The 55,293-nt window shown below is 64.3% G+C and carries 61 protein-coding genes (2 of these 61 running past the window's edge); 49 read left to right on the plus strand and 12 right to left on the minus strand.

The window, feature by feature from the left end; genetic code table 11:
• The 9 genes from BKY27_RS06365 to BKY27_RS06405 form a co-directional block, all read left to right on the plus strand.
• Window positions 1-160: the 3' portion of a hypothetical protein gene (locus BKY27_RS06365; RefSeq protein WP_071673609.1), read on the plus strand. It extends 29 nt beyond the left edge of the window; only the last 160 of its 189 coding nucleotides appear in the window; its start codon lies off the left edge, out of view; it ends in the stop codon at window positions 158-160.
• Window positions 157-735 (plus strand): cytochrome c oxidase assembly protein, encoded by a 579-nt coding sequence (locus tag BKY27_RS06370; RefSeq protein WP_071673610.1) that lies wholly within the window; start codon window positions 157-159, stop codon window positions 733-735. Before BKY27_RS06365 ends, BKY27_RS06370 begins: the two co-directional genes overlap by 4 nt.
• A gap of 20 nt (window positions 736-755) precedes the next feature.
• Window positions 756-1,562: a cytochrome c oxidase subunit 3 gene (locus BKY27_RS06375; protein ID WP_071673611.1), complete on the plus strand. Its 807-nt coding sequence runs from the start codon at window positions 756-758 to the stop codon at window positions 1,560-1,562.
• Window positions 1,563-1,711: 149 nt separating this feature from the next.
• Window positions 1,712-2,389, plus strand: a complete 678-nt coding sequence (locus tag BKY27_RS06380; RefSeq protein WP_071673612.1) for an SURF1 family protein — start codon at window positions 1,712-1,714, stop codon at window positions 2,387-2,389.
• A 12-nt stretch (window positions 2,390-2,401) separates the two neighbouring features.
• Window positions 2,402-3,790 carry a threonine synthase gene (thrC, locus tag BKY27_RS06385; protein WP_071673613.1) on the plus strand — a complete coding sequence of 463 codons (1,389 nt, stop codon included), beginning with the start codon at window positions 2,402-2,404 and terminating at the stop codon, window positions 3,788-3,790.
• A complete protein-coding gene (locus BKY27_RS06390; RefSeq protein WP_071673614.1) occupies window positions 3,787-5,049 on the plus strand; it encodes a M16 family metallopeptidase in 1,263 nt (420 codons plus the stop codon). Before thrC ends, BKY27_RS06390 begins: the two co-directional genes overlap by 4 nt.
• A complete protein-coding gene (locus tag BKY27_RS06395; RefSeq protein ID WP_071673615.1) occupies window positions 5,049-5,633 on the plus strand; it encodes a GNAT family N-acetyltransferase in 585 nt (194 codons plus the stop codon). Before BKY27_RS06390 ends, BKY27_RS06395 begins: the two co-directional genes overlap by 1 nt.
• A gap of 20 nt (window positions 5,634-5,653) precedes the next feature.
• Entirely contained in the window at window positions 5,654-7,081 is a 1,428-nt protein-coding gene (locus BKY27_RS06400; protein ID WP_071673616.1) for an FAD-binding oxidoreductase, read from the plus strand.
• Window positions 7,082-7,292: 211 nt separating this feature from the next.
• Complete coding sequence (locus BKY27_RS06405; RefSeq protein ID WP_146636195.1) at window positions 7,293-8,066, plus strand: hypothetical protein; 774 nt, start codon at window positions 7,293-7,295, stop codon at window positions 8,064-8,066.
• A 3-nt stretch (window positions 8,067-8,069) separates the two neighbouring features.
• On the opposite strand, the gene BKY27_RS06410 is transcribed toward BKY27_RS06405, so the two are convergent.
• Both BKY27_RS06410 and BKY27_RS06415 read right to left on the minus strand, forming a co-directional pair.
• Window positions 8,070-8,609, minus strand: coding sequence for an adenine phosphoribosyltransferase (locus tag BKY27_RS06410; RefSeq protein WP_071673618.1), 540 nt, complete (start codon window positions 8,607-8,609; stop codon window positions 8,070-8,072).
• Between the two features lie 68 nt (window positions 8,610-8,677).
• Window positions 8,678-9,346, minus strand: coding sequence for a DUF2927 domain-containing protein (locus tag BKY27_RS06415; RefSeq protein WP_071673619.1), 669 nt, complete (start codon window positions 9,344-9,346; stop codon window positions 8,678-8,680).
• A gap of 278 nt (window positions 9,347-9,624) precedes the next feature.
• Between BKY27_RS06415 and BKY27_RS20120 the strand changes: the two genes are divergently transcribed.
• The gene (locus BKY27_RS20120) at window positions 9,625-9,849 is read left to right on the plus strand and encodes a hypothetical protein (RefSeq protein WP_071673620.1); all 225 of its coding nucleotides are present in this window, start codon (window positions 9,625-9,627) and stop codon (window positions 9,847-9,849) included.
• Between the two features lie 5 nt (window positions 9,850-9,854).
• Here BKY27_RS20120 and BKY27_RS06425 read toward each other — a convergent pair whose 3' ends face one another.
• Genes BKY27_RS06425 through BKY27_RS06440 form a run of 4 tightly spaced genes read right to left on the minus strand, consistent with a single transcriptional unit; the run spans window position 9,855 to window position 13,852 of the window.
• On the minus strand, window positions 9,855-10,331 hold the full coding sequence (locus BKY27_RS06425) for a DUF2269 family protein (protein ID WP_071673621.1): 477 nt from the start codon (window positions 10,329-10,331) through the stop codon (window positions 9,855-9,857).
• Entirely contained in the window at window positions 10,331-11,611 is a 1,281-nt protein-coding gene (locus tag BKY27_RS06430) for a DoxX-like family protein (RefSeq protein ID WP_071673622.1), read from the minus strand. Before BKY27_RS06430 ends, BKY27_RS06425 begins: the two co-directional genes overlap by 1 nt.
• A complete protein-coding gene (locus tag BKY27_RS06435; protein ID WP_071673623.1) occupies window positions 11,608-12,480 on the minus strand; it encodes an S-methyl-5'-thioadenosine phosphorylase in 873 nt (290 codons plus the stop codon). The genes BKY27_RS06430 and BKY27_RS06435 overlap by 4 nt, the downstream gene beginning before the upstream one ends.
• Before the next feature lie 55 nt (window positions 12,481-12,535).
• The gene (locus BKY27_RS06440; protein ID WP_071673624.1) at window positions 12,536-13,852 is read right to left on the minus strand and encodes a serine hydroxymethyltransferase; all 1,317 of its coding nucleotides are present in this window, start codon (window positions 13,850-13,852) and stop codon (window positions 12,536-12,538) included.
• 103 nt (window positions 13,853-13,955) lie between these two features.
• Here BKY27_RS06440 and BKY27_RS06445 point away from each other — a divergent pair, with 103 nt between their 5' ends.
• On the plus strand, window positions 13,956-14,846 hold the full coding sequence (locus tag BKY27_RS06445) for a LysR family transcriptional regulator (protein WP_071673625.1): 891 nt from the start codon (window positions 13,956-13,958) through the stop codon (window positions 14,844-14,846).
• Here the strand turns inward: BKY27_RS06445 and BKY27_RS06450 are convergent.
• Window positions 14,827-15,432, minus strand: coding sequence for a flavin reductase family protein (locus tag BKY27_RS06450; RefSeq protein WP_071673626.1), 606 nt, complete (start codon window positions 15,430-15,432; stop codon window positions 14,827-14,829). The genes BKY27_RS06445 and BKY27_RS06450 overlap by 20 nt on opposite strands.
• An 84-nt stretch (window positions 15,433-15,516) precedes the next feature.
• Between BKY27_RS06450 and BKY27_RS06455 the strand changes: the two genes are divergently transcribed.
• Window positions 15,517-15,993, plus strand: coding sequence for a GNAT family N-acetyltransferase (locus BKY27_RS06455; protein ID WP_071673627.1), 477 nt, complete (start codon window positions 15,517-15,519; stop codon window positions 15,991-15,993).
• A 155-nt stretch (window positions 15,994-16,148) separates the two neighbouring features.
• On the opposite strand, the gene ptsP is transcribed toward BKY27_RS06455, so the two are convergent.
• Window positions 16,149-18,392 (minus strand): phosphoenolpyruvate--protein phosphotransferase, encoded by a 2,244-nt coding sequence (gene ptsP / locus BKY27_RS06460; protein WP_071673628.1) that lies wholly within the window; start codon window positions 18,390-18,392, stop codon window positions 16,149-16,151.
• A gap of 196 nt (window positions 18,393-18,588) precedes the next feature.
• The gene (locus BKY27_RS06465) at window positions 18,589-19,827 is read right to left on the minus strand and encodes an aspartate kinase (protein ID WP_071673629.1); all 1,239 of its coding nucleotides are present in this window, start codon (window positions 19,825-19,827) and stop codon (window positions 18,589-18,591) included.
• Window positions 19,828-19,943: 116 nt separating this feature from the next.
• Between BKY27_RS06465 and BKY27_RS06470 the strand changes: the two genes are divergently transcribed.
• Complete coding sequence (locus BKY27_RS06470) at window positions 19,944-20,915, plus strand: threonine dehydratase (protein WP_071673630.1); 972 nt, start codon at window positions 19,944-19,946, stop codon at window positions 20,913-20,915.
• A 296-nt stretch (window positions 20,916-21,211) separates the two neighbouring features.
• Here the strand turns inward: BKY27_RS06470 and BKY27_RS06475 are convergent, their stop codons facing one another.
• Genes BKY27_RS06475 through glmU form a run of 3 tightly spaced genes read right to left on the minus strand, consistent with a single transcriptional unit; the run spans window position 21,212 to window position 25,076 of the window.
• Window positions 21,212-21,892, minus strand: a complete 681-nt coding sequence (locus tag BKY27_RS06475; RefSeq protein ID WP_071673631.1) for a DNA alkylation repair protein — start codon at window positions 21,890-21,892, stop codon at window positions 21,212-21,214.
• On the minus strand, window positions 21,889-23,706 hold the full coding sequence (gene glmS / locus BKY27_RS06480; RefSeq protein ID WP_071673632.1) for a glutamine--fructose-6-phosphate transaminase (isomerizing): 1,818 nt from the start codon (window positions 23,704-23,706) through the stop codon (window positions 21,889-21,891). Before glmS ends, BKY27_RS06475 begins: the two co-directional genes overlap by 4 nt.
• A 2-nt stretch (window positions 23,707-23,708) precedes the next feature.
• Window positions 23,709-25,076, minus strand: coding sequence for a bifunctional UDP-N-acetylglucosamine diphosphorylase/glucosamine-1-phosphate N-acetyltransferase GlmU (glmU, locus tag BKY27_RS06485; protein ID WP_071673633.1), 1,368 nt, complete (start codon window positions 25,074-25,076; stop codon window positions 23,709-23,711).
• A 137-nt stretch (window positions 25,077-25,213) separates the two neighbouring features.
• Between glmU and BKY27_RS06490 the strand changes: the two genes are divergently transcribed.
• The 36 genes from BKY27_RS06490 to nuoL all read left to right on the plus strand — a co-directional run.
• Window positions 25,214-25,879: an HAD-IA family hydrolase gene (locus tag BKY27_RS06490; RefSeq protein WP_071673634.1), complete on the plus strand. Its 666-nt coding sequence runs from the start codon at window positions 25,214-25,216 to the stop codon at window positions 25,877-25,879.
• 32 nt (window positions 25,880-25,911) lie between these two features.
• Window positions 25,912-27,111, plus strand: coding sequence for a DegT/DnrJ/EryC1/StrS family aminotransferase (locus BKY27_RS06495; RefSeq protein ID WP_071673635.1), 1,200 nt, complete (start codon window positions 25,912-25,914; stop codon window positions 27,109-27,111).
• A 207-nt stretch (window positions 27,112-27,318) separates the two neighbouring features.
• The gene (locus tag BKY27_RS06500; RefSeq protein WP_071673636.1) at window positions 27,319-28,482 is read left to right on the plus strand and encodes an isovaleryl-CoA dehydrogenase; all 1,164 of its coding nucleotides are present in this window, start codon (window positions 27,319-27,321) and stop codon (window positions 28,480-28,482) included.
• A gap of 38 nt (window positions 28,483-28,520) precedes the next feature.
• Window positions 28,521-30,125: a carboxyl transferase domain-containing protein gene (locus BKY27_RS06505; protein WP_071673637.1), complete on the plus strand. Its 1,605-nt coding sequence runs from the start codon at window positions 28,521-28,523 to the stop codon at window positions 30,123-30,125.
• Window positions 30,126-30,132: 7 nt separating this feature from the next.
• The gene (locus tag BKY27_RS06510) at window positions 30,133-30,552 is read left to right on the plus strand and encodes an ASCH domain-containing protein (protein ID WP_071673638.1); all 420 of its coding nucleotides are present in this window, start codon (window positions 30,133-30,135) and stop codon (window positions 30,550-30,552) included.
• Complete coding sequence (locus BKY27_RS06515) at window positions 30,552-32,492, plus strand: acetyl/propionyl/methylcrotonyl-CoA carboxylase subunit alpha (RefSeq protein ID WP_071673712.1); 1,941 nt, start codon at window positions 30,552-30,554, stop codon at window positions 32,490-32,492. The genes BKY27_RS06510 and BKY27_RS06515 overlap by 1 nt, the downstream gene beginning before the upstream one ends.
• Complete coding sequence (locus BKY27_RS06520; RefSeq protein ID WP_071673639.1) at window positions 32,489-33,157, plus strand: glutathione S-transferase family protein; 669 nt, start codon at window positions 32,489-32,491, stop codon at window positions 33,155-33,157. Before BKY27_RS06515 ends, BKY27_RS06520 begins: the two co-directional genes overlap by 4 nt.
• A gap of 2 nt (window positions 33,158-33,159) precedes the next feature.
• The gene (locus tag BKY27_RS06525; RefSeq protein WP_071673640.1) at window positions 33,160-33,456 is read left to right on the plus strand and encodes a putative quinol monooxygenase; all 297 of its coding nucleotides are present in this window, start codon (window positions 33,160-33,162) and stop codon (window positions 33,454-33,456) included.
• A gap of 5 nt (window positions 33,457-33,461) precedes the next feature.
• Complete coding sequence (locus tag BKY27_RS06530) at window positions 33,462-34,316, plus strand: hydroxymethylglutaryl-CoA lyase (protein ID WP_071673641.1); 855 nt, start codon at window positions 33,462-33,464, stop codon at window positions 34,314-34,316.
• Window positions 34,313-35,098 (plus strand): crotonase/enoyl-CoA hydratase family protein, encoded by a 786-nt coding sequence (locus tag BKY27_RS06535; RefSeq protein WP_071673642.1) that lies wholly within the window; start codon window positions 34,313-34,315, stop codon window positions 35,096-35,098. The genes BKY27_RS06530 and BKY27_RS06535 overlap by 4 nt, the downstream gene beginning before the upstream one ends.
• 65 nt (window positions 35,099-35,163) lie before the next feature.
• Window positions 35,164-35,958, plus strand: a complete 795-nt coding sequence (locus BKY27_RS06540; protein WP_071673643.1) for a phytanoyl-CoA dioxygenase family protein — start codon at window positions 35,164-35,166, stop codon at window positions 35,956-35,958.
• Between the two features lie 414 nt (window positions 35,959-36,372).
• Complete coding sequence (locus tag BKY27_RS06545; RefSeq protein ID WP_071673644.1) at window positions 36,373-36,738, plus strand: NADH-quinone oxidoreductase subunit A; 366 nt, start codon at window positions 36,373-36,375, stop codon at window positions 36,736-36,738.
• Window positions 36,738-37,262 (plus strand): NuoB/complex I 20 kDa subunit family protein, encoded by a 525-nt coding sequence (locus BKY27_RS06550; protein ID WP_071673713.1) that lies wholly within the window; start codon window positions 36,738-36,740, stop codon window positions 37,260-37,262. Before BKY27_RS06545 ends, BKY27_RS06550 begins: the two co-directional genes overlap by 1 nt.
• Before the next feature lie 31 nt (window positions 37,263-37,293).
• Entirely contained in the window at window positions 37,294-37,908 is a 615-nt protein-coding gene (locus BKY27_RS06555) for an NADH-quinone oxidoreductase subunit C (RefSeq protein WP_071673645.1), read from the plus strand.
• Between the two features lie 8 nt (window positions 37,909-37,916).
• The gene (locus BKY27_RS06560) at window positions 37,917-38,786 is read left to right on the plus strand and encodes a sulfotransferase family protein (RefSeq protein WP_071673646.1); all 870 of its coding nucleotides are present in this window, start codon (window positions 37,917-37,919) and stop codon (window positions 38,784-38,786) included.
• Window positions 38,783-40,006, plus strand: coding sequence for an NADH-quinone oxidoreductase subunit D (locus BKY27_RS06565; protein ID WP_199559077.1), 1,224 nt, complete (start codon window positions 38,783-38,785; stop codon window positions 40,004-40,006). The genes BKY27_RS06560 and BKY27_RS06565 overlap by 4 nt, the downstream gene beginning before the upstream one ends.
• Complete coding sequence (locus BKY27_RS06570) at window positions 40,003-40,371, plus strand: hypothetical protein (protein ID WP_084667877.1); 369 nt, start codon at window positions 40,003-40,005, stop codon at window positions 40,369-40,371. Before BKY27_RS06565 ends, BKY27_RS06570 begins: the two co-directional genes overlap by 4 nt.
• Window positions 40,371-41,426, plus strand: a complete 1,056-nt coding sequence (gene nuoE / locus BKY27_RS06575; protein WP_071673647.1) for an NADH-quinone oxidoreductase subunit NuoE — start codon at window positions 40,371-40,373, stop codon at window positions 41,424-41,426. The genes BKY27_RS06570 and nuoE overlap by 1 nt, the downstream gene beginning before the upstream one ends.
• Window positions 41,427-41,539: 113 nt before the next feature.
• Window positions 41,540-42,238, plus strand: coding sequence for a methyltransferase domain-containing protein (locus BKY27_RS06580; protein WP_071673648.1), 699 nt, complete (start codon window positions 41,540-41,542; stop codon window positions 42,236-42,238).
• 82 nt (window positions 42,239-42,320) lie between these two features.
• Window positions 42,321-43,037 carry a hypothetical protein gene (locus tag BKY27_RS06585; RefSeq protein ID WP_071673649.1) on the plus strand — a complete coding sequence of 239 codons (717 nt, stop codon included), beginning with the start codon at window positions 42,321-42,323 and terminating at the stop codon, window positions 43,035-43,037.
• Between the two features lie 42 nt (window positions 43,038-43,079).
• Complete coding sequence (locus BKY27_RS06590; RefSeq protein ID WP_071673650.1) at window positions 43,080-43,682, plus strand: hypothetical protein; 603 nt, start codon at window positions 43,080-43,082, stop codon at window positions 43,680-43,682.
• 161 nt (window positions 43,683-43,843) lie between these two features.
• Window positions 43,844-44,074, plus strand: coding sequence for a DUF5337 domain-containing protein (locus tag BKY27_RS06595; RefSeq protein WP_071673651.1), 231 nt, complete (start codon window positions 43,844-43,846; stop codon window positions 44,072-44,074).
• A 2-nt stretch (window positions 44,075-44,076) separates the two neighbouring features.
• Entirely contained in the window at window positions 44,077-45,375 is a 1,299-nt protein-coding gene (gene nuoF, locus BKY27_RS06600) for an NADH-quinone oxidoreductase subunit NuoF (RefSeq protein ID WP_071673652.1), read from the plus strand.
• Between the two features lie 5 nt (window positions 45,376-45,380).
• Entirely contained in the window at window positions 45,381-45,800 is a 420-nt protein-coding gene (locus tag BKY27_RS06605; RefSeq protein ID WP_071673653.1) for a hypothetical protein, read from the plus strand.
• Window positions 45,801-46,133: 333 nt separating this feature from the next.
• Entirely contained in the window at window positions 46,134-46,418 is a 285-nt protein-coding gene (locus BKY27_RS06615) for a hypothetical protein (protein ID WP_071673655.1), read from the plus strand.
• A 31-nt stretch (window positions 46,419-46,449) separates the two neighbouring features.
• Window positions 46,450-46,659 (plus strand): hypothetical protein, encoded by a 210-nt coding sequence (locus tag BKY27_RS20125; RefSeq protein ID WP_158514966.1) that lies wholly within the window; start codon window positions 46,450-46,452, stop codon window positions 46,657-46,659.
• A gap of 126 nt (window positions 46,660-46,785) precedes the next feature.
• Window positions 46,786-47,079 (plus strand): hypothetical protein, encoded by a 294-nt coding sequence (locus BKY27_RS06625; RefSeq protein ID WP_146636197.1) that lies wholly within the window; start codon window positions 46,786-46,788, stop codon window positions 47,077-47,079.
• Window positions 47,080-47,214: 135 nt separating this feature from the next.
• A complete protein-coding gene (locus tag BKY27_RS06630; protein WP_071673658.1) occupies window positions 47,215-47,625 on the plus strand; it encodes a DUF5333 domain-containing protein in 411 nt (136 codons plus the stop codon).
• A 232-nt stretch (window positions 47,626-47,857) separates the two neighbouring features.
• On the plus strand, window positions 47,858-49,882 hold the full coding sequence (nuoG, locus tag BKY27_RS06635) for an NADH-quinone oxidoreductase subunit NuoG (RefSeq protein WP_071673659.1): 2,025 nt from the start codon (window positions 47,858-47,860) through the stop codon (window positions 49,880-49,882).
• A 6-nt stretch (window positions 49,883-49,888) separates the two neighbouring features.
• Window positions 49,889-50,305 carry a hypothetical protein gene (locus tag BKY27_RS06640; protein ID WP_071673716.1) on the plus strand — a complete coding sequence of 139 codons (417 nt, stop codon included), beginning with the start codon at window positions 49,889-49,891 and terminating at the stop codon, window positions 50,303-50,305.
• Between the two features lie 6 nt (window positions 50,306-50,311).
• A complete protein-coding gene (gene nuoH, locus BKY27_RS06645) occupies window positions 50,312-51,349 on the plus strand; it encodes an NADH-quinone oxidoreductase subunit NuoH (protein ID WP_071673660.1) in 1,038 nt (345 codons plus the stop codon).
• Between the two features lie 2 nt (window positions 51,350-51,351).
• Window positions 51,352-51,846, plus strand: coding sequence for an NADH-quinone oxidoreductase subunit NuoI (gene nuoI / locus BKY27_RS06650; protein ID WP_071673717.1), 495 nt, complete (start codon window positions 51,352-51,354; stop codon window positions 51,844-51,846).
• Entirely contained in the window at window positions 51,843-52,256 is a 414-nt protein-coding gene (locus tag BKY27_RS06655) for a carboxymuconolactone decarboxylase family protein (protein WP_071673661.1), read from the plus strand. Before nuoI ends, BKY27_RS06655 begins: the two co-directional genes overlap by 4 nt.
• Before the next feature lie 10 nt (window positions 52,257-52,266).
• Window positions 52,267-52,872, plus strand: a complete 606-nt coding sequence (locus BKY27_RS06660; protein ID WP_071673718.1) for an NADH-quinone oxidoreductase subunit J — start codon at window positions 52,267-52,269, stop codon at window positions 52,870-52,872.
• Window positions 52,873-53,049: 177 nt separating this feature from the next.
• Window positions 53,050-53,358 carry an NADH-quinone oxidoreductase subunit NuoK gene (gene nuoK / locus BKY27_RS06665; protein WP_071673662.1) on the plus strand — a complete coding sequence of 103 codons (309 nt, stop codon included), beginning with the start codon at window positions 53,050-53,052 and terminating at the stop codon, window positions 53,356-53,358.
• 3 nt (window positions 53,359-53,361) lie between these two features.
• Window positions 53,362-55,293: the 5' portion of an NADH-quinone oxidoreductase subunit L gene (nuoL, locus tag BKY27_RS06670; protein WP_071673663.1), read on the plus strand. The gene runs 234 nt beyond the window's last position; 1,932 of the gene's 2,166 nt are visible here — the first part of the coding sequence; its start codon is at window positions 53,362-53,364; the stop codon falls past the right edge of the window.

Here is a 55,293-nt window from a genome sequence, read left to right on the forward strand (position 1 = left end):
CACACGCCGACTGGGACGCAATGTCGGGGTCGCGCTGACCCTGATGTCCTTCGTTGCGATTGTCTTTGCGCTGACCATCTCCAAGATCAGCAATGGCAACCCGATGGAGGCATTCGATCACGCGGTTCGGCCGTCGATCACGGAACCGGAGGCACAATGACAGAGCGGCCAAAGACACCGAACAACGCCCGTGTTGTCTGGACCCTGCTTGGGGTTGTCACTTTCATGGGGGCGATGGCGTGGGCCTCGGTCCCACTGTATAACCTGTTCTGCCGGGTGACCGGGTTTGCGGGCACCACGTCGGTGGCCGAGGCGGGCAGTGACGTTATTCTCGACCGTACGATCCTGATCCGCTTCGACACCTCGACCGACCCCAGCATGCCGTGGGAGTTTGAGCCGCCGGAAGAGCCGATGCGCCTGCGGATCGGGGAAACCGGGATGGCGTTCTTCACGGCCTACAACCCGACCGACCACACGATCGCGGGCACGGCAACCTACAATGTCGCGCCCTTCACAGCCGGGGCCTATTTCTCGAAGATCCAGTGCTTCTGCTTTACCGAGCAGGTGCTGGAACCCGGTGAACGGGTCGAGATGCCCGTAACGTTTTTCGTGGACCCCGAGATCATGGACGATCCCGAGGCAAGCCACATCCCCGCTATCACCTTGTCCTACACGTTCTACGAGACGGACTTGCCAGAAGATGACTACGCCGCGCTAGACGGCGACAGTGAGTGACCACGGAAGGACCGCGCAACATGGCCCACGCTAAAAACCACGACTTTCACATTCTCCCGCCATCGATCTACCCGTTCCTCGGGGCCGTGGCCGCTTTCCTGATGCTGTCGGGCGCCGTGATGTGGATTCACGGCAGCGGCCCGTGGCTCTTTGCGATCGGCTTTGTGGCCGTTCTCTACGTCATGTTCGGCTGGTGGAAGGACATGGTGGGCGAAGGCAACAGTGGCGTCGATCATACCCCCGTGGTCCGTATCGGCCTGCGCTACGGCTTCATCCTGTTCATCCTGTCCGAAGTAATGTTCTTCGTGGCGTGGTTCTGGGCGTTCTTCAAACACGCGCTCTACCCGATGAGCGAGTATATCGGGTCGACATACACAACCCCCGAGTTCCACGCGGTTGACGCGTTCCACCTGCCGCTGATGAACACGCTGGTTCTGCTGCTGTCGGGCTGCGCCGTCACTTGGGCCCACCACGCCCTGGTGCATGAGAACAACCGCAAGGACATGATCTGGGGCCTTGCCATCGGTATCTTCCTCGGCCTCTGCTTCACTGGCCTTCAGGCCTATGAATACATCGAACTGCTGGTGCACGAAGGCTGGACCTTCGGCGGCGACCGTTTCTTTGGCACCTTCTTCATGGCGACCGGTTTCCACGGGGCGCATGTGATCATCGGTACGATTTTCCTGACCGTCTGCCTGATCCGGGCGATCCGCGGCGATTTCACGCCCGAGCAGCACGCCGGGTTCGAGGCGGCGGCATGGTACTGGCACTTCGTCGATGTGGTCTGGCTCTTCCTGTTCTTCGCGGTCTACATCTGGGGGCAGTAAGCGCTGCAATCCGGGCCGGTCGTTTGTGGCTGGCCGCGGATGCCTCTGGCACAAGTGTTTTCGCCACGAAGAAAGCCATGGCGCGCGTTATCCTTAACAAAGTCTTGAGGGCCGGCCCTGGGGTCGGCCTCTTCCGTAAGGAGGGTTGAATGCTCAAACGGATGATCTGGCCCGCGGTGATCGGTGTGGTCGGGACGGCGATCCTGTTGTGGCTGGGGGTTTGGCAGGTCCATCGGCTGGAATGGAAGCAGGACATCCTCGCCCGGATCGAAGAGCGGATTGCCGAAGATCCGATCCCGCTGCCGGATAGCCCCGATCAAACACGGGACCAGTATCAGCCGGTCACCACCTCGGGCACGATCCTGCCGGGAGAGATCCGCATTCTGGCATCGCTGCGCGACGCAGGCCCGGTCTTCCGAATCATCCGTGCTTTTGAGACCGAGGGCGGGCGGCGTATCCTGATCGACATGGGGTTTGTTCCGGAAGCGGCCCGCGATGCGTCGCGCCCCGGTGGCCCGGCTGACTTGGTGGGCAATCTCTATTGGCCTGATGAAGTCGACGGCTTCACCCCCGACCCGGATCTGGAGGCGGCGATCTGGTTCGCCCGTGACATACCGGCGATGGCGGCGGCGCTGGACACAGAGCCGGTTCTTGTGGTGGTCCGTGACCGGCCCGAGACCGACCTCGGGGCTACGCCGTTTCCGGTGGATACGACCGGCATTCCCAACGACCACTTGTCCTATGCGGTCACTTGGTTTCTGATGGCTGTCGCATGGATGGGGATGACACTGTTTCTTCTCTGGCGTATCAGCAAACGAACGATCTGAAGGCAGGACGATATGCGCTATGTCTCGACCCGGGGGGGCGCCCCGGACCTGAGTTTCGAAGATGCGATGCTGACCGGTCTGGCCCGCGACGGCGGGCTTTACGTCCCGACGGAGATCCCGACCATGAGCCACGGCGATATCGCCGCCTTGGCCGGGCAGAGCTATGAAGAAGCAGCCTTTCGCGTGATGCGTCCGTTTATCGGTGATGCGTTCACGGACGCGGAATTCGCCGACATTATCGCGCGCGCCTATGCCGGGTTTGGTCACGACGCCCGCGCGCCGCTGGTGCAACTGGCGCCCAACCATTTCCTGTTGGAACTGTTCCACGGGCCGACGCTGGCCTTCAAGGATTTCGCCATGCAGCTGATCGGCCAGCTGTTCCAGGCGTCGCTTGCCCGATCCGGCAAGCGCGTGACCATTGTTGGCGCGACCAGCGGTGATACCGGCTCGGCGGCGATGGAGGCATTTCGGGGCCTCGACAATGTCGATGTGTTCATCCTTTTCCCGCATGGCCGGGTTTCCGATGTGCAGCGCCGCCAGATGACGACCGTGAGCGAAGCCAATGCCCACGCCCTCGCACTGACCGGCGATTTCGACGATTGCCAAGCGCGGCTGAAGGACATGTTCAACGACCATGCCTTCCGTGACGAGGTGCGTCTTGCGGGCGTGAACTCGATCAACTGGGCGCGGGTACTGGCGCAGGTGGTCTATTACTTCACCGCCGCCGTGTCGCTCGGCGCGCCGCATCGCCGCGTCAGTTTCACGGTGCCGACGGGCAATTTTGGCGACATCTTCGCGGGCTACATCGCCAAGCGGATGGGCCTGCCGATCGAACAGCTGGTGATCGCCACCAACCAGAACGACATTCTGCACCGGGCAATGTCCGGCGGCGCCTATGAAACCCATGGCGTGACGCCTTCGATCAGTCCGTCGATGGATATTCAAGTGTCCTCGAATTTCGAACGTGCGCTTTTCGACGTCTATGACCGTGATGGCAGCGCGGTGGCGCAGTTGATGGACGAATTGCGCGGACAGGGCGGCTTCAAGATTTCCCAAGGCGCACTGGAACGGCTGCGCGGAATCTTTGCCTCGGGCCGCTGCTCGGAAGAGGAAACGCTCGCGATGATTGCGCGCGCGAACACCGAGATGGGCGAGCTTTTGTGCCCGCATTCCGCCGTCGGTGTTCACGTGGCGCAGGATCACCTCGGGACGACACCGATGGTGACGCTCGCCACAGCCCATCCCGCGAAATTTCCCGACGCGGTCGAGCAGGCCAGCGGCCTTCGCCCTGACCTGCCCGCGCGCATGGCCGACCTGTTTGACAAGCCCGAGCGGGTGACTCGCGTTGAAAACGATTTGGCCGCGCTTCAGGCGTTGGTCCGAAAGGAGCGTGCTGCTTGACCGTCCAACTCCATACCCTGTCCAACGGCCTGCGCGTCGTGACCGAGAACATGCCGTCGATGGAGTCGGCAGCCATCGGGATCTGGGTGAACGCCGGTGGGCGGCATGAACTGCCCCAGCAAAACGGCATCGCGCATTTCCTCGAACACATGGCGTTCAAGGGCACCAAGCGGCGCTCGGCCTTGCAGATCGCCGAGGAGATCGAGGATGTGGGCGGCTATATCAACGCCTATACCAGCCGCGAAGTAACGGCCTATTATGCCCGTGTGCTGAAGGCCGATGTGCCGCTGGCGATGGACCTGATTTCCGATATCCTTCTGAACCCGGTCTTCGACCCGCGCGAGATCGAGGTTGAACGCGGCGTGATCCTGCAAGAGATCGGGCAGGCGCTGGATACGCCCGACGACATCATCTTCGATTGGTTGCAGGAAGTGGCCTATCCCGAGCAGCCGCTTGGACGCACCATCCTGGGCCCTGCCGAACGCGTGCGGTCGTTCGGAGAGTCGGACCTGCGAAATTTCGTGAAAGAGCACTATGGGCCGGGGCAGATGATCCTGTCGGCGGCTGGCGCGGTCGATCACGACCAGATCGTGCGACTGGCCGAGGCAACCTTTGGCCACATGCCCGCAAGCCCTGTCAGCAAGGCGTTGCCGGGGGTATTCCACGGTGGCGAGCGGCGCGAGGTCAAGACCCTTGAACAGGCGCATTTCACATTGGCGCTGGAGGCTCCGGGCTATCGCTCGGATGACATTTACACCGCCCAGATTTACGCCACCGCTCTTGGCGGCGGCATGTCTTCGCGCCTGTTTCAGGAACTGCGCGAAAAACGTGGCCTGTGCTACACGATCTACAGTCAGGTGGGCGCCTATGACGACACTGGCTTGATGACGATCTATGCAGGGACCGGCGGAGAAGATCTGGCCGGGCTTGCCGACCTGACCATTGCCGAGGTGCGCCGCTCGGTCGAGGACATGACCGATGTCGAGATCGAGCGCGCGCGCGCGCAGATCAAGGCCGGGATGCTGATGGGGCTGGAAAGCCCGTCTGCCCGCGCCGAACGTCTGGCCCGCCTCGTGGCGATCTGGAACCGTGTGCCGCCGCTGGAAGAAACCGTCGCCCGCATCGACGCGGTCGATCGCGCGGCGGTGCGCGACCATGCGGCCAAGCTGGTTTCGGCGGGACGCGGGGCCATGGCGCTCTATGGACCCGTTGAAAAGAGCCCCGGTCTGGCGGAATTGGTGGAGCGTCTGGCCGCCTGATGATCGCCCGCAGAAAGAGAGTCCGGATCGAAACCGAGCGCATGTCCTTGCGCTTGCCAATGCATTCGGACTATCGCGCTTGGGCCAGTCTTCGTGAACAATCCGCCGAGTTCCTGCACCCGTGGGAGCCGACTTGGGCCGCCGACCATCTGACCCGCAAGAGCTTTACCAATCGTGTCTACTGGGCGCAGCGGTCGATGACCAACGGCACGGCGGTGCCACTGTTCCTGGTTCGGCGCGAGGACGACGTGATGCTTGGCGCGATCACGCTCGACAATATCCGGCGTGGCCCGGCGCAGGCGGGCACCCTTGGGTATTGGATCGGCCAGCCGCACAAGCGCCATGGCTACATGCTGGAAGCGATCGAGGCCATCGCGCACTACGCCTTTCGCGATCTGGACCTGAGCCGACTGGAGGCCGCCTGCCTGCCGGAAAACGCCGCGTCGCGGGGAGTGCTGGAAAAGGCCGGGTTCAAATACGAAGGTGTCGCGCAGAGCTATCTGCAAATCAACGGTCGTTGGCGAAACCACGTGCTCTACGCCATGCTGCGATATGACCGGCGCGGGCGGTCCGACGCGGGCTGATCTTGCGAAAAGGAGGACCGATGCCGACCCCTGTGAGCAACGATCTGGTCGCGGCGCTGAAGACGGTTCTGCCCGATGCGGTGTTCCGCGACCCTGCCCCCCGCTATCTGGAAGAGCCACGCGGGCTGTTCCATGGCACTGCCGCGCTTGTGCTGGCCCCCGGCTCGACGGACGAGGCCGCGACGATCCTGCGCCACGCGGCCGCCGCGAGGGTAGCGGTGGTGCCCTATGCCGGCGGCACCGGGCTGGTTGGCGGGCAGATATGTTGGGATGGACCCGCGCCGATTGTCATCAGCCTTGAACGCATGACCCGCCTGCGCGCTGTCGACCGGCTGGCGGGCACGCTGACCGTCGAGGCGGGGGCCATTCTGGCGGATGTGCAGGCGGCGGCGGAACAGGTGGGGATGCTGTTTCCGTTGTCCCTCGCCTCCGAAGGGTCGGCCCGGATCGGGGGGTTGCTGGGCACCAATGCGGGCGGCGTCAACGTGATCCGCTACGGCAACATGCGCGACCTCTGTCTGGGGGTCGAGGCGGTGATGCCGTCGGGCGAGGTGCTGCACGGTCTCAAGGGCTTGCGCAAGGACAACCTTGGATATGACCTGCGCCATCTGTTGATCGGGTCCGAGGGCACGCTGGGGCTGATCACGGCGGCCTGTTTGAAACTGGTGCCGCGACCTGCGGATCGCGCGGTGGCGTTGATGGTGGTCGACACCCCGTCCGATGCTCTGCTCCTGCTCGACATGGCGCGGAGCCGGGTGGGCGACGGTCTTTCGGCCTTCGAACTGATCGCCCGGACGGGGTTGGATTTTCTCGACGAGGTGGGCCCCGAGCTGCGCCAGCCCTTTGCCGACAAGCCCGACTGGATGTGTCTGATCGAGCTGGGGCTGCCCCAGGGGCAAAGCGCGGCGGATGGATTGACCGCCTTGTTCGAGGCAGCGGCCGAGGCCGGGCTGGTGCAGGATGGCCTGATCTCGCAATCCGAGGCGCAGCGTCAGGATTTTTGGACGCTACGCGAGTCTATCCCCGAGGCGAACAAGCGGATCGGGGCGATTTCGAGCCACGACATCTCGGTCCCGATCGGCAGCATCCCCGAATTCATTGCCACGGCACCGGGGCGGCTGGAGTCCCTGGGACCGGTCAGGATCAACTGTTTTGGGCATTTGGGGGACGGCAACCTGCACTACAATGTCTTCCCTCCTGTCGGAGACCGGCGGGCGGATTGGCTGGACCGGCGCGAAGAGGTCAAGTGTCGTATCCACGATCTTGTGCACGAAATAGGCGGCTCTGTTTCGGCCGAACATGGGGTGGGTCGGCTCAAGGTCGGTGACCTGGAACGCTATGGCGATCCGGCGGGTCTGGCAGCGATGCGGGCGATCAAGGCGGCGTTGGACCCTGCGGGCATCATGAACCCCGGTGCGGTGCTACGGGCCACGGCCCCGAAAGGGTGACGCCCCGCCGGGGGGTGACGGGGCGCCGTTGGGGTCTTGGGTTGTGCAAGCAACAACGTCCGTGAGTGACGAACACCCTCATCTAGGCGGGCAAACCTTAAGGTCCGGTAAATGGCACGGCCTTTTTTCCTTTGCTACAGATCAAGGTGCGTCCGGGGCCCCGGCGCTATCCTGCCTCATGAAGATCGCCGACCAGCAAGGAAAACGCCCGATGGCTCGTGGGCCGCGCAATGTCATCACCGTCTCGCCCCCCAATCTTGAGCGGACCGGATTCCTGTCCTTGGAACAGGGGTTTGCCGGGCCGTCGCGGGCCACGCGCCGCGACTGGCTGCTGGAACGGTTTTCGGAAGGCTTGCAGGTGCGGATGTTGCGCCCGCCGCTGCGCGGCTTCGTCGAATTCGCGCCGTGCCGGGTGTCGTGGCAACCACTGGCCTGCAATGGCGATTCCGTCGTGATCGAACGGCTGGAAATCGACCCCGGTTCGCGCCCGTCGCCCGGGCTGGGAACGCTGCTGCGGGCCGCCGAGGAGTGGGCCGGTTATTTTGGCTTTGCGTCCGTTCTGTTGCCGATCCGCGCGGAGGCCGGGGTTTCGGCGCGGGCACTTTCGGATCATGGCTATTGCTGCGTGGACCGGACCGTCGGGAAAACCGGCCTGTGGATGCGGGTGCTTCACGGCCCGACCCTTTTGCCGTTTCTGCCGCAGGATTGGCAGGCGCGGACCGCCGCGCTAGGTCCGGGACTGGTGGTGCAAAGCGGCGGCCAGAGCGACGAACAGCACGATATCGCCCAAGGGTTGCTGGACAGGGCCACGGCGGCGGGCCTGCCTGCGCGTTTTGACCTGCTGACATGTGCCGAGGATGCCCGAAAGCGCACCGTCTGGCCGGGCACGTTGTTTTCCGTGGTGCTCGATGGCGAGGTGATCGACACCGGGCAGGGGTCGCTCTTGCAGATCTGGCAAGAGGTGCGCCGTCGCAAGCGGCTCTGAGGGTCAGTCGCCCTCGAAGCCGCAAAGGGCATGCACGGCCATTCCCATGCCTTCCAGCCGCTTTCTGCCGCCCAGATCAGGCAGGTCCACGACGAAGGCCGTGCCGACAACTTGCGCGCCAAGCCGCTCGATCAGCTTGATCCCCGCTTCTGCGGTGCCGCCAGTGGCCAACAGGTCATCGACCAGCAAAACGGTTTCGCCCGGTTGCAGGCAATCGTCGTGAATCTCGACCGTCGCCGTGCCATATTCCAGCGTATAGTCCTGTTCGACCGTCTTACCCGGCAGCTTGCCCTTTTTGCGGATCGGCACGAACCCGACCGACAACTGGTGCGCCACGGCACCGCCAAGGATGAACCCGCGCGCCTCCAGCCCCGCCACCTTGTCGATGCGCCGTCCGACGAAGGGGGCCAGCAACTGGTCAATCGCCAACCTGAACCCGCGCGGGTCGAGAAACAGGGTGGTCACGTCGCGGAACATGATGCCCTCGTGGGGGAAATCGGGGATCGTGCGGATGTAGTCCGCGACCGACTTGTGATCGAGCATCGTGTGGGGCCTTCCGTGCCAAGTGTCTTCGGGGCCGGACCATAGCGCCTGCCGGTCGCGCCTGCAGCTTAAAAGCGCGGGTAATGACGCCGCAGGGCCTCGGCATCCTGTCCGCGCAGCCAGACCACCGCGTTCGAGCGCTCGTTAAAGATTGAATCGCGATAAGCCGGGGACAGGATGTCGGTGGCCAGTCCAAGCGCCTGCACCATCTCTTCCAGAACCACGCTGCCGATCTCGCGCCGCCGGATGTCGCGGGAAATGGCGATTGCGGCCTCTTCGATCCGGCCGTGGATGGTGCGCAGCGCGACGCGGCCCGCGGCCAATTCCTCGCCATCGAGCTGGAGGTTGCCGGTGCCGTCGATCACCCCGCCCGAGGGCGTGTCGAGCAGGTAGATGCGGATATCGGCATCGGTTTCATAGCTGCGGTCCAGCACCAGATAGGCCCCCGAGCCGTTGATCTCGGCAATCGCCCGGTCGATGGCTTGATCCACAAGATCCAACCGGTAGCCGGGGAAATTCGGGGCGATGAAGGAAATGCTGACGCTCAGGGACAGGCGGCGATCCTCGGGCCAGCGAACTTGCGGCTTGGCGCATTCTCCGCCCGGCGGGGCCGCGCAGGCGACCAACCGATAGAAGGCCTCGTCGCTCAACCGGCGTGGCACGGTCACGTATTCCTGCGCAGCGGCAAGGACGGGGGACAGGGCAAGAACGAGGATCAGGGCGCAGCGGGTCAACATGCTTTCAGAAATGCCGCAGCCGTGGCGCAAGGTCCAGTCTCACGTCGCGCGGCGCGCAAGTCTCAAGTCGGGGTCTTGATGGCGGGGCCGATTCGTGAGCGAGCGGACCGGATCAGCTCTTGGACTCGTTGAAGTAGCGGTAGAGCGACCGGGGCAGCCAGTTCAGATGCGGTTTGCGCCAGTTCATTTGATCCCTACAGACGATTTGACGGGCTTGAAGCAAATTCATTTTTCATTTCCTTATTGTTACGCCACCGGTAAACTGGCGACGACTGCATATGCTTTGTATATACAATGAATATGAAAAAATCAAGGTGGGGGCTGTTGGGGCGGTGCCGAAATCCAAGGACAACAAGAAAAGCGGGACCAAGGACAGTCAGCTGATCCTGCGTCTCGACAAGGACGAGCGCGATGAATTCGTCGCCTTGTGCAAAGAGATGGACACCAGTGCGGCGCGGGAAATCCGGCACTTTATCCGCTCATACATCAAGAAGCACAAATAACCGGATCAGCCCCACAGGGGCGGGCGGTGCACCATCAGCCAGAATATACCCACCAGCGCCGCGAAGGCGGGCCAGCCGAGAGCGAACCAGAGACGGTAGAGCCGCCGCGCCTCTTGTGGCAAGGGCTGCCCTGCGGACCACGCTGCGCCGGCCATATCGCGGATGCGGATTTGCAGATGCACCACAGGGGCCCAACAAAGGAAGGCCAGCGTATAGAGCGCATAGGTCAGCAAAAGCCACGGCGCGGTCAGCGGATGGCCTGCCAGCCAGATCAGCCAGATCCCGCTGAGCGGTTGCACGATGCCCGCTGGCGTCGTGAACAGCCAATCCGCCCAGACCACGCCGGAAGCCACGGAATGGACGGTCTCGACGCGGCCCGTGCGCATCGCCCAGACCATCTGGAACGCGGTGCCGATCCCTGTGCCGAACAGGACAGTCGAGGACAGGATGTGGACCCAACGGGCCAGCAGGTAGGGGTCCATCAGCGTTCGTCCTCCAAGATCAGGAAGATCAGCACCAACAGCATCAGGGCCGGGTTCTTGAGCAGCCCGCCAAGCGGCAGCAGCCAGAGGCCGGGGGCGAGAAGGGTGAATGCCAGCGTGTAGCCGCCGACAAGCGCCAGTTGCAGCCCGGCCACCCGGCGCAGGCGCCAGGCACGGGCTAGGGCCAGGGCGATCAGCAGGTCGGCCATCCCGCCAAGGCGGGCCAACGCGATCAGGCTCCACTCCGGCAGGGGGGCGTGCGGGATCAGCGGCAGGAATGCCTGGGCTGGCAGAAGCAGGCCGATCAAGCCCGACACCAGCCACAGCAGCATCAGGGCAACCCGTAGCAGCGGCCGCAGCAGGTAGAGCCGCGCGTGCCAAAGGTCGCCGGTGCCCGCCGGTCGCGCGGCGATGAAGGTTGAGAAACCACGCGGGCGGGCCTCGTCCGGCAAGCGAGACACCAAGGGACCGGCATCGGCCTCGATCCCGGCGGCCAATTGGTCAAGCGCGGTTGTCGAAATCGGCCCGAGCCGCAGGGCGTCACCCACCCGTGCGGTCAGGCGCGCGAGCCATTGGGGCAGCGGCCATAGCGGGGCGGACTGGAGGCCGAACCAACGGCGGAGTTCTCGCAGCATATCGCCTTGGGTCAGGGTCTCGGGGCCGCCTATCTCATGCGGGCCCGGCCCCGGCGGGTCGCGCAAGCAGGCGGCCACCACGTCGGCCAGATCGGCGGCATGGATCGGGTTGACCCGTTGATCGCCGCCCACGACCGGAATGCAAAGCGGCAGAACCGCCAGCCCGCGCGCCAGTGCCGAGCCGCCATAGGCCGTATCCCCAAGCACCAGACCGGGCCGCAGGATGGTGGCGTCATGGCGGGCCGCCAGGGCCTCGCCCTCGCGCCGGTAGCGTGCGAACGCGGTATCAGCGTGGTCGATCCCGACAGCAGAGACGAGCAGCGCGCGGCACCCGTCAGGCATGGCGCTGTAGATCGCCGCGGGCGCTGCCAGATGCACCGCGTGAAACCGTGCGTCGGGGCCTTGCAGCAGACCCGCCGCGTTTACCACGAAATCGCAGTCGGCCAATGCGTTCGACCAGAAGGACGGCGCGTGCGTAGCAGGGTCTTCCAGATCGGCGCAAAGCGTGTCGAACCCCATTTGTGCAAGTCGGGTCACGCGCCGGGCCGAGGCCAGAACCTCGACCCCGGCATCGCGCAGACCAAAGGCCAGATAGCGTCCGATGAACCCATCGGCCCCAAGCAGCAGGACACGCCCCGCCGTCACCCCAATACGCGGCCAGCGACCGCCTGTAGCTTGCGCACCATCTCGGGGTCGCGCTTGTCCGGGGCGGTCAGGATGGCGTGCTCCAGCGCCCGGTCGCAGCCATGCGGGCAAGGTGCGCGCGTCGCCCCCAGCAGGCCGGGCAACCGCGAGACCAGGTCCTTGGCCTTGTCGGCATTGCCGTGCATCGTGCGGATGATGTCGGAAATCCTGACCTCGCCATGGTCGGGATGCCAACTGTCGTAATCGGTAATCATGGCGACGGAGGCATAGCACAGCTCGGCCTCGCGGGCGAGTTTCGCCTCGGGCATATTGGTCATTCCAATGACGTCGCAGCCCCATTGATCGCGATACAGTTTCGACTCCGCCAGCGTCGAAAACTGCGGTCCCTCCATCGCCAGGTAGGTGCCACCGTCATGCACGGTGATCCCGGCGTCGATCGCCGCCGTGGTGCAGACCGCGCCGAGCCGGGGGCAGGTGGGGTGGGCCATGCTGACATGGCCGACAAGGCCCGGACCGAAAAAGCTCTTCTCCCGCGCAAAGGTCCGGTCGATAAACTGGTCGACGATGACAAAATCGCCCGGCGCCATGTCTTCGCGGAACGATCCGCAGGCCGAGACCGAGATCACGTCCGTCACCCCGAGGCTTTTTAGCGCGTCGATATTGGCGCGGTAGGGCACGGTCGAGGGCGTATGGACATGGCCGCGCCCGTGACGGGGCAGGAAAACCATCTTCACACCATCCAGCGTGCCGGTCAGCAACGCGTCCGAAGGTTCGCCGAATGCGCTTTCGACCTCGACCCAGTCCGCATCCTGCAACCCGTCGATCTCGTAGACGCCAGAGCCGCCGATTACCCCGATCACCGTGTCCATAAACAATCCTTTCCAACAGGGTTCAGGACCAGAGTAGCGGGGCGTAAGGGGTGGCTCAATTGACGAAGTGAAGCGCCGTGAAACTCTGTCGCCAGTCCGCGACCTCCGGGGCGAGGCTGGCGGGATCATTTGCCCGCAGCGCCCGCGCAATCAGCGACGCCAGTCGCGGCGCATCTTCTGCCGTCATGCCCCACCGGACAAGTTCGGGCGTACCGATGCGCAGCCCGTTCATGTCGCCGTCCACCTCGTCGATGGGCAGACCGATCCCGCAGGCCAGGAACCCCGCCTGCCGCATGGTTCTGGACGCCGCCTGACCGCCGCCGACCCCGGCGGCCGCGATAGCGAACTGATGCGACTGCGTATAGCCCTGCGCGCCCATGAACACCGGCAGGCCCCCATCCGCCAACGCCTCGGCCAAAGCCTGCGCCATGCGGATCATCTCGGCGGCATAGGCCCGCCCGTGATCGCGCCAGTCCAGCATGGTCACCGCCAGCGCCGCCGCCTTGGCCGCGTCGAAATTTGCCGTCATGCCGGGGAAGGCGATATGGTCCAGCCGTTCGGCCAGGTCTGCGTCATTGGTCACGATCACCCCGCCCGCAGGCCCGCCAAGGCTTTTGTAGGTGCTCATCGTCATCAGGTGCGCGCCTTCGGCCAGTGGGTCTTGCCACGCCTTGCCCGCGATGATCCCGCATTGATGCGCCGCGTCGAACATCAGTTTCGCGCCGACCTCATCGGCCACTTTGCGGACCTCGGCCACCGGATGCTCAAACAGGTTGAGGCTGGCGCCAAGCGTGATCAGCTTGGGGTTTTGCGCCTTGGCGAGTTTGCGCAAGCCCTCCACGTCCACCGTGTAGCCATCGGCATTGACCGGCGCAGGCAGGATGCGCAGCCCGTAGAGCCCGGCACAGCCCGCCTGGTGATGCGTAACGTGGCCACCCACAGCCGCCGGCGGGGCAATGATCGTATCACCGGGCTGGCAGGTCGCCATGAACGCGTAAAGGTTGGATATTGCCCCGGACGGCACCCGGATTTCCGCGTATTTCGCGTCGAAAACCTCGGCGACCAGTTCGGCGGCGATCACTTCGATTTCCTCGATTGCTTCCAGCCCCATCTCATACTTGTCGCCGGGATAGCCAAGCGACGGGCGGCTGCCCATGCCGCTGGACAACAGGGCTTCGGCCTTGGGGTTCATCACGTTAGTCGCGGGGTTGAGGTTGAAACAGTCCCGTTCATGGATGTGCCGATTGGCCCGGGCCAGCGCCTCGATCCGTTCGTGAATGGCGCTGCTGTCTTCTTTCGCCGTGTGGGTTGCGATGGATTGGATCAGGTCTTCGCACTGGGTGGGAACCCATGGGCGGCGGGCAAGGGTCATGGCGGCCTCCGGTTTGACGTTGCAAGGATCATGCGCGCGAAAGGCGTGACGCGGCAAACCAGATTTCCTATGAATAAGTTTAGGAAAACTACGGGTAGCTCAAATGGCCGTCGCTCCACCCCGCCCGAAAGGGCCGCCGCTGAACGCCTTGCGCGCCTTTGAGGCCGCCGCAAGGCTTGGCTCTTTCGCGGCGGCGGCAGAGGAGTTGTCGGTCACACCGGGCGCAGTTTCCCAGCATGTCAAGGCGGTAGAGGCATGGTCGGGCGTGCCATTGTTCCGCCGACGGGCGCAAGGCGTCGAACTGACCGAGGCGGGGCGGCAGGTCGCACCGGTGCTGGTCGGGGCGTTCGACGGCATCGGCGAGGCGACCCGCATGATCCGCGAAATGAAGCCGCGCGCAACGTTGACCGTGGCCGCCCTGCCGAGTGTGGCGCAGCTTTGGCTTTACCCGCGACTTGCGGCGATCCGGGCCGCGTTGCCAGGGGTGCGGCTGTCGATCTATGCGTTGGAAACGCCCCCGAACCTGCGGCGCGACCTGTTCGATCTTAGCCTGTTCCCGCGAGCGCCGGAAGAATGCCCGGATGGCCTGACGCTGGCCATGGATGAAATCTTCCCGGTCGCGGCACCACAGGTGGCCGACCGGGTGCAAAGCGCGTGGGATCTGGGTGACGAAACCCTGCTTGCCGATGAAAGCTGGGCGTCGGACTGGCCCGATTGGGCGGCGGCAGAGGGCGCGGTGCTGCCCGATCTGGGGGATGCGCCCCGCTTTTCGCTCTATAGCCTCGCGGTGGAAGAGGCTGTGGCAGGTGCGGGCATCCTGATGGGGCACGGGTTTTTGCTGGAGCAGCCGCTGCGTGCTGGCAGGCTCGTGCCGCTCTTTGCCCGGCGGCATCCTACGGGGCGGATGCTGATGCTCGACCGCCCGGTGCATCCGCGGGGCGACCTTGCACGGCTTATCAGCTTGATTTCCGGCCCTATTCCCCCGGCCGTTTGAGCGTGAAGAATTCTGTCGCACGGGTGAAATCGCGGTATCCCATGCGGCCGACCGGCTGATAAACACGGGCATCGAAAATGCCATCGACAAGGCAATCGTCGCGCATGTGGATGCCAATGACTTCGCCGAAGACCACCGTGTTGGCCTCGCCCTCGATCTTGACGATCCGGGTCAGGCGGCATTCCAGATTGGCGGGGGCGTTTACCACGCGGGGGCAGTCGATCAATTGGCATTCGGCCTTTTCGATCCCGGCATCGGCGAACTCATCGACCTCTTTCGGCCATGGGCCCGAAGTCTGGTTCATCACCTGCGCCATGTCGTAAGCCACGACATTCACACAGAAAACCCCGGTTTCGCGGATATTGGCCACGCTGTCCTTGACCCCGTCCTGATCGGGCTTGCCACTGGTGCTGGAAAACATGACCTGAGGCGGGGTATAGGCCACGCCATTGAAGAAGGAATAGGGGGCGAGGTTGTCGTAACCCTTTGACGAGCGGGAAGAAATCCAGCCGATCGGGCGGGGGGTGATCAGGGCGTTGAACGGGTTGTGGGGCAGGCCGTGGCCGTCTTTGGGTTCGTAGAACATGTCGGTCGATCCTCTTCCGGTTTGGCAACGACCTAGCGCCGTGCTAGCAGCGGTTCCAGTCGAAAATCGGGGCAGGGACGGGCGGTGTACCAGTTCGGGCAGGAACAACCGGAAGACCATTGGGAGGTCGAGGCGCTTTACGATCTGTGTTTCGCGCCGGGGCGCGAGGCGCTGTCCTCTTATCGTCTGCGCGATGCGTCGCCGCCGGTGCCAGACCTGTGCCGCGTTGCGCGGGATGGCCAAAAAATCCTAGCAGGGGCAATACGTTACTGGCCAGTGCATGTCGGGTCACACCGCGCGCTGTTGCTGGGTCCGGTGGCGGTTCACCCGACCCGGCAGGGCGAGGGGCTGGGTGGCGCGCTGATGAATGACAGCCTGCACAGGGCGTGGGATCTGGGCTGGCCGCGGGTGCTGCTGGTGGGGGATGCGCCCTATTACAGCCGTTTCGGGTTTCGTCGTCTGGAGGGCGTGGACATGCCGCCACCGACCAACCCCGACCGGGTTCTGGGCATCGGGGATTGGACCGGGATCACCGGGCCCGTGACGGCCTGGAGCGGCTGAAAAGACCCGTCGTCCCCCGTACACCCCCTGTACACCCCCCGTACACCATGCGTGCACCGGTTTGGCCGTTTTCGGTGGTGGCGCCATGGCGATTGTGCCGCTGTCCGGCTGCGCGATCCCTCGGGCACGGTCGGGCTGGGCGAAACGCGTCCGGGTCAGCTTTGCCGTTTCAACCAGTCCATGACCGCGCTGCGCACGGATTGCTCGCCGCTGGCCTCGGCCTCGTTGATCACCGCGCGGGCTTCTCGCAGGTCGACGCGGCGCAGCAGGCTTTTGACCGGGCCGATCGACGCCGGGCGCATCGACAGCGCGCGAAGACCCATGGCGGCAAAGCACAGCGCCTCGATGGGCCGCCCTGCATCCTCGCCACAAAAGCTGAGCGCCGTGTCGGTTTCCTGACACCGTTCGACGATCTGGGCAAGGAAGGTGAGATAGCTCACGTTCAGGGTGTCATAGCGGCGGCGGACGCGTTCGTTTTCGCGGTCGGCGGCAAAGAAGAACTGTTTGAGGTCGTTGCCGCCGATGGAAATGAAATCGGCCATCTCGAAGAACTGCCGGGGCGCGAAGGCGAGCGACGGCGTTTCCAGCATCGCACCGATTTCCACTTTGCCGGGCAGCACCCGACCAAGCGCGGCCTCGCGGTCGAGTTCGCGCATCAGGTGGTCACGGGCGGCGGTGAATTCCTCGAACTGGGCGATGAAGGGAAACATCACCGTCAGCGGGCGGCCATTCGCGGCGCGGATCAGCGCCTGCAACTGCATCCGCATCACGCCCGGCTTGTCCAGCCCGACCCGGATTGCGCGCCAGCCAAGCGCGGGGTTCGGCTCGTCCGTGGCCTTCATGTAAGGCAGCACCTTGTCCGAGCCGATGTCGAGCGTTCGGAAAGCCACGCGCTTGCCGCCCGCCGCCTCCATCACGCGGGCATAGAGCGCGGCCAGTTCGCCCCGTTTCGGCACGGTCGAGCGGGTCAGGAATTGCAGCTCGGTGCGGAAGAGGCCGACCCCATCGGCCCCGGAAGACGGCAGCGAGGGCAGGTCAGCCATCAGGCCCGCGTTCATCGTCAGGCTGATATGCGTGCCGTCGAGTGTTTCGGCGGGCTTGTCGCGGATCGAGGCATAGCGTTCCTGCGCGGCGGCGCGCATCGCCATCTTGTCCCGAAAGGCGGTGGCGACGGTGTCTTCGGGGCGCAGGTGGACGACGCCCTCATCGCCATCGACAAGGATCGTGTCGCCGTTCAACGCTTCTTGGGTGATCCGTTCGGCATGGACGATCAGCGGGATGGCCAGCGCCCGCGCGACAATCGCGGCGTGGCTGGCAACCGAGCCTTCCTCCAACACCACGGCCTTGAGCGATCGACCATAATCCAGCAGTTCCGCCGGACCGATGTTGCGCGCGACCAGAACCGGGTTGTCGGGGATCTGGGCGGCGGAATGGTTGCCCTGTCCGGTCAGTTGCCGCAGCAACCGGTTGGACAGGTCGTCGAGATCGTGCAGCCGTTCGCGCAAGTAGGCATCGGGCACGGTTTGCATCCGCGCGCGGGCGGCGGATTGTTCCTTTTCCACGGCGGCTTCGGCTGACAGGCCCCGGCTGATGTCTTCCTCCATCCGGCGCATCCAGCCACGGGAATTGGCGAACATGCGGTAGGCTTGCAGCACCTCGACATGTTCGGCGTCGGCCTTGGGGGCGTTGTCGAGCATTTCATCGACCGAAACGCGCAGCTTTTCCACCGCCTCGTGCAGGCGGCGCAGTTCCTCTTGCGGGTCATCGGCAACGGGGTTGGTGATGACGACGCGCGGTTCGTGCAGGTAGACATTGCCCTCTGCCGCGCCCTCTTGGCCGATGCCGCCGTGGAAGACGACCGAGCGTTGATGGCGGGCCGACATTGCCTCGTTATCGCCGACGAAGGCGCCGAGCTCGGTCATTTCGGCCAACACCATGGCGACGACTTCCAGCGCGTAGATCTCGTCCTCGGAATAGCTGCGGCCATCCTTGGATTGCACCACGAGCACGCCGAGCTTGTCGCCAAGCCGCTGAATCGGCACGCCGAGGAAGGACGAGAAGGCCTCTTCCCCCGTTTCCGGCATGTAGCGGAACCCCGGCGCGGCGGGGGCGTTGTCGGTGGCGATCGGGCGCATCCGGCTGGCGACGCGGCCGACCAGACCCTCACCGACCCTCAGGCGCGTGACGTGAACGGATTCCGGCGCGAGGCCCTCGGTCGCGCAAAGTTCCAACGTGATCGGGTCGCGCAACAGGTAGATCGAGCAGACCTCGGTCCCCATCGAATCGGCGATGATATGGGTGATCCTGTCGAGCCGCTCCTGCCCGGCGCCCGCCTCGGCCAACGTGGCCTGCAAGCGCCGCAGGAGCTTGCGACTCTCGGATTCTGTCCTTTCGGGCATATTGCCTTTTCCCTGAATCCCTGTCTGGGCGTTGTGCCCCTGAGTCAGGCATAGCCTGCGAGGCGGGGGGCGCGCAATGCGATTGGCCCGCAGGGCCTTGCAGCCGCGTCATTGCCACGCGGGGGGGGGGCGGGATAGGCTGGGCGAGCAGGCCGGTGCGAGGGGCGCGGCCCCCCGGCATGACAGCGGGCAGCGTTCAGCCCGCCTTGTCCAGTTCAAACGCGTCGTGCAGCGCCTGCACGGCCAGTTCCATGTATTTGCGGTCGATCAGGACCGAGACCTTGATCTCGGAGGTGGTGATCACCTTGATGTTGATGTTCTCGTCGCGCAGGGCCTGGAACATCCGGGCCGCTACGCCCGCGTGGCTGCGCATCCCGATGCCCACGATCGAGACCTTGGCGACATTGGTGTCGGAAATCAGGTCGTGGAAGTTGATTTCGCCCCGGTCCTTGGCGTCGTTCATCGCCTGCGCCGCCCGCGCCACCTGATTGGTGGGGCAGGAAAAGGTCATGTCGGTGCGACCCTCTTCCGAGATGTTTTGCACGATCATGTCGACGTTCACGCCCGCCTCGGCCAGCGGCCCGAAGATGGCGGCGGAGACACCGGGGCGGTCGGCGACCGACACCAGGGTGACCTTGGCCTCGTCCTTGGAATAGGCGACACCTGCAACTGCGTTGGCTTCCATGACGTCCTCCTCATCGCAGACGAGGGTTCCGGCCTCGTCCGTCTGCTCTTCGAAAGAGCTGAGCACCCGAAGGCGCACCTTGTATTTCATAGCGAGTTCGACCGAGCGGGTCTGCAGCACCTTGGCCCCGAGCGAGGCCAATTCCAGCATTTCCTCGAACGCGATGCGGTCGAGCTTGCGGGCCTTGTCGCAGATGCGCGGGTCGGTGGTGTAGACGCCGTCCACATCGGTGTAGATATCGCAGCGTTCCGCGCCGAAGGCGGCGGCGAAGGCCACGGCGGTGGTGTCCGATCCACCCCGGCCGAGCGTGGTGATCCGGCCCTCGGGGCTGATGCCCTGGAAGCCCGCCACCACGGCCACTTTCATGCCCTCGCCGAACTTGGCGTTGATATTGGTGGTCGGGATTTCCTCGATCCGCGCCGAGGCGTGGGCCGAGGTGGTAACGAGCGGCACCTGCCAGCCTTGCCAGCTGCGGGCGGGGACGTCCATTTCCTGAAGCGTCAGGGCCATCAGACCGGCGGTCACGTTCTCGCCCGAGCTGACCACGGCGTCATATTCGCGGGCATCGTAGAGATGCGAGGTCTCCTCGACATAGCCCACGAGCTTGTTGGTTTCACCAGACATCGCCGAGACAATGACGATCACGTCATAGCCATTGGCAACCTCGCGCCCGACGCGCTTGGCGGCGCGGCGGATGCGGTCGAGCGTGGCGACGGACGTGCCGCCGAATTTCATCACGAGAATGGGCATGGGTTTCCAGCCGTCCCCCTTTTTGATCGGGCACTGCATAAGCCTGCCAGAGGGGACTGACAAGGGCCGTTGGCGGGGCTACGGTTCGGTGCGAAACGGACAGAGGAGGGTGAGCGATGCGGTTTTCACGGGACGAGCTGGACGCGGCGGCAGGGCTGGTGAATGGGCACATGTTGCCGACGCCGCAATATCACTGGCCCGGCCTGTCGGCGGCAGCGGGGGCCGAGGTCTGGGTCAAGCATGAGAACCACGCCCCGACCGGTGCCTTCAAGGTGCGTGGCGGTATCACCTTCATGGACTGGCTGCGGCGCGAACACCCTGACAGCCCCGGTATTTGCACCGCGACACGCGGCAACCACGGGCAAAGCCAGGCGCGGGCTGCGACGGCGGCGGGGCTGAGGGCTCTGGTCTATGTGCCGAAGGGAAATTCGATCGAAAAGAACGCGGCGATGCGGGGATATGGCGCCGAGTTGGTGGAGTTCGGAGAGGATTTCGACACCGCCAAGGAAGAGGCGATGCGGGTGGCCGCCGCCGAGGGGCTGACCGTGGTGCCGCCCTTCCACCCGGAACTGGTGCGCGGCGTGGCGACTTATGGCTATGAGCTGTTCAGCGCGTTGAGCGATCTGGACACGGTCTATGTGCCGATTGGGTGCGGGTCGGGGATCTGCGGGACGATCCTGGCGCGCGACGCGTTGGGGTTGAAAACCGAGGTGGTCGGCGTCGTGTCGGACAACGCGCAGACGGCGAAACTGTCTTACGAGGCGGGCGCGTTGGTGGAAACGCCTTCGGCGCGGACCTTTGCCGACGGGATGGCGGTGCGGGTGCCGGTGCGGGATGCGTATGACATCTACAGCGCGGGGGCCGCGCGGGTCGTCAGCGTGTCGGAGGAAGAGATCGCCGAGGCGATCCGGCTATACTATACCGCCACGCATAACCTTGCCGAAGGGGCCGGGGCCGCGCCACTGGCAGCCCTGATGCAGGAACGGGACCGAATGAAAGGCCGGAAGGTCGGGGTGATCCTGTCGGGGGGCAATATCGACATGGGATGGTTTCGCACCGTGCTGGAGGGAAGCGTGCCTGCGGTGTGACGTGCGCCGACTGGTGCCGTCGCGGGGGGAGCGGCCCTTCTCAAGCCCCTTTGGGGCCCTCGTCGGGCCGCGTTGCCACGGGATACTGGTTGGGTCTGTGGGATCGGTCGGTCGTTGGGCTGGTTGAGAGGCCGGTGCCTGTCTGCTGAGAGGGTCTGTTGCTGGGATGTGCCCAGCAACAGACCCATTGCGAGGCTGTTGCGATGCGGAACCGCGTCAAGGGCAAGCGGCCTTGCGGCCGTCGCTGGCGCGACCCTTGACCCGGCCCCGCATCGCGCATGGCGCGCGCGGCGCGGTCAGGGGAGGTATTTGGCGGCTTCCCTGGCCGCGAAGGGCTTCATCCGCTCGCCATGCTCGGCGAGGAAAGCGCGGGTGCGGTCGGGGTCTTTCCTGGACAGGTCGCGCAGCCACCATGCCACGGCCTTCTGGATGAACCAGTTGGGGTCTTCCACATAGGCGGCGGCCCATCCGAGGATGCGGTCGCGCGCGGCGATCTCTTCCGGCTTGGGGGTGCGTTGTTTGGTCCAGGGCAGGGTAAAGACCAGCGCGGCACGTTTCGTCCAGAGATGATCGGAGATGGTCCAGCCCTCGACCGTGTCGAGCCGCGCGGGATCGGCGGTCAGGCGGCGCTGGCCAGCCATGGCCACGGCATCTGATATGGCCCAGCTATCGAAATCGGGCATCCAGCCTTGAATCATCTGCCATGCCCCCGCGTCCGAGGGTTTGATCCGCGCCTGAAGCAGCAGTCTTGAAGCGGTGATCCGCGCCTCGAAGATGTCGGTTTGCCAAAGCGCGTCGGCCAGCGCCAGACGTTCGTCCAGAGTCAGGGCGTGACGCCACTGGGTGGCCAGCGCGGTGCAGGTTTCGTTCGAGAGGCCCAGATAGGGCCGGTCGACCTTGTGATAGGCGCGCATCTGCGCGGCGCGGTCCGGGTCGGCCTGCGCGGTCAAGGTGTCCAACGCCTCGTCCAGCGTCATTCCACGGTCACGGATTTGGCGAGGTTTCTTGGCTGGTCCACATCGGTGCCTTTGTGCACGGCGGTGTGATAGGCGATCAGCTGCGCCGGGATGGAATAGAGGATCGGTGCGAAGATCGGATCGACGTTGGGCATGACGAGGGTCTGCCAGACGCCCTCGCGCGCCATGGAGGCGCCTGCGCTGTCGGTGATCAGCCAGACACGGCCTTCGCGCGCCATGACCTCTTGCATGTTCGACACGGTCTTGTCGAAGAGCGCATCGGTGGGGGCCATGACCACCACCGGCACGGTTTTGTCCACGAGCGCGATGGGGCCGTGTTTCAGCTCGCCGCTCGCATAGCCTTCGGCGTGGATATAGCTGATCTCCTTGAGTTTCAAAGCGCCTTCCAGCGCCAGCGGGAACATCGACCCGCGCCCGAGGAACAGCACCGTCTGCGCGCGGCTGAGGGTGCCGGTGTGACGCTTGATCTGGTCTTCCAGCGCCAGTGCCTGATTCACCAATCCCGGCAGGCCGCGCAGTTGCGTCAGAAGGTCGGCTTCGCGCGCGGGCGAAATGCGGCCCTTTTGGCGGGCAGCGAGGATGGCGAGGTTGGCGAGAACCGCCAATTGGCAGACGAACGCCTTGGTCGAGGCGACGCCGACCTCTACCCCGGCGATGATCGGCAGGGCCAGGTCGCTTTCGCGGGCGATGGAGCTTTCGGAGACGTTGACCACCGACAGGATGCGGTCGGCCTTGCCCGCGCAGTAGCGCAGCGCGGCCAGAGTGTCGGCGGTTTCGCCCGACTGGCTGACGAAGAGCGCGGTGGATCGGTCGGAGACGGGCGGTTCGCGGTAGCGGAATTCGCTGGCGATATCGACATCGCAGGGCAGCCCGGCCAGTTGCTCGAACCAGTATTTTGCGACCATGCAGGCGTAGTTGGCGGTGCCGCAGGCGACCAGCGTGATCCGGTCGGTTTCGGAGAAGTCCAGATCGCCTTCGGGGATCGCCACGCGATCGCCGTCCGAATAGTGGGCCAATGCTTCGGCCAGAACGGTGGGCTGTTCAAAGACCTCCTTGGCCATGAAGTGCTTGTGCCCGCCCTTGTCGATCTGCGCGGCCTGCGCCGGGATCTTGCGGATTTCGCGGTTGGCGGGGCGGTCTTCCTCGTCGAAGATCTCGGCCCCTTGCCGGGTCACGAAGGCATAGTCGCCCTCTTCGAGATAGGTGATGCGGTTGGTCATCGGGGAAAGGGCAATGGCGTCGGAGCCGACGAACATCTCGCCTTCGCCATGGCCGATGGCCAGCGGCGAGCCCTTGCGTGCGGCAACCATCAGGTCGGGTTCGCCGTCGAAGAGGAACGCCAGCGCAAAGGCCCCGTCCAGACGGCGCAGGGTTTCGCGGGCGGCGGCGCGGGGGGCGAGGCCGCTGTCGAGAAGGTGTTCGCAAAGCAGTGCCACGGTTTCGGTATCGGTATCGGTGGCAAAGCCGATGCCCTTGGCCGAGAGGTCATCGCGAAGATCACGGTAGTTCTCGATGATGCCGTTATGCACGACCGCGACGCGGCCTGCCTGATGCGGGTGGGCATTGGCCACGGTGGGCGCGCCGTGGGTCGCCCAACGGGTGTGGCCGATGCCGGACTTGCCGCGCAGGGGGTCGTGGACCAACAGGTCGGACAGGTTCACCAGCTTGCCGACGGCGCGACGGCGGTCGAGATGACCGTCATTGATCGTGGCGATCCCGGCACTGTCATAGCCGCGATATTCGAGGCGTTTCAGGGCCTCGACGAGAATGGGGGCGACTTCGTGACCGCCCAGAACTCCGACAATCCCGCACATGGTTACCGCCCCTGCTTCTGTTCTGCCTTCATGGCGTGCAGGCGCGCCATCAATCGCGCGCCGAGGCCGGTCTTGTTGACCTGCTTGGCCCGTGCCAGTGCGAGATCCCCCGCAGGCACGTCGGAGGTGATGACCGAACCAGAGCCGGTCATCGCGCCGTCGCCCACGCTGACGGGGGCGACCAGCATCGTGTTCGAGCCGATGAATGCATTGCGGCCCACGGTGGTGCGGTGCTTGAACACGCCGTCATAGTTGCAGGTGATGGTGCCCGCGCCGATATTGCTGCCATCGCCGATCGCGGCGTCGCCGATATAGGAGAGGTGATTGACCTTGGCGCCTTCGCCGATCTCGGCGGATTTGACTTCCACGAAATTGCCCACCTTGGCGTCATTGCCCAGTTCCGCGCCGGGGCGTAGCCGGGCATAGGGGCCGACGGTGGTGCGGGCGCCAAGATGGCAGCCTTCGAGATGGGAAAAGGCCCGGATCGTAGCGTCGTTTTCCACGGTCACGCCGGGCCCGAAGACGACGTTGGGTTCAATCACCACGTCGCGGCCAATCCACGTGTCATAAGCGAAGAAAACGGTATCTGGGGCGGTCATGGTGACGCCTTCGGCCAGCACATCCGCGCGTTTGCGACGTTGAAAGAGCGCCTCGGCCGCAGCCAGTTCGGCGCGGGAATTGACCCCGAGGGTTTCGGCCTCGTCGCAGGCGATGGCCGTGGCGGTCAGCCCCTCGGCCCGGGCCAGCGCGGGCACATCCGTCAGGTAATATTCGCCCGAGGCATTGTCATTGCCGACCTGCGCCAGAAGTCGCATCACAGTGGCGGCGTCGGCGGCCATCAGGCCCGAGTTGCAGAAGGTGATCGCCAGTTCTTCGGGGGTTGCATCCTTGGCCTCGACGATACGGCTGAGGTCGCGGCCCTGCATCACGAGCCGCCCGTAGCGGCCGGGGGTCTTGGCCTCGAACCCGAGCATCACGATGTCATGGGCCGCGCGGGCCGCACGCATGGTGGCGAGCGTGTCGGACGAGATAAAGGGCGTGTCGCCGTAAAGGACGATCACGTCGCCGTCGAACCCGTCCAGCGCCGGGGCGGCTTGCAGGACGGCGTGACCGGTGCCGAGCTGCTCGGTCTGGCGGACGCAGACGGCGGCCTCTTCATGGGCGGTCACGGCCTTTTCCACCTTGTCCGCACCGTGGCCGGTGACCACGATCATGCGCGACGGGTCCAGCGCGGCGGCAGCCTCCATCGCGTGGACGACCAGCGGCGCGCCCGCGATCCGGTGCAGCACCTTGGGCAAGTCCGAGTTCATCCGGGTGCCTTGCCCGGCTGCGAGAATGACAACCGCACAGGGCCGATCGTTTGAGGTCATGTCACCTGCTTTCGTTTTGTTGCCCCCGGTATTAAGCAAGCGGCACGGGCGTGCAAGCGGCGCGCGCGTCAAAATGCTTTACGGATCATTTCAATGGCAGGCGAAAACCTGCCCAGTCTGACAGGGAAGGGGCGGCAATGCGCACGGTGATCTTCGATCTGGATGGAACGCTGGCGGATACAAGCGCTGACCTGATCGCATCGGCCAATGCGGCGATGCAGGCGCTTGGCCATTCGCCGCAACTGGTGGCGGGCGCAGATGACGCCACCGCCTTTCGCGGCGGGCGCGCGATGTTGCGGCAGAGCCTGGAACGGATCGGGCACGACGATCTGGAGGCCGAGGTGGAGCGGGGGTATCCCCTGCTGCTGGCGGCCTACGGCGATGCGCTGGACGTGCACACGACGCTCTATCCCGGTGCGACCCGCGCGGTGGAGGTGCTGCGGGCGGCGGGCCTCAAGGTGGGCATCTGCACCAACAAGCCCGAGGGGCTGGCCGAGACCCTGTTGCAACGGTTGGGGGTGCGGGGGCTGTTCGGGTCGATGATCGGGGCCGATACCCTGCCGACGCGAAAGCCCGACCCGGCGCCTTACATTGCCTCGGTCGAGCGAGCGGGGGGCAGCGTCGCGCATTCGTTGCTGGTGGGGGATACGATCACCGACCGCGAAACCGCGCGGGCGGCGGGGGTGCCGTCGGTTCTGGTGACCTTCGGACCGCTGGGGCAGGGCGTGGCCGCGATGGCGCCCGAGGCGCTTCTCGACACTTATGACGATTTGCCCGATGTCGTGGCGCGTCTTCTGGATTGACGGATCGCGGGGCGCGCCCCAAAACTCGGCCCATGAAAACCGTGTTCACAGGCAATTTCACGCAGCAGGAGCCGATTCCCGAGGCCGGGATCGAAGCCGCGCTTTCCGTTCTGCGCAGCGGGCGTCTGCATCGCTACAACGTGGCTGCCGGAGAAGACGGTGAGACCGCCCTGCTGGAGCAGGAATTTGCCGCATTTACCGGGGCGAAATACGCGCTGGCGGTGGCCTCGGGCGGCTATGCTATCGGCTGCGCCCTCAGGGCGCTTGGCGTGCAACCGGGCGACAGGGTGCTGACCAACGGCTTTACGCTGGCCCCGGTGCCGGGGGCGATTGCGTCGGTCGGGGCCGAGCCTGTCTTCGTCGAAGTCACGGATGACCTGACCATTGACCTGGATCACCTTGCACGGCTGGTTGCAGACGGTGATTCCAAGGTGCTGTTGCTGTCGCATATGCGCGGGCATATCTGCGACATGGACCTGCTGATGCAGATCTGTGACGGCGCGGGCGTGAGGGTGGTCGAGGATTGCGCCCATACCATGGGCGGCGCGTGGAAAGGTGTGCCCTCGGGCCGCCACGGCGCGATGGCGGCCTATTCCACCCAGACCTACAAGCATATGAATTCCGGCGAGGGGGGCATCCTGACCTCGGACGACCCCGACCTGATGGCCCGCGCGATTGTCTTGTCGGGCAGCTACATGCTTTATGCCCGCCACCGCGCGGCGCCGCCGCCCGAAGCCTTCGAGCAGATCAAATGGGTGACGCCGAATGTTTCGGGCCGGATGGACAACCTGCGCGCTGCGATCCTTAGGCCGCAACTGGCCGATCTGCCGTGCCAGATCGACCGCTGGAACGCGCTCTACCGTGCGGTGGAGGATGGGCTGCGGAACACGCCGGGTCTGAAGGTGATCGAACGCCCGGTGGAAGAAAGCATCGTCGGGTCGTCGATCCAGTTCCTGCTGCCCGCGTTCAGCGAACAGCAGATCGCGGCCGTTCTGCAAGCCTGTGTCGCGCGCGGGGTGGAGCTGAAATGGTTTGGCGGGGCCGAGCCCGTGGCCTTTACCTCGCGCTACGATAGCTGGCGTTACGCCAGCCCGCAGAGCCTGCCCAACACCGACCGTATCCTGACCGGGCTTATGGATATGCGCCTGCCGCTGACCTTCTCGGTCGAGGATGCCCGGGTGATCGCACAGATCATCCGCGAGGAAGTGAGCGCGGTGGCCTTGGCGGCGTGATCCGGACGGAAACCCCTTCCAGAAGGGATTTTCGAGCCGCCGACCGAAAAATCTACTGGAAGATTTTTCTCTTCCGCCCGGGCAGGCTTTTCCAGAAAAGCCTGCCCGGTCTTTTGTCGCTGCGTCGTAGGGGAAGGATTCCTTTGACTTGTGGCAGACTCGGGCGTATTAAATGAACAAGTGTTCAATTAAGAGGGAGGGCTGAGCATGTTCATGGCCAGCATGACGTTTGATCTGGGCGAAGATGTGAATGCCCTTCGCGATATGGTGCATCGGTGGGCGCAGGAGCGGATCCGCCCGATGGCGCAGGATATCGACAAGAATAACCTCTTTCCTTCCGATCTGTGGCAAGAGATGGGGGATCTCGGGCTGCTCGGCATCACCGTGCCGGAAGAGTTCGGCGGTGCGGGCATGTCCTACCTTGCCCACGTGATCGCGGTGGAAGAGATCGCGCGGGCGTCTGCCTCCGTCTCGTTGTCTTACGGCGCGCATTCCAATCTCTGCGTCAACCAGATCAAACTGAACGGCACCGAGGAACAACGCGCGAAATACCTGCCGCGCCTGATTTCCGGCGAACATGTCGGTGCGTTGGCCATGTCCGAGGCCGGGGCCGGGTCTGACGTGGTCTCGATGAAACTGCGCGCAGAGAAGCGCAATGACCGCTACGTGCTGAACGGCACCAAGTACTGGATCACCAATGGCTGCGACGCCGACACGCTGGTCGTCTATGCCAAGACCGACCCCGATGCGGGCAGCAAGGGGATGACGGCCTTTCTGATCGAGAAAGAGATGGCCGGGTTCAGCACGTCGGAACATTTCGACAAGCTCGGGATGCGCGGCTCGAACACCGCCGAGCTGATCTTCGAGGACGTGGAAGTGCCCTTCGAGAATGTCCTGGGTGAAGAGGGCAAGGGCGTGCGGGTGCTGATGTCGGGCCTTGACTATGAACGCGTGGTGCTGGCCGGGATCGGCACCGGCATCATGGCCGCCTGCCTGGATGAGATCATGCCCTACATGCGCGACCGCAAGCAGTTTGGGCAGCCGATTGGCAGCTTCCAGCTGATGCAGGGCAAGATTGCCGACATGTACACGGCGATGAATTCCGCCCGCGCCTATGTCTACGAGGTCGCCAAGGCCTGTGACCGGGGCGACGTGACCCGTCAGGATGCGGCGGCCTGCTGTCTCTATGCCTCGGAAGAGGCGATGAAGCAGGCGCATCAGGCGGTGCAGGCCATGGGCGGGGCAGGCTTCCTGTCCGACAGTCCCGTCAGCCGGATCTTCCGCGACGCCAAGCTGATGGAGATCGGCGCAGGGACCAGCGAGATCCGACGGATGCTGGTGGGCCGCGAATTGATGGCGGCGATGGGCTGAGGTTCGGCCCCGTTGGGGCCAATATCCGGGAGGACGGGATGAAACTCACATCCAAGGTGATTACAGGCTCCGAAGACTTCGCGGCCAATCGCGCGGCGCATCTCGATGCGCTCTCGGTGGTGCGCGAGGCGGCGGAAGCGGCCCGTTTGGGCGGCGGCGAAAAATCCCGCGCGCGGCATGAGGCGCGTGGCAAGATGCTGCCACGGCGGCGGGTGGCGAACCTGCTCGATCCCGGCTCGCCATTTCTGGAGGTGGGCGCGACGGCGGGGCATGGCATGTATGACGGCGCGTCCCCCGGCGGCGGGGCGATTGCCGGGATCGGCCGGGTTCATGGGCAGGAGGTCATGGTTGTCTGCAACGACGCCACGGTGAAGGGCGGCACCTATTACCCGATTACCGTCAAGAAACACCTGCGCGCGCAGGAGATCGCGGAAACGAACAACCTTCCTTGCATCTATCTGGTGGACAGTGGCGGGGCGAACCTGCCGCAGCAGGACGAGGTTTTCCCTGACCGTGACCATTTCGGGCGCATTTTCTACAATCAGGCCCGGATGAGCGCCAAGGGAATCCCGCAGATTGCCGTGGTGATGGGGTCTTGTACGGCGGGCGGGGCCTACGTTCCGGCGATGTCGGACGTGACCATCATCGTGAAGGAACAGGGGACGATCTTCCTGGCCGGGCCGCCGTTGGTCAAGGCCGCGACGGGCGAGGTCGTGACCGCAGAGGATCTGGGCGGTGGCGATGTGCATACGCGCCTGTCGGGGGTGGCGGACTATCTGGCCGAGGATGACACCCATGCGCTGGCGCTTGCCCGCCGGGCGGTGGCGGGGCTGAACCGGGCCAAACCGGCCACGGTGCAGTGGCAAACCCCGGAAGACCCGGCCTACGACCCTGAGGAAATCCTCGGCGCGGTCCCGGCCGATCTGCGCACGCCCTACGACATCCGCGAGGTCATCGCGCGCACCGTGGACGGCAGTCGGTTCGACGAATTCAAGCCGCGCTTTGGCGAAACCATCGTGACCGGCTTTGCCCACGTGATGGGATGCCCGGTGGGGATCGTCGCCAATAATGGCGTGCTCTTCTCGGAAGCCGCACAGAAAGCGGCGCATTTCGTGGAGCTATGTTCGCAGCGCAACATCCCGCTCGTGTTCCTGCAAAACATCACCGGCTTCATGGTCGGGCGGAAATACGAAAACGAGGGCATCGCGCGCCACGGCGCCAAGATGGTGACGGCGGTGGCCACGACGAACGTGCCCAAGATCACCATGTTGGTGGGCGGCTCTTTCGGGGCTGGCAACTATGGCATGGCGGGGCGGGCCTATTCGCCCCGGTTCCTGTGGACATGGCCCAACAGCCGGATTTCCGTGATGGGCGGGGCGCAGGCAGCGGGGGTTCTGGCCACCGTCAAGCGCGACGCGATAGAGCGCGGGGGCGGCACATGGTCGGCCGAGGACGAGGCCGCGTTCAAGCAACCCACCATCGACATGTTCGAGGAACAGTCGCACCCGCTCTATGCCTCGGCGCGGCTGTGGGATGACGGGATCATCGACCCGCGCAAGACCCGTGAGACGCTGTTCCTGTCGCTGTCTGCGGCGCTGAACGCCCCCATCGAAGAAACGCGCTTTGGCGTGTTCCGGATGTGAGGCGGTCATGACCAGCAAAACCCTGCAAGAGATCATCGACGCCAATCCCGAAGCCGAAACCTTCCGCTTTGGCGACAATGCAGAGCTCTGCGCCCAGATCGTGGCGCTGGTGCGGGCAGGCAAGAAGACAGCCACCTGCGAGGCGATGCGCGCCTATACCAAAGAGGGCGACGCCCTGCCGGTCGTTGGCCGACGGGATGTGGCGCTCAACTGGGACGGCACCCCCGCGATGATGTTGGAAACAGTGGAAGTAACCACCCGACGGTTCGACGAGATGGATGAAGAGTTCGTGGCCGCCCAGGGGGAATTCCGCGACCTCGCCCACTGGCGCAAGGGATACCGCGCCTATTTTGCCCGATCCGGTGGCTTTTCGGAGGACATGGAAATCATGTGCGAACGGTTCCGCATGGTAGAGGATTACGCATGATGTTCACAAAGATCCTGATTGCAAACCGGGGCGAGATTGCCTGCCGCGTGATCGAAAGCGCCCGCGCCATGGGGGTGCGCACGGTCGCGGTCTATTCAGACGCGGATGCCGGGGCGCGCCATGTGGCGATGGCGGATGAGGCGGTGCATATCGGCGGGCCTGCGCCTGCCGACAGCTATCTGAAAGGCGATGTGATCATCGCGGCGGCAGAGGCCACGGGGGCCGAGGCGATCCATCCGGGCTATGGCTTCCTGTCGGAAAACCCCGATTTCGTGGATGCGGTCGAGGCGGCGGGGCTGACCTTCATCGGGCCGTCCGCCGATGCCATCCGCAAGATGGGCCTCAAGGACGCCGCCAAGGCATTGATGGAAAAGGCGGGCGTTCCCGTCGTGCCGGGCTATCACGGGCAGAACCAGGACCCCGAGCATCTGGCGGGAGCGGCCGACACCATCGGCTACCCTGTGCTGATCAAGGCTGTTGCGGGCGGTGGCGGCAAGGGGATGCGCAAGGTCGAAGACCCGGCGCAGTTCATGGACGCATTGGCCAGTGCCAAGGGCGAGGCCAAGACCGCGTTTGGCAACGACGCCGTGCTGATCGAGAAATTCGTCCAGCAGCCACGCCATATCGAGGTGCAGGTCTTTGGCGACGGCACCACAGCGGTGCATCTGTTCGAGCGGGACTGCTCGTTGCAGCGCCGCCACCAGAAGGTGATCGAAGAGGCCCCGGCCCCCGGCATGACCGCCGAGATGCGGGCGGCGATGGGGCAGGCTGGGGTGCGCGCGGCCGAGGCGATCGGCTACAAGGGCGCGGGCACGGTGGAATTCATCGTCGATGGGTCCGAGGGCCTGCGAACCGAAGGGTTCTGGTTCATGGAAATGAACACGCGCTTGCAGGTCGAACACCCGGTGACCGAGGCGATCACCGGTGTCGATCTGGTCGAGTGGCAATTGCGCGTCGCGGCAGGCGAACGTCTGCCCAAGCAGCAGGAGGAATTGACCATCACCGGTCATGCGTTCGAGGCGCGGCTATACGCCGAGGACGTGCCAAAGGGCTTCTTGCCTGCGACCGGCACGCTGGCGCATCTGCGTTTCCCCGATCACGCGCGGGCCGATACCGGGGTGCGCCCCGGCGATACGATCAGCCCTTGGTATGATCCGATGATTTCCAAGCTTATCGTCCACGGGCCGACCCGTGCGGTGGCGTTGAAGCGGCTCGACCGGGCGCTGGCGGGCACGCAAGTGGCGGGATCGGTGACGAACCTTGCCTTCCTGCGCGCCTTGGCCGGACATCAGGGCTTTGCGGCGGGTGATGTCGATACCGGCCTGATCGACCGCGATCTGGACGTGCTGGCGGCCGAACCGCAAGCGGATAGCCGGGTCATGGCACTGGCCGCGCTCGGGTCTCTCGGGTTGCACCAAGAGGGTGACGCGTTGCAGGGGTTCTCGCTCTGGGTGCCGCTGCATCAGGCGGCCCTGTTCGAGCACAAGGGCACCCGTCACGCGGCAACGGTCGAAACACTTGGTCCCGGCCGGTTCCGGGTCGAGGTGGCGGGTGCGCAGCACGATGTCGCGCGGGACGGGCCGCGTTGGCGACTTGATGGTGCGCCCTTCGCGGCCGAGGTCGTGGTCCATGCGGCGGGCGTGTCTGTCTTTTGCGGGCATGGGTTTGCCTTCGATCCGATTGATCCGTTGGACGTGGCAGCCGATGCAGGTGCGGCAGCCGGGGTGATCGAAGCGCCGATGCCGGGATTGGTGAAAGCGGTCTTCGTCGAGCAGGGTCAGACGGTCAGCGCGGGCGACCGGCTGGCCATTCTGGAAGCGATGAAGATGGAACACACGCTGAGCGCGGGCCGCGATGGCGTGGTTGCAGAGGTCCTGGCCTTTGCAGGGTCGCAAGTGGAAGCGGGCGCGCCGCTGATCAAACTGGAAGACGAGGAATGATCCGGCTGCACCACGTCCCCGAAAGCCGCTCGATGCGCGCGCTGTGGCTGCTGCATGAACTGGGTGTGCCGTTCGAACTGCGGGTCTGGCCCTTTGACAAGAGTCTGCGCTCCGAGGACTACCTCGCCCTCAACCCGGCGGGTCGGGTGCCGGCGCTGGAAATCGGTGGCGAACGGCTGTGGGAATCGGGTGCGATCACCGAGGTGCTGTGTGAACGCTTTCCAGAATCCGGGCTGGGGCGCGCGCCGACCGACCCCGAGCGGGCGCAATGGTTGATCTGGGTTCATTTTTCCGAAACCATCAGCCAGCACGCGGCGGCTTTGACACAACAGCATATCGCGCTTTACGACGACACGATGCGCAGCCCGGTGGTTATGAAGATCGAGGCCAAGCGGCTGGAAAAATGCTACGCCGCCGTCGAGGCGCAATTGCAAGGGCGGGACTACCTGTTGGAGGGCGGCTTTTCGGCGGCGGATATCTCGGTCGGGCAGGCGATCTACATGGCTCGTCACTTCGCCCGGATCGACCCGTTCGCGGCGCTGTCCGCATGGTATGCGCGGATCACCAGCCGCCCCGGCTTCGTCGCGTCGCGGCCCAACGAAGCGCAGCAAAAGCTCTACCAAAAGGCGTTCTATCCGCCGTTGGAGACCGAGAAAGGAGCCTGAGAATGGCCGACCCACTGCATGTTATCGCCCGGATCAAGGCAGCGCCGGACACGTTGGACGACCTGATCGCCTCGATGCGGATCATGGTCGAGGAGGTTCGGCAGGAACCGGGCTGCCTGCGCTATGACCTGACCCAATCGCAGGACGATCCGACGGTTCTGGTCTTTGTCGAGGAATGGGCCAGCCGCGCGGCGTGGGAGGTTCACATGACCGCCCCTGCGTTGATGCGGCATCAGGAACGGACCCGCCCCGAGATGGTGCTGGATGCCGAGGTGCACGCCCTCGGCCAGATCGCGTGACGCCGATGTCGAACCGCGTGGAAATCTTCGAAGTCGGCCCGCGCGACGGGTTGCAGAACGAAAAACGCCCGATCCCGACGGCCGAAAAAATCGCCCTGATCGACTGCCTCGGGCGGGCCGGGTTTCACCGGATCGAGGTGGCCAGTTTCGTAAGCCCCAAATGGGTGCCGCAGATGGCCGACAGCGCCGAGGTGCTGGCCGGGGTCCGCCGCGTGCCGGGCATATCCTATGCCGCGCTGACGCCGAACATGCAGGGCTATGACCGCGCCAAGGCCGCCAAGGCCGACGAAATTGCCATTTTCGCGTCGGCATCCGAGGGGTTTTCCAAGGCCAACCTCAACGCCTCGATCGAGGAAAGCATCACCCGCTTCGTGCCCGTGGCGCAAGCGGCCAAGGCCGATGGCATCCCGGTGCGCGGCTATATTTCCTGCGTGACCGACTGCCCCTTTGACGGGCCGACACCACCTGCCGAGGTGGCCCGCGTGGCATCGACCCTGCGCAATATGGGGTGCTATGAAATCTCTCTCGGGGACACCATCGGACAGGGGCGGCCCGAGACGGTCGACACCATGCTGGCCGCCGTGCTGGAGGCATGTGCGCCCGAGGAATTGGCCGGCCATTTCCACGACACGGCGGGCCGCGCACTGGCCAATATCGAGGTGTCGCTGGCCCGTGGCCTTCGGGTCTTTGACGCCGCCGTGGGCGGTCTTGGCGGCTGTCCCTATGCGCCGGGGGCGGCGGGCAATGTCGCCACCGAGGCCGTGGCCGCCCGCCTTGTCGAGTGGGGGTATGAAACAGGTCTGGATTTGGACGTGATCGCCGAGGCCGCCGCGATGGCCCGCGCGATGAGGGAGGGATGATGGACACCATATCTATCGAGGTCGACGCGCGGGGCGTCGCCACGCTGACGCTGGATCGGGCCGAGAAGCACAACGCGCTCTCGGCGGAAATGATCGCAGACCTGACAGAAGCGGCAGAGCGGTTGGGCAAAGACCCCGCGGTGCGTGTCGTGGTGCTGACCGGCAAGGGCAAGAGCTTTTGCGCCGGTGGGGATCTGGGCTGGATGAAGGAACAGATGGTCGCAGATGCAGCGACCCGTGCCGCCGAGGCCCGCAAGCTGGCTGAAATGCTGGGCGCGCTCGACCGGATGCCCAAGCCGCTGATCGGCAAGGTGCAGGGGCAGGCCTTTGGGGGCGGGATCGGCATGATGTCGGTCTGTGACGTAGCCGTTGGCGTGGAAGGCGCCAAGTTCGGGCTGACGGAAACCCGGCTCGGGCTGATCCCCGCCACCATCGGTCCCTACGTGGTTGCCCGGATGGGCGCGGCGCGAGCGCGGCGGGTGTTCATGTCGGCGCGGATCTTTGTGGCAGACGAGGCCGTGGCGCTTGGATTGCTGGCCAAGGCGGTGCCTGCCGATGCGCTGGATGCGGCGGTCGAGGCCGAGGTGGTCCCCTACCTGTCCTGCGCGCCGGGGGCTGTGGCCCGCGCCAAGGCCTTGATTGCAAAGCTGGAACCGAGGGTGAATGACGCTGTTGTCGCCACGACGATCGACGCGCTGGTGGACGCGTGGGAAGGGGACGAGGCGCCCGAGGGGGTTGCGGCGTTTTTCGAAAAGCGAAAACCGATTTGGAGTGAAGGCTGAGAGGCTTGCGTGTGCGGGGGAACTGGCGTTTGCTGGCGTCGGGGTGACAGACAGGAGGCCGCGCCGTGCCGATCACGATTACCGACGAGCAGATTGCGGATTATGCCCGCGACGGGGCCGTTCTGATCAAGGGGCTGTTTGCCGATCACGTCGAGACATTGCGCGCAGGCGTGGCGCGCAACATGGCCGCGCCGGGGCCGTATGCGGCCGAAAACCTGCAAGCGGGCGAAGGCGGGCGGTTCTTTGATGACTATTGCAACTGGACCCGAATCCCAGAGTTCGAAGAGGTGATCCGCAGCTCGGACGCGGCGCGGGCGGCGGGCGCGTTGATGCGGTCGAACGGGGTGCAGATCTTTCATGATCATGTGCTGGTGAAAGAGCCGGGCACCTCCAAGAAAACCCCGTGGCATCAGGATGGGCCGTATTATTTTGTCGATGGAAGTCAAACGCTTAGCTTTTGGTCGCCGCTCGATCCCGTCACCGACGCCACGCTGCGGATCGTGGCCGGATCGCATCGGTGGCCCAAGCCGGTGCTGCCGACGCGCTGGCTGAAGGAGGACGCGTTCTATGCCGATGAGGACAGCTATATCCCGGTGCCAGACCCCGACGCCGAAGGCATGGACGTTCTGGAATGGGAGATGGCGCCCGGCGACGCGGTGGCCTTTGATTTCAGGGCCTTGCACGGTGCGCGCGGCAATGTGAGCGCCCGGCGGCGGCGAGCGTTTTCGGTGCGGTTCGTCGGCGATGACGCGCGTTATGTCGAACGGCCGGGGCCGACCTCTCCACCCTTTCCGGGGCATGACATGGTGCCGGGACAACGGCTGCGAGAGGACTGGTTTCCGGTGGTTTGGCGCCGCTGACGGCGCGGCAAATCAGGGCGGCACCCTGCGTACACCCCCGGTACACCCCCTGTGCACCCCCCGTACAGACGCGGCGACGGGCACACGCCGTTTGGGCACAGATGTGCGCCAATTTCGGCAGCTCTGTGCAAAAATGGCGAGTCTCGCGGGGCTGATCCGGGGGGACGCCCGCGCCGCCCCGATTGCGGGTGCGACCGGACGCCGGGACCAAAACCGCCCCGGACTTGGGCAAGTGGGCGACCGCGCCCGGCCTGCGGTGATTTTTCCCGGTCCAAGCGCATCTGACGCGCCCGGCCTCGGTTGACCCCCGCGCGGCACGGGCCTAAACAGCGGACAGACCCCGCGCGTGGTGACAGGCGTGGAATAGCAGATGCGCCGGTATCCCCCGACGCAAGCGAGCCGAAGGAGCCAGCCTTGGAAGACCTGCTCAGGGATTATGCGCCCGTTCTGATCTTTCTCGCCCTAGCCATCGGGCTTGGGATCGTTCTTATCCTTGCCGCCGTCATTCTGGCGGTCCGCAACCCGGACCCGGAAAAGGTGTCGGCCTATGAATGCGGGTTCAACGCCTTTGACGATGCGCGGATGAAATTCGACGTGCGGTTCTACCTCGTCTCGATCCTGTTCATCATCTTCGACCTTGAAATCGCGTTCCTGTTTCCTTGGGGCGTGGCCTTTCCGGAAATGTCGATGGTGGGCTTCTGGTCGATGATGGTGTTCCTTGCAGTGCTGACCATCGGCTTTGCCTATGAATGGAAGAAAGGGGCCCTCGAATGGGAGTGATGACAGGTGCCAACACCGCTGGTGTGGACAAGGACGTTGCCACCCAAGCCCTGAACGCCGAGCTTCAGGACAAGGGGTTTCTGCTGACCACGGCGGATGACCTGATCAATTGGGCGCGCACCGGCAGCCTGCACTGGATGACCTTCGGTCTGGCCTGCTGCGCGGTCGAGATGATGCACACTTCGATGCCGCGCTATGACGCCGAGCGGTTCGGGATCGCGCCCCGCGCCTCGCCGCGTCAGTCGGACGTGATGATCGTGGCCGGCACCCTGACCAACAAGATGGCGCCGGCGCTGCGCAAGGTCTACGACCAGATGCCCGAGCCGCGCTATGTGATCTCGATGGGGTCGTGCGCCAATGGCGGCGGCTATTACCACTACAGCTATTCCGTGGTGCGCGGCTGTGACCGGATCGTGCCGGTCGACCTGTATGTGCCCGGCTGCCCGCCGACGGCAGAGGCGCTGCTTTACGGCCTGTTGCAACTGCAACGCAAGATCCGCCGCACCGGCACCATTACCCGTTAAGCGCCGTTCGCGCTGACCGAGGAGACGACGCATGAGCGACACCGCCCTGTCCGACCTGGCCGAGACCATCACCCTGAAGCAGGGCGATGCCGTGGTGGCCACCGAGATCGCCCATGGCGAGTTGACCGTGGAGATCACCCTGGCCTCGGTGCCGGGCTTCATGGAGTTTCTGAAGACCGACGTGGCCTGCAAGTTTTCGACGCTGGTGGACATCACCGCCGTCGATTACCCGAGCCGCGAAAAGCGCTTCGACCTGGTCTGGCACTTCCTGTCGATGTACCAAAACCAGCGCATCCGGGTGAAGACCCGCCTGCGCGAAGACGAGATGGTGCCGTCGATCACCGGCGTCTATCCGGCGGCCAACTGGTTCGAGCGGGAAGTGTTCGACATGTACGGCATCCTGTTTTCCGGCCACCCGGACCTGCGCCGCATCCTGACCGACTACGGGTTCCGGGGCCATCCGCTGCGCAAGGATTTCCCGACCACGGGCTATACCGAGGTGCGCTATGACGAGGCGCTGAAGCGCGTGGTCTATGAGCCGGTGAAGCTGGTGCAGGAATACCGCCAGTTCGATTTCATGAGCCCGTGGGAAGGGGCCGAGTATATCCTGCCGGGCGACGAGAAACCCGAGGCCGCGAAAGGCTGAATGCGGCAATGACACAGGCGACACTCCTTTTCGGGATCGGCGCGGCAAAGGCAGGCACGACCTGGCTGTACCGCTATCTCGCCGCACACCCGCAAGTGCGCCTGCCTGCCGTCAAGGAACTGCATTACTTCGACACCTGCGAGACCGGCAAGTTTGACCGGCAACGCAACCGGATGGAGCGCGAATGCGCCCGCCGGGTCGAACGTCTGCCAACCGGGGACGTGCGGCTGGATCGGCGACTGAAGCGCGAGGTTGCGGGCTATCAGGGCTGGCTGGACGTGATCCGCGCCGGGCAGAACGACGCGGGCTATGTCGACTACCTGACGCGGGGGGCCGATACGGCGCGCGTGGTGGGCGACATCACCCCGGCCTATGCGACGCTGGCCGAGGCGAGCCTGTCGCGGATGGCGGCGCTTGCCCCGGTGACGCGGTTTGTTTTCCTGATGCGGGATCCGCTGGACCGGCTATGGTCGAACATCCGCATGGCCGCGACCCGGCGGGGCGGGGCGCTGGCCGACACGGCGGCGATGCTGCTGGACAAGGTGGTCGAGGGGCGCGACCGGACGCTGACGGACCGGTCCGATTACGCCGGAACGCTGGCGCGGCTGAACGCGGCTGTGGACCCCGCGAAGGTGTTCACCGCGTTTTACGAAACCCTGTTTCAGCCCGACACGCTGGCGCGTCTGTGCGGCTTTCTGGGTATTGCCGAGCGGCCCGCGAATACCGAGGCGCGGGTGCATGTGGGCGAAGAGTTGAACATGACCGAGGCGCAGCGCGCCCGCGCATTGGCGTGGCTTGCTCCTCAATACGAGGCGGTTGCATCGCGGATGGGTCCGCTGCCCGCCCGCTGGACGGATAACATGGAGGCGCTGGCATGATGGATGGCGGCAAAGGCTTCGAAGACGCCCTGACAGGCGAACAGAAGATCCGGAATTTCAACATCAACTTCGGGCCTCAGCACCCGGCGGCGCACGGTGTGCTGCGTCTTGTGCTGGAGCTGGATGGCGAGATCGTGGAACGCTGCGACCCGCATATCGGGCTGCTGCATCGCGGGACCGAGAAGTTGATGGAATCGCGCACCTATCTGCAAAACCTGCCCTATTTCGACCGGCTGGACTACGTGGCGCCGATGAACCAGGAACATGCCTGGTGTCTGGCCATCGAAAAGCTGACCGGCGTGGAAGTGCCGCGCCGGGCCAGCCTGATCCGGGTGCTTTACAGCGAGATCGGCCGGGTTCTGAACCACCTGCTGAACGTGACCACGCAGGCCATGGACGTGGGGGCGCTGACGCCGCCGCTGTGGGGCTTCGAGGAACGCGAAAAGCTGATGGTGTTCTACGAGCGGGCTTGTGGCGCGCGCCTGCACGCAGCCTATTTCCGGCCCGGTGGTGTGCATCAGGATCTGCCGCCTGCGCTGATCGACGATATCGAGGAATGGGCCAACGCCTTTCCCAAAGTGCTGGACGACATCGACGGGCTGCTGACCGAGAACCGCATTTTCAAGCAGCGCAACGCCGATATTGGCGTCGTGACCGAGCAGGAGATCCTCGATTGGGGCTTTTCCGGCGTGATGGTGCGCGGCTCCGGTCTGGCGTGGGACTTGCGCCGAGCACAGCCCTATGAGTGCTATGACGAGTTCGACTTCCAGATCCCGGTGGGCAAGAACGGCGACTGCTACGACCGCTATCTTGTGCGAATGGAAGAGATGCGCCAGTCGGTGCACATCATTCATCAAGCCATCGAGAAACTGCGTGCGCCCGAGGGGCAGGGCGATATCCTGGCCCGTGGCAAGGTCACGCCGCCGAAGCGGAGCGACATGAAGACCTCGATGGAGGCGCTCATTCACCACTTCAAGCTGTACACCGAAGGGTTCCACGTGCCGGAAGGCGAGGTCTATGCCGCGGTGGAAGCGCCGAAGGGCGAGTTCGGCGTCTACCTTGTGGCGGATGGCACCAACAAACCCTACAAGGCCAAGCTGCGCGCGCCCGGCTTCCTGCATTTGCAGGCGATGGACCACGTTGCCCGTGGCCATCAACTGGCTGACGTGGCCGCCATCATCGGCACCATGGATGTCGTGTTCGGAGAAATCGACCGGTGAGTCTGGCGCTTCTCACCACGATCTGCGGCGGGATCACGGTCGTGATCCTGACCATGCTGGCCTGGGCGTTCTGGAGCGATCCGGAACGCGGGCTGGCCCAAACCACGCATCGTGCCGAGAAGTTGCCGTCCGTGATGGCCGACCGCTACACCGCCTTCGCGGTTCTGGCGCTGGTCTTCACGCTCTACGGGGACGTGAACGTTTTGATCGCCCTGTTTGCCGTCTGCGCCTTCATGGGCTTTGCCGATGGTCTGATCTATGCCCGCGCCGGGCACCCGCATATGAAACACACGATCTCGGGCGTGTTGTCGACGGTGGCGCTTGCCATCGCTGTCGCCGCCCGTGTGACCGAAGGAGCCAGCTAATGCTTCGCCGCCTCTACCACGACCAGCCCGAAAGCTTTGCCTTCACCCCCGCCAACCTGGAATGGGCGCGGGCGCAGATCACGAAATACCCCGAGGATCGCGCCCAATCGGCGGTGATCCCCTTGCTGTGGCGCGCGCAGGAACAGGAAGGCTGGCTGACCAAACCGGCGATCGAGCACGTGGCGGACATGCTGGGCATGGCCTATATCCGCGCGCTGGAAGTGGCGACCTTTTATTTCATGTTCCAGTTGCAGCCGGTGGGCAGCATCGCGCATGTGCAGGTCTGCGGCACCACCTCTTGCATGATCTGCGGCGCGGAAGACCTGATCGCTGTCTGCAAGGACAAGATCGCGGCGAATGCGCATGAGCTGTCGACGGATGGCACCTTCAGCTGGGAAGAGGTTGAATGCCTCGGGGCCTGCGCGAACGCGCCGATGGTGCAGATTGGCAAGGATTACTACGAAGACCTGACCGCCGAAAGGTTCGGCTGGATTCTGGACGAACTGGCCGCTGGCCGCGTGCCGACACCGGGGCCGCAGAACGGGCGCTACGCGTCCGAGCCGCTGTCGGGGCTGACGTCGCTGACGGATCACGAAGCAGGGCGCGACAGCTTGAACGCCTCGGCCCGTCTGGCGACGGATATTGGCGATACGGTCAAGCGCATCGACGGTACCGAAGTGCCGCTCTTGGCGCCGTGGGGCAAGCAATCGGGCGCCGATGACGAGGAGGCGCCCGCCGCCGCCGCTGCGCCCGCGCCCGCGCCCGCGCCGGAACCGTCGCCCGCAGCGCCCACGCCCGCCGCAGAGGCCGAGGAAAGCGAACCGGAACTGTTGTCCGGCCCCCGCGAAGGCCGCGCGCCCGATGACCTCAAGAAGATTTCCGGCGTCGGTCCCAAGCTGGAAGGCATGTTGAACGAGCTTGGCTTTTACCACTACGACCAGATCGCCCAGTGGGGCCCGTCCGAGATTGCATGGGTCGACGCCCGCCTGACCTTCAAGGGCCGCATCGAGCGTGACAATTGGGTCGCACAGGCGACCGAACTGGCCAAGGGCTGATTCGCGCCGCTTTCGTCATGATCGAAATCCCGGCACTCTGCTGAAAAACGCAAGGGCAGGTCGCAGCCATACCAATAGGGTGCGACTGGCCCCGGCAAGAGCAGGAGGCGCCCGTGATCCACGATTACGATGGCATGTTCAACGGCCATGTGCAGCAGGCCGAGAAGCGTCAGGCCAATGCCGACGTTCTGACCGAGATTTTGTGGCGCTACGTGCAGCCCAAATCGGTGATCGACCTTGGATGCGGGTTGGGGTTCTTCCTGAATGCCTGCAAGGGGCGCGGGGCCAGCATCCAGGGCATTGACGGCGATTGGGTCGATACCGAAACGATGGTGATCCCCAAATCCCGCTTTAAAACCGCCAACCTGAATCAGCCTTTTACCGCGTCGAAGCGCTATGATCTGGCCGCGACCATCGAAGTGGCCGAGCATCTGGTGCCCGAGCGGTCCGAGGGGTTCGTGAGTGATCTTTGCGCCTTGTCCGACGTGGTGCTGTTTTCCGCCGGGGTGCCCGATCAGGGCGGCGCAGGGCATGTCAACCTGCGCTGGCAGGGCGAATGGGCCGAGATGTTCGCCGCCCAAGGCTATGCCTGTTTCGACCCGATCCGCCGCCGCATGGCCGCGTTTGACCGGGCCTATCCGTGGCTGATGCAGAATATCCTGCTTTATGTGAAAGAGGGCGTCGAGATCAGCCCCTTTCTGGAAGAGCACAGGACAGTTCCGCGCGCTGCCTCAACAATAGGCTATTGGCACTATCGGAAACGGATAAAGATCCTGCGGCAGCGGATTCGGGCGCTTCGGGACGGCGAATAGGCCCTGTTTCCTGAATAATCCTTCACAGTGCGGCCCAGAGTGGTGTCTACTTTCCCCAACACAACGTGAAGGGAGAGGGATCATGTCCATGGATCAGGACCAGACCGAATGTGAGCGCAATTGCCTGTATGGCGGCATGGCCGTGGGCATCGGGGTGCTGCTGCTGCTGCGCTTCGCCGCGGGGTGGGGCTGGCTTTTGGCGCTGGTGCTTGGCATCGCGATTGCGGTGCTGGCGGTGGTGGTGTTGCGCAGCCTTCTGTGCTCTGGCGGCTCGACCGCTGCACCGCGTTCGACGTCGCCAGCCGCAGCACCGCCGACCGAGCGGACCGAAGCGCCCGCCGCAGGGGCCGCCGCCGCCGCGCCAGAGCCTGCTCCTGTGCCCGCCCCGGAGCCGGAGCGTGAGGCGGACGTGACAGATGAGCCCCCCGCGCCCGCGCCGACGCCAACCCCGGAAGAGCCCCCCGCACCGGCCACCCCGGTTGCCGTGTCGAGTGCGGGTTCCGACGACGCGGCCACGCAGCCCGAGGGGCTGTCTGCGGCGCGGGATGGCGGGCCGGATGACCTCAAGAAGATCAAGGGGGTGGGGCCGAAGCTGGAAGACTTGCTGCACACGCTCGGTATTTATCACTTTGACCAGATCGCCGCGTGGGGACCGGCGGAAGTGGCGTGGATGGATGACAACCTGAAGGGGTTCAAGGGTCGTGTGACCCGCGACGACTGGGTGGCGCAGGCAGGGCTTTTGGCCGCAGGGGGAGAGACGGATTTCTCAAGAAAAGTTGACGATGGCGATGTATACTGAGGCGCGGGAGGCCCTCAACCAAAGCTTGAAAGGACCACTGACATGAAGCTTGCAGAAGACATCTGGCTGGGATCTGTCGCGGCCCGGGATTCTCTTGTTGCGGCCGCGAATTACTCGGTTGCCTTCTACGGAAATGCTGCGGTGCAGAGCTGGACCCTGGGTCTCTCGGCGCCGATGGTGTTCTGGTCGGCCATGGCCCGCGCGGTCGAAAACCACGACGCGGCGAACGAGACCGCAAGCGACCCCAAGGGTGTGGCGACCAATCCGGCCCCGGTCCTGCGCGCCGTCGAAACCGCGCCTGCCGAGGCCCCCGTGCCTGCCGAGGACATTGCGGCACCTGTTGCCGTGGCCCTTGTCGAACCCGTTGCCGCACCGCCTGCCGCCGACCCCGCCCCGACCGAGGCCCCGGTTGTCGGGCCACATCTGCTGGACGCCCCGCGCGGTGGCACGGCGGATGACCTGAAACTGGTCAAGGGGATCGGCGCGAAGATGGAGGCCAGCCTGAACGAGTTCGGCATCTATCACTTCGACCAGATCGCCGGTCTGGACGAGGCCGGGATCGCGTGGATTGACGAAAACCTGCCGGGCTTCAAGCGCAACTGTGCCCGGTTCGACGTGGTGGGCAGCGCCAAGGGCCTGCTCTGATCCCCGTCAGACCGCCAGACCCAGACAAGCGCGCCGCTCCGCCGGCGCGCTTTTCCGTCGCCCCGTGACCGATTTGAGGCGCACGACAGTGGACATCCCCTGTCGCTCTGCCGTAAACGGGGCCAAAGACACAAAGCCGCGTGCGTGACCCCAGCTTGTCCATGGCCCAGACTCCCCAGAAACCCCCCGCACAGGCCGCCAAGGCCCGGATCGCCGCAATCGTGATGGCCGCGACGATGGTGCTGTGGATGGGCGCGCAGGTTCTGGGCGGTCGATTGGGCCTGCCGACACGCTACGCGTTTCTGTTCGACCTTGCGGCAATTGCGGCTCTGGTCTGGGCGCTGATCGTCACGTATCAGGTCTGGCAAGCCCGCCGCGCAGAAAGGGACTGAGGATGCTTCAGGATCAAGACCGTATCTTTACCAACATCTACGGGATGCATGACCGGAACCTTGCCGGCGCCAAGGCGCGCGGCCATTGGGACGGCACCAAGGACCTGATCGGCCTCGGTCGCGACAAGATCGTCGAGATCATGAAGGCGTCGGGCCTGCGCGGCCGTGGCGGGGCCGGGTTCCCGACCGGTCTGAAATGGTCCTTCATGCCCAAGGAGAGCGACGGGCGTCCGGCCTATCTCGTGGTGAACGCCGACGAATCCGAGCCCGGCACCTGCAAGGACCGGGAAATCATGCGCAACGATCCGCATACGCTGATCGAAGGCTGCCTGATCGCCAGCTTCGCCATGAACGCAAACGCGGCCTACATCTACATCCGTGGTGAATACATCCGAGAGCGCGAGGCGCTGCAAGCCGCGATCGACGAAGCGTATGACGCGGGCCTGATCGGCAAGAATGCCTGCGGTTCTGGCTTTGATTTCGACCTGTATCTGCATCACGGCGCCGGGGCCTATATCTGCGGCGAGGAAACCGCCCTGATCGAAAGCCTTGAAGGCAAGAAGGGGATGCCCCGGATGAAACCGCCGTTCCCGGCGGGTGCGGGCCTGTATGGCTGCCCGACCACGGTGAACAATGTCGAATCCATCGCCGTTGTGCCGACCATCCTGCGCCGTGGTGCAGAGTGGTTTGCAGGTTTCGGCCGGGCCAACAATGCCGGCACCAAGCTGTTTGCGGTATCGGGCCATGTCAACAATCCCTGCGTCGTGGAAGAAGCCATGTCGATCAGCTTCGAGGAGTTGATCGAGACCCATTGCGGCGGCATTCGCGGCGGCTGGGACAACCTGTTGGCGGTCATTCCGGGCGGGTCGTCCGTGCCGTGCGTGCGCGGTGAGAACATGCGCGATGCGATCATGGATTTCGACTATCTGCGCGGAGAGCTTGGCTCGGGCCTCGGCACCGCTGCCGTGATTGTCATGGACAAGTCGACGGATATCGTGAAGGCGATCTGGCGTCTGTCCAAGTTCTACAAGCACGAAAGCTGTGGCCAGTGCACGCCCTGCCGTGAAGGCACCGGTTGGATGATGCGCGTCATGGATCGCCTGGTGCGTGGCGAGGCCGAGATGGAAGAGATCGACATGCTGTGGGACGTGACCAAGCAGGTCGAAGGCCACACGATCTGCGCCCTTGGCGACGCGGCGGCCTGGCCGATCCAGGGCCTGATCCGCAATTTCCGCCCCGAGATCGAAGACCGGATCAAGGCGCAGAAGGCGGGCCGCGTCAGCGCGGTCGCGGCGGAGTAACGGCGATGGGGCGTGGCGCGGTCTGGGTTTCTCTTGTCCTCGCCACGGCAAACCCGGCCTTTGCCGAAAGTCATTTTTCCGATCCAGACGTCGCGCTGGAACGCAGTGTGCGCGACGATGATCGCGGCGTGCGCGCCATTATTCGGTACCGGCCCGAGGTAATGACCGGCGGACAGGACGAGATCGTCAACGATGACGGCTCGGTCTCGACCCTGTATTGGGACGGTTTTGTTGGCCAGTTTTCCGCCGAGATCGTTGAAGGTCACGTTGAAGGCCTAGAGGCCGAAGCATTCCTGAGAGAAGCCGCCGTGGCCGTTTGTCCCTCGGTCGACAAGGATGTGCTTGACGCGGCTTGGGTCTTGGTGCGCGACGCGACCCTGTCGCTTTTCGCGCAATGTCCCGAGGTGGACGAGACCTTGCGTTGACAGGATGCGTCACGCCTTGGCCGCATCGCACAGGACGGTGGTCTGCCGTCCTGCCTGTTTCTTGTTGCCATCCATGGGGCGCCGTGTCGGGTGCGATCCAGTGGCGCTTCGGGTGAAATATTCGGATTTGGCCAACGAGAGCGATCCGAGGCGGCTGTCGCGATTGGCGGCGCACCTGTGCCGTCGGCTGGGTGCGAAATAAATCTGCGCGCGACAATTCAAAAACTCCTCGATCCGGCCAGATGACCCGGCCATGCGCTGTGCCGCCGTGAAAGGTCGACGCGCACGGTTGGCGTCGCTAAAGTTTCGCCATGGCGCAGAGTGGAGCACGCGATGTTTGATTTATGGGATATTTTCACGCCGTCGGGCATTGAGGGCAGTCGCCGTATGCGGCTGTTCACGGGCGGCATCGGGGCATTGATCGGGGGCGGGATCGGCTTTCTGGCGGCCAAGATCGCGGGAGGCGCTCTCCTCGACATGGTGAGCTATACCGCCGCCGGGGCGTTGATCTGCGGTTTGCTGGCCGCGCTTTTTTCGGCGTTGGTGATCGCATTTCTGGCGGCGGCGGTTGCCTGCGGTGCCGTGGTTCTGTGGCAGACCTATCTGGGCGGGTCTTGATGCAACTGGCCAAGATGGACGAGACTTGGCGGTGAAGCGTTATCCAGACATGCGCCGCACCGCAGGTGACCGGGATCTACCGGTGCGCCTGTTCATACTCGCGGCCGTCGGTTCCCTTATCGCGTCACTGGCCTTCGGGCTGTGGGCGTTGAACAACGATGTCGGGGCGTGCATCGACCCGGACCACGGCCGATTTGCAGTCGTGGTCGCGTGCGAAACCCCGGAATCCCCCTTTCGATAGATCGGCAACAGGCGGTGACCCGCCTGCCACAAACAGTTGATGATGCCCCCCGAACGCATTAGAATCGCCACAAAACAAGCCCCGGGCGAACCTGGGCCGGTGTGTGTATAGCGCCAGGAGGCGGCAGTGGCAGATCAACGGATGCAAGGCGGCGAGCGGCCGCTTCTGACCGGGTTTTACCGTCTTTGGATGGTGGCGGTGTTCCTTGGCCTCATCGGGGTGGGCGTCTGGCTTGGCTATACGTGGGGAATCGGCGGTTCGATTCTGGGCGCAGTGATTGGCACGGTGCTGGCGGGAATGGTGATGATGGTGCTCAACACCCCGGAAAAGCTGGAGGCCGCAATTTATACGACGCTCGGCTTTACCTTCCTTGCTCTGCTGATCTACGCGATCATCGCATTCTGGGGCGTGCGGCTCTGACTCTGGCCGCGACGATCCTGCCGGTTCGGCAGATTCAGGCCCGGATGGTGGCCCGAGTGGCGTTGATATTGAATATCATTCACCTCTGACCCCATTTAGCCTTTGCACCGAGTCAAGTTGGAAGGATTTTCCTTGATGCGCAGATTTATACTTGCCGCCGGTCTGGCCGGTCTGGTGGCACAGCCTGTTTTTTCAGATGAATACGATGCCCTGCGGGCAGACTCGCGGATCCACAATGGCCTGCTTGTCATCATGATCGGCTCGCATATCCAGGACACCTGCCCGACGATCGAGGCGCGCAGCCTGTCGGCGACCGGCTTCATGTTCGGTCTCGCGCGGCACGCGATGTCGCTTGGCTACAGCCGGGCGCAGGTCGAACGATATGTCGATGACGAGGAGGAGCGTGCCCGCTTTGAAACGCTTGCCCGGACGTATTTCGCACAACACGGTGTTACCTCTGACGACGACGTAGAGGGCGCCTGTCGGGTCGGTGAGCAGGAGATGACCGATCAGACATCCGTGGGGCGTTTGCTGCGCCATTCGTGATCGGATTTCGGATGAAATTGCATGCCCGCCCGAAAAAACGGCGGGCATGCGCGCTTTAGGCGCGGGGTTTTGTGGCGGTCAAACCGACGACAGGCCTGAAAAATGCGCGTCCTGCGTTGCAAATCCCGGCCAATCGCGGCAGTAGAGGACGAGGAAATTTTCCGCGTGAATCCGCGCGGGGCTTGCGTTAGACACGCGGCCAACCGGACCTCGCGACGCGCAAGGGTGAAGCATGACCGAGCTACGCAAAATCATCATCGACGACAAAGAGATCGAGGTGGATCCGGCGATGACGCTGATCCAGGCCTGTGAACAGGCCGGGGTGGAAGTGCCGCGCTTTTGCTATCATGAACGTCTGTCGATTGCCGGCAACTGTCGCATGTGCCTTGTCGAGGTCGTCGGCGGCCCGCCGAAGCCCGCTGCCTCCTGCGCCATGCAGGTCAAGGATCTGCGTCCGGGGCCGGAAGGTGCGCCGCCTGTGGTGAAAACCAACTCGCCCATGGTCAAGAAGGCCCGCGAAGGGGTGATGGAGTTCCTGCTCATCAACCACCCGCTGGATTGCCCGATCTGTGACCAGGGCGGCGAATGCGATCTTCAGGATCAGGCGATGGCCTATGGCGTCGATTTCAGCCGCTACCGCGAGCCCAAGCGCGCCACGGAAGAACTGAACCTCGGCCCGCTTGTTGGCACGGCGATGACGCGCTGCATTTCCTGCACCCGCTGCGTCCGCTTCACCACCGAGGTCGCAGGCATCTGGCAAATGGGCCAGACCGGGCGTGGCGAGGATGCCGAGATCACCAGCTATCTCAACCAGACGCTCGATTCGAACTTGCAGGGCAATATCATCGACCTTTGCCCGGTCGGCGCTCTGACCTCGAAGCCCTATGCCTTTACCGCGCGTCCGTGGGAGCTGACCAAGACCGAGACCATCGACGTGATGGACGCGCTCGGCTCCAACATCCGGGTCGACACCAAGGGCCGCGAAGTGATGCGTATTCTGCCGCGCAACCATGACGGCGTGAACGAAGAGTGGATTTCGGACAAAACCCGCTTCGTGTGGGACGGTCTGCGTCGCCAGCGTCTGGACACGCCCTATATCCGTGAAAACGGCAAGCTGCGCAAAGCGAGCTGGGGCGAGGCGCTGTCTGCCGCCGCCGCTGCGATGAAGGGCAAGAAACTGACCGGCTTGGTCGGTGACCTGGCCCCGGTCGAAGCTGTCTTCGCGCTCAAGCAGTTGATCGAAGGGCATGGCGGCAATGTCGAATGCCGGACCGACCGCGCAAAGCTGCCCGCGGGCAACAGGGGCGGCTATGCCGGGACCGCGACCGTCGAGGATATTGACGATGCGGAAATGATCCTGATCATCGGCTCCAACCCGCGCGACGAAGCGCCGGTGCTGAATGCGCGCATCCGCAAGGCATGGCTGAACGGTGCGGAAATCGCCGTGATCGGGCAGGCTGCGGACCTGACCTATGAGTATTACCACGCTGGCACCGGTCGCAAGGCGCTGCTCGACATGATCGAACAGGGCGTGTCGGACGAAACCCGCGACGCCAAGAAAACCCTCGTGATTGTTGGTCAGGGCGCGCTGCGTGAAGCCGATGGCGAGGCTGTTCTGGCGCAAGCCCAGAAGATGGCCGAGATTTCAGGTTCGGGCCTGTTGGTTCTGCACACTGCCGCTGCCCGCGTGGGCGCGATGGATGTGAATGCCGTGACCGAGGGTGGCCTCGATGCCGCCATCGACGGGGCCGAAGTGATCTACAGCCTTGGCGCGGACGAGGTCGAGATCGACGCGGGCCCCTTCGTGATCTACCAGGGCAGCCATGGCGACCGAGGCGCGCACCGCGCCGACGTAATCCTGCCCGGCGCTGCCTACACGGAAGAAAACGGCTTGTTCGTGAACACCGAAGGCCGACCGCAACTGGCGATGCGCGCGGGCTTTGCCCCCGGTGAGGCCAAGGAAAACTGGGCGATCCTGCGAGCTCTGTCGGCGGAACTGGGGGCGACGCTGCCTTTCGACTCGCTGGCGCAACTGCGCAGTGCGCTGGTCGAGGCGGCGCCACAACTGGGGCTGATCGACGAAGTGGCCGTGAACGAGGTGCAGCCGCTGGAGCTTCGCGCGCCCGGCAATGCTGATTTCGTGCCGGCGGTTCGGGATTTCTACCTGACGAACCCGATTGCCCGTGCATCGGCCCTGATGGGCGAATTGAGCGCCGCCGCCAAGGCGCGCGCCGAGGCCGCGATTGCGGCGGAGTAAGTGGTGGTGCCGGGTGGGCGTTCCTTCCGGCCCGTCGCGGGCGGTCTTGCTGCCCTGTTGGTCGTCGCGGGCTGCGCGCCCGATACGGGCGTGACACAGGACAGCCAACGGGCGTCGTTCGAGTATCTGGGGGTCGAGACCCGGCTTCTGGATGAGGATCTGGTAAATTTCCGCGTTGAGATGCGCGGGGCGAGAGGGCGCGAGGACGTGGCGGACTACGCCGAATGTGCAGCAGCTCAGTACACGCTGATCCGGGGCTACGGATTTGCGCGACATGTCCGCACAAATGTGCAGGAAGAGGCTGGCCTTTGGCACGCAGATGCGGTTTACACCGTGTCACCGGCGCTCCCGCGGGGGGTGCAGACGATGGACGCCGAGGTGGTGGCCGCCGACTGCGCCGAGCAAGGCATACCGACGGTGTGAGGATCAATGGCTGACTTCTTTACTACCACCCCCGGCATCGCGCTGATTATCATCGCGCAATGCCTTGCGGTGATCGCATTCGTGATGATCTCGCTTCTGTTCCTGGTCTATGGCGACCGGAAAATCTGGGCGGCTGTCCAGATGCGGCGCGGCCCCAACGTGGTGGGCGTCTTCGGGTTGCTGCAATCCGTGGCCGACGCGCTGAAATACGTTATCAAGGAAGTGGTGATCCCGGCGGGCGCAGACAAGCCCGTCTTTATCCTCGCCCCTCTGACCAGCTTCGTGCTGGCGATGATTGCCTGGGCGGTGATCCCCTTTAACGACGGCTGGGTGCTGGCCGATCTGAACGTCGCCATCCTGTATGTTTTCGCGGTCTCCTCGCTAGAGGTTTACGGCGTGATCATGGGCGGATGGGCGTCGAACTCCAAATACCCGTTCCTTGGGTCGCTGCGGTCCGCCGCACAGATGATTTCCTACGAGGTGTCGATCGGCCTGATCATCATCGGTGTCGTGATCTCGACCGGCTCGCTCAACTTCTCGGACATCGTGCGCGCGCAGGACGGCAACCTCGGGTTCTTCAACTGGTACTGGCTGCCGCATTTCCCGATGGTGTTCCTGTTCTTCATCTCGGCGCTGGCGGAAACCAACCGCCCGCCCTTCGACCTGCCGGAAGCGGAATCGGAACTGGTGGCGGGCTATCAGGTGGAATATTCGGCCACGCCCTTCCTGCTGTTCATGGCCGGGGAATATATCGCCATCTTCCTGATGTGCGCGCTGACGACGCTGCTGTTCTTCGGCGGCTGGCTGTCGCCCATTCCGGGCCTGCCCGACGGGGTGCTGTGGATGGTCGGCAAGATGGCCTTCTTCTTTTTCATCTTCGCAATGGTGAAGGCGATCACGCCCCGCTACCGCTATGACCAGCTGATGCGCATTGGCTGGAAAGTGTTCCTGCCGATGTCGCTTGGCTGGGTGGTGATCGTGGCCTTCCTTGCGAAATTCGAACTCTTCGGCGGCGCCTATGCCCGCTGGATGATCGGGGGCTGATGATGACTCAGATCGACTACACCCGTGCCGCGAAATACTTCCTGCTGTCGGACTTCGTGAAGGGGTTCAAGCTTGGCCTGAAGTATTTCTTCGCGCCCAAGGCGACGCTGAACTACCCGCACGAGAAAGGCCCGCTGTCGGTCCGCTTCCGGGGCGAACACGCGCTGCGCCGCTATCCCAACGGGGAAGAGCGTTGCATTGCCTGCAAACTGTGCGAGGCGATCTGCCCGGCGCAGGCCATCACCATCGACGCCGAACCGCGCGAAGACGGCAGCCGCCGCACCACACGCTATGACATCGACATGACGAAGTGCATCTATTGCGGTTTCTGCCAAGAGGCGTGCCCGGTCGATGCGATTGTCGAAGGCCCGAACTTCGAGTTCGCCACCGAGACCCGTGAAGAGCTGTTTTACGACAAGCAGCGCCTGCTGGCGAACGGGGACCGGTGGGAAGCCGAGATCGCACGTAACCTCGAACTGGATGCGCCCTACAGATGAGCAACGCCCCGAACAATCCCTTCGCGGCCATCCTGGCGCAAACCCAGGAAATGGCGAAAGACTGGGTCACGGCGGTGAACCCGGCCATGGCCAATTTTACGCCCCAAGGCTTTGAGAAGATGTGGCCCACCGTGCCCGCCGAGATGATGGAAGCGTTCATGGGCAAGCAGTTCAACCCCGAGGGACTGGACGCCAAGACCCGGCTTTTGCTGACGTTGCAGGGATTGACCATTCAAGGTGCGGTCGCCGAGCCGCAGATCCGGATCACGGTGCGCCATGCGCTGGCGGCCGGGGCCACGAAACAGGAAATTGCCGAAACCATCGCGCAGGCCGCCATCTTTGGCGGCGTTCCCGCCATGAACAAGGCGATGGAGCTTGCCCGTCAGGCCATCGACGGAACCGAGGAGTAACCCCATGGGTATCGCCGATTTCACCTTTTACCTCTTTGCCATCACCACGGTGTTGGCCGGCTTCCTCGTGGTGGTCGCCCGCAACCCGGTTCACTCGGTGCTGTGGCTGATCCTCGCCTTTCTCAGCGCGGCGGGGCTGTTCGTGCTGGTCGGGGCCGAGTTCGTGGCAATGCTGCTGGTCATCGTCTACGTGGGCGCGGTCGCGGTGTTGTTCCTGTTCGTTGTGATGATGCTCGATGTTGATTTTGCCGAGCTCAAGGCGGAAATGGCCAAGTACATCCCGCTCGCGGGGCTGATCGGCGTGATCATCCTGCTGGAGCTGTCGCTGGCCCTTGGCACCTGGACCACGGCGGCAGGTGTCGAATTGCTGGCCTCGCCGCAAGCCACGCCCGAGGGCACGCACAACACCGCCGCGCTTGGCGCGGTGATCTATGACCAATACTTCCTGCTGTTCCAACTGGCCGGTTTGATCCTGCTGGTGGCCATGATCGGCGCCATCGTGCTGACGCTGCGCCACCGTCAGGACATCAAGCGCCAGAACGTGCTGGCCCAGATGTACCGCGACCCGGCCAAGGCGATGGAACTGAAGGACGTGAAGCCGGGGCAGGGGCTCTGATGGCTTGGTGGGGTTGGGTGGCGATCACGGTCGCCCTCGCTGCCGCAGTATACACGACCGCCCGGAACCGGGATGGAAACGATCGGTCCTGACGCCGGTCACCAAGAACTCTGGCCGCATCGGCAACGGTGCGGGCGCGATTGAATAACCAAGGGGCGCAGGCCCCGGAGGGACGAGATGAGTATCGCACTGGAACATTACCTGACGGTGGCGGCAGCGCTGTTCGTCATCGGGATTTTCGGGATCTTCCTGAACCGAAAGAACGTCATCATCATCCTGATGTCGATCGAACTGATGCTTCTGGCGGTCAACATCAACCTCGTCGCCTTCTCGGCCTATCTGGGCGACTTGACGGGGCAGATATTCACCCTGTTCGTGCTGACCGTCGCCGCCGCCGAGGCCGCCATCGGCCTTGCCATCCTCGTCTGCTTCTTCCGCAACCGCGGCACCATCGCCGTGGAAGACGTCTCGAACATGAAGGGCTGATCCATGGAAACCATCCTCCTCTTCGCCCCTCTGGTCGGCGCCGTCATCTGCGGTTTTTCCTGGCGCCTGATCGGCGAACAGGCCGCCTGCTGGACGGCCACGATCCTGCTGTTCCTGTCCTGTCTGCTGAGCTGGATTACCTTCCTCGGCTTCAACGGCGAAACCGAGGTGCGCGAGCTCTTCACCTGGATTTCGTCGGGCACGCTCGACACCAGCTGGTCCGTGCGCATCGACCGCCTGACGGCAATCATGCTGATCGTGATCACCACGGTGTCCGCGCTCGTCCATCTCTACAGCTTCGGCTACATGGCCCATGACGAGAACTTCCGCGAAGGCGAAAGCTACAAGCCGCGCTTCTTCGCCTACCTCTCGTTCTTCACCTTCGCGATGTTGTCGCTTGTGACCGCCGACAACCTGCTGCAACTGTTCTTCGGTTGGGAAGGTGTGGGCGTCGCCTCCTACCTGCTGATCGGCTTCTACTTCCGCAAGCCATCGGCCGGTGCTGCCGCGATGAAGGCCTTTATCGTCAACCGGGTGGGTGACTTTGGGTTCCTGCTTGGCATCTTCGCGATCTACAAGCTGACCGACAGCATTGATTTCAGCGTGATCATGGCCGAGGGGCCGCATCTGGCCGACACCACCATCACCTTCCTCGGGCGCGAGCTGAATGCGGCCAACACCATCGGCATGTTGCTGTTCATCGGCGCGATGGGGAAATCGGCACAGCTTTTCCTGCACACCTGGCTGCCCGACGCGATGGAAGGTCCGACCCCGGTGTCGGCCCTGATCCACGCCGCGACCATGGTGACGGCGGGTGTGTTCCTGGTCTGCCGGATGTCGCCCATTCTGGAATACGCGCCTTACGCGACCAACTTCATCATCATCATCGGCGCGGCCACTGCGTTCTTCGCGGCCACCGTTGGTCTGGTGCAGAACGACATCAAGCGCGTGATCGCCTATTCGACCTGTTCCCAGCTTGGCTACATGTTCGTGGCTGCTGGCGTCGGGGTTTACTCGGTCGCCATGTTCCACCTGCTGACCCACGCGTTTTTCAAGGCGATGCTGTTCCTTGGCGCGGGCTCGGTCATCCACGCGATGCACCACGAGCAGGACATGCGGAACTATGGTGGCCTGCGAAAGAAGATCCCGTTTACCTTTGCGGCGATGATGATCGGCACGCTGGCCATCACCGGGGTCGGCATTCCGTTCCTGCACATCTTCGGGGTGCCGGTGGGTTTCGCGGGCTTCCTGTCGAAGGATGCCATCATCGAGAGCGCCTATGCCTTTGGCGGCGGTCTGGGCACCTTTGCCTTCTGGATGCTGGTCATCGCGGCGGCTTTCACCAGCTTCTATTCCTGGCGCCTGATTTACCTGACCTTCTATGGTCGTGCGCGTGGCGACAAGCATGCACATGAGCACGCCCACGAAAGCCCCAAGGTCATGCTGATCCCGCTTGGCGTTCTGGCGCTTGGCGCGGTCTTCTCGGGGATGCTGTGGTACAACTCGTTCTTCGGCCATACCGACCGCGTGGCGCAGTTCTTCGGGGTCGAGTATGCCGCCGAGGGCCATGCGACCGAGGCAGGCGACCATGCAGCAGCGGATGCGGGCCACGGTGAAACAGCCGCCCCAGCAGACGAAGGCCATGCCACCGAAGCCGCGACCGATCATGCTGCCCCGGCGGCTGAAGGCGAAGGCCACTACATGTTCACCGGCGCGCCGGGCGACGGCGCCATCCACATGGCGCCTGACAATACCGTCATGAACGACGCGCACGGCGCCCCCGTCTGGGTCAAGATTTCACCCTTCATCGCCATGCTGCTCGGCTTTGCGCTGGCCACGTTGTTCTACATCGTGAACCCCGCCCTGCCGCGCCGCTTTGCCGAGACCTTCCAGCCGGCCTACCTGTTCCTGCTGAACAAGTGGTATTTCGACGAG

Origin of the sequence: Nioella nitratireducens (genome assembly GCF_001879715.1) — a bacterium.
Taxonomy (GTDB): Bacteria; Pseudomonadota; Alphaproteobacteria; order Rhodobacterales; family Rhodobacteraceae; genus Nioella; species Nioella nitratireducens.

What these genes read in the sequence shown, in the direction of transcription:
- BKY27_RS06370 (WP_071673610.1), top strand. Translation starts at nt 157, where the DNA reads ATGACAGAGCGGCCAAAGACACCGAACAACGCCCGTGTTGTCTGGACC.
- BKY27_RS06375 (WP_071673611.1), top strand. Translation starts at nt 756, where the DNA reads ATGGCCCACGCTAAAAACCACGACTTTCACATTCTCCCGCCATCGATC.
- BKY27_RS06380 (WP_071673612.1), top strand. Translation starts at nt 1,712, where the DNA reads ATGCTCAAACGGATGATCTGGCCCGCGGTGATCGGTGTGGTCGGGACG.
- thrC (WP_071673613.1), top strand. Translation starts at nt 2,402, where the DNA reads ATGCGCTATGTCTCGACCCGGGGGGGCGCCCCGGACCTGAGTTTCGAA.
- BKY27_RS06395 (WP_071673615.1), top strand. Translation starts at nt 5,049, where the DNA reads ATGATCGCCCGCAGAAAGAGAGTCCGGATCGAAACCGAGCGCATGTCC.
- BKY27_RS06400 (WP_071673616.1), top strand. Translation starts at nt 5,654, where the DNA reads ATGCCGACCCCTGTGAGCAACGATCTGGTCGCGGCGCTGAAGACGGTT.
- BKY27_RS06405 (WP_146636195.1), top strand. Translation starts at nt 7,293, where the DNA reads ATGGCTCGTGGGCCGCGCAATGTCATCACCGTCTCGCCCCCCAATCTT.
- BKY27_RS06410 (WP_071673618.1), bottom strand. Translation starts at nt 8,609, where the DNA reads ATGCTCGATCACAAGTCGGTCGCGGACTACATCCGCACGATCCCCGAT.
- BKY27_RS06415 (WP_071673619.1), bottom strand. Translation starts at nt 9,346, where the DNA reads ATGTTGACCCGCTGCGCCCTGATCCTCGTTCTTGCCCTGTCCCCCGTC.
- BKY27_RS20120 (WP_071673620.1), top strand. Translation starts at nt 9,625, where the DNA reads ATGCTTTGTATATACAATGAATATGAAAAAATCAAGGTGGGGGCTGTT.
- BKY27_RS06425 (WP_071673621.1), bottom strand. Translation starts at nt 10,331, where the DNA reads ATGGACCCCTACCTGCTGGCCCGTTGGGTCCACATCCTGTCCTCGACT.
- BKY27_RS06435 (WP_071673623.1), bottom strand. Translation starts at nt 12,480, where the DNA reads ATGGACACGGTGATCGGGGTAATCGGCGGCTCTGGCGTCTACGAGATC.
- BKY27_RS06440 (WP_071673624.1), bottom strand. Translation starts at nt 13,852, where the DNA reads ATGACCCTTGCCCGCCGCCCATGGGTTCCCACCCAGTGCGAAGACCTG.
- BKY27_RS06445 (WP_071673625.1), top strand. Translation starts at nt 13,956, where the DNA reads ATGGCCGTCGCTCCACCCCGCCCGAAAGGGCCGCCGCTGAACGCCTTG.
- BKY27_RS06450 (WP_071673626.1), bottom strand. Translation starts at nt 15,432, where the DNA reads ATGTTCTACGAACCCAAAGACGGCCACGGCCTGCCCCACAACCCGTTC.
- ptsP (WP_071673628.1), bottom strand. Translation starts at nt 18,392, where the DNA reads ATGCCCGAAAGGACAGAATCCGAGAGTCGCAAGCTCCTGCGGCGCTTG.
- BKY27_RS06465 (WP_071673629.1), bottom strand. Translation starts at nt 19,827, where the DNA reads ATGCCCATTCTCGTGATGAAATTCGGCGGCACGTCCGTCGCCACGCTC.
- BKY27_RS06470 (WP_071673630.1), top strand. Translation starts at nt 19,944, where the DNA reads ATGCGGTTTTCACGGGACGAGCTGGACGCGGCGGCAGGGCTGGTGAAT.
- BKY27_RS06475 (WP_071673631.1), bottom strand. Translation starts at nt 21,892, where the DNA reads ATGACGCTGGACGAGGCGTTGGACACCTTGACCGCGCAGGCCGACCCG.
- glmS (WP_071673632.1), bottom strand. Translation starts at nt 23,706, where the DNA reads ATGTGCGGGATTGTCGGAGTTCTGGGCGGTCACGAAGTCGCCCCCATT.
- glmU (WP_071673633.1), bottom strand. Translation starts at nt 25,076, where the DNA reads ATGACCTCAAACGATCGGCCCTGTGCGGTTGTCATTCTCGCAGCCGGG.
- BKY27_RS06490 (WP_071673634.1), top strand. Translation starts at nt 25,214, where the DNA reads ATGCGCACGGTGATCTTCGATCTGGATGGAACGCTGGCGGATACAAGC.
- BKY27_RS06495 (WP_071673635.1), top strand. Translation starts at nt 25,912, where the DNA reads ATGAAAACCGTGTTCACAGGCAATTTCACGCAGCAGGAGCCGATTCCC.
- BKY27_RS06500 (WP_071673636.1), top strand. Translation starts at nt 27,319, where the DNA reads ATGTTCATGGCCAGCATGACGTTTGATCTGGGCGAAGATGTGAATGCC.
- BKY27_RS06505 (WP_071673637.1), top strand. Translation starts at nt 28,521, where the DNA reads ATGAAACTCACATCCAAGGTGATTACAGGCTCCGAAGACTTCGCGGCC.
- BKY27_RS06510 (WP_071673638.1), top strand. Translation starts at nt 30,133, where the DNA reads ATGACCAGCAAAACCCTGCAAGAGATCATCGACGCCAATCCCGAAGCC.
- BKY27_RS06515 (WP_071673712.1), top strand. Translation starts at nt 30,552, where the DNA reads ATGTTCACAAAGATCCTGATTGCAAACCGGGGCGAGATTGCCTGCCGC.
- BKY27_RS06520 (WP_071673639.1), top strand. Translation starts at nt 32,489, where the DNA reads ATGATCCGGCTGCACCACGTCCCCGAAAGCCGCTCGATGCGCGCGCTG.
- BKY27_RS06525 (WP_071673640.1), top strand. Translation starts at nt 33,160, where the DNA reads ATGGCCGACCCACTGCATGTTATCGCCCGGATCAAGGCAGCGCCGGAC.
- BKY27_RS06530 (WP_071673641.1), top strand. Translation starts at nt 33,462, where the DNA reads ATGTCGAACCGCGTGGAAATCTTCGAAGTCGGCCCGCGCGACGGGTTG.
- BKY27_RS06535 (WP_071673642.1), top strand. Translation starts at nt 34,313, where the DNA reads ATGATGGACACCATATCTATCGAGGTCGACGCGCGGGGCGTCGCCACG.
- BKY27_RS06550 (WP_071673713.1), top strand. Translation starts at nt 36,738, where the DNA reads ATGACAGGTGCCAACACCGCTGGTGTGGACAAGGACGTTGCCACCCAA.
- BKY27_RS06555 (WP_071673645.1), top strand. Translation starts at nt 37,294, where the DNA reads ATGAGCGACACCGCCCTGTCCGACCTGGCCGAGACCATCACCCTGAAG.
- BKY27_RS06560 (WP_071673646.1), top strand. Translation starts at nt 37,917, where the DNA reads ATGACACAGGCGACACTCCTTTTCGGGATCGGCGCGGCAAAGGCAGGC.
- BKY27_RS06565 (WP_199559077.1), top strand. Translation starts at nt 38,783, where the DNA reads ATGATGGATGGCGGCAAAGGCTTCGAAGACGCCCTGACAGGCGAACAG.
- nuoE (WP_071673647.1), top strand. Translation starts at nt 40,371, where the DNA reads ATGCTTCGCCGCCTCTACCACGACCAGCCCGAAAGCTTTGCCTTCACC.
- BKY27_RS06585 (WP_071673649.1), top strand. Translation starts at nt 42,321, where the DNA reads ATGTCCATGGATCAGGACCAGACCGAATGTGAGCGCAATTGCCTGTAT.
- BKY27_RS06590 (WP_071673650.1), top strand. Translation starts at nt 43,080, where the DNA reads ATGAAGCTTGCAGAAGACATCTGGCTGGGATCTGTCGCGGCCCGGGAT.
- BKY27_RS06595 (WP_071673651.1), top strand. Translation starts at nt 43,844, where the DNA reads ATGGCCCAGACTCCCCAGAAACCCCCCGCACAGGCCGCCAAGGCCCGG.
- nuoF (WP_071673652.1), top strand. Translation starts at nt 44,077, where the DNA reads ATGCTTCAGGATCAAGACCGTATCTTTACCAACATCTACGGGATGCAT.
- BKY27_RS06605 (WP_071673653.1), top strand. Translation starts at nt 45,381, where the DNA reads ATGGGGCGTGGCGCGGTCTGGGTTTCTCTTGTCCTCGCCACGGCAAAC.
- BKY27_RS06615 (WP_071673655.1), top strand. Translation starts at nt 46,134, where the DNA reads ATGTTTGATTTATGGGATATTTTCACGCCGTCGGGCATTGAGGGCAGT.
- BKY27_RS06630 (WP_071673658.1), top strand. Translation starts at nt 47,215, where the DNA reads ATGCGCAGATTTATACTTGCCGCCGGTCTGGCCGGTCTGGTGGCACAG.
- nuoG (WP_071673659.1), top strand. Translation starts at nt 47,858, where the DNA reads ATGACCGAGCTACGCAAAATCATCATCGACGACAAAGAGATCGAGGTG.
- nuoH (WP_071673660.1), top strand. Translation starts at nt 50,312, where the DNA reads ATGGCTGACTTCTTTACTACCACCCCCGGCATCGCGCTGATTATCATC.
- nuoI (WP_071673717.1), top strand. Translation starts at nt 51,352, where the DNA reads ATGACTCAGATCGACTACACCCGTGCCGCGAAATACTTCCTGCTGTCG.
- BKY27_RS06655 (WP_071673661.1), top strand. Translation starts at nt 51,843, where the DNA reads ATGAGCAACGCCCCGAACAATCCCTTCGCGGCCATCCTGGCGCAAACC.
- nuoK (WP_071673662.1), top strand. Translation starts at nt 53,050, where the DNA reads ATGAGTATCGCACTGGAACATTACCTGACGGTGGCGGCAGCGCTGTTC.